This window comes from Kitasatospora sp. NPDC017646, from assembly GCF_044329365.1.
Classification (GTDB): Bacteria; Actinomycetota; Actinomycetes; order Streptomycetales; family Streptomycetaceae; genus Kitasatospora.
The window spans coordinates 1-56802 of sequence record NZ_JBIRJC010000029.1 but is presented as its reverse complement, the minus strand read 5'-3'; the positions used below and the strand labels follow the sequence as shown (position 1 = coordinate 56802).

The 56802-nt window shown below is 73.2% G+C and carries 45 protein-coding genes (1 of these 45 only partly in view); 8 read left to right on the top strand and 37 right to left on the bottom strand.

The features are described from left to right. The 20 genes from ACH4J0_RS31890 to ACH4J0_RS31795 form a co-directional block, all read right to left on the bottom strand. A protein-coding gene (locus tag ACH4J0_RS31890; protein ID WP_396244328.1) for a 4'-phosphopantetheinyl transferase family protein crosses the window boundary here: on the bottom strand, positions 1 to 182 show its 5' portion. It extends 541 nt beyond the left edge of the window; only the first 182 of its 723 coding nucleotides appear in the window; the start codon lies at positions 180 to 182; its stop codon lies off the left edge, out of view. Beyond that, positions 179 to 1228: a C45 family autoproteolytic acyltransferase/hydolase gene (locus ACH4J0_RS31885; RefSeq protein WP_396244326.1), complete on the bottom strand. Its 1050-nt coding sequence runs from the start codon at positions 1226 to 1228 to the stop codon at positions 179 to 181. The genes ACH4J0_RS31890 and ACH4J0_RS31885 overlap by 4 nt, the downstream gene beginning before the upstream one ends. Further along, the gene (locus ACH4J0_RS31880; protein ID WP_396244366.1) at positions 1225 to 1839 is read right to left on the bottom strand and encodes a GNAT family N-acetyltransferase; all 615 of its coding nucleotides are present in this window, start codon (positions 1837 to 1839) and stop codon (positions 1225 to 1227) included. The genes ACH4J0_RS31885 and ACH4J0_RS31880 overlap by 4 nt, the downstream gene beginning before the upstream one ends. A gap of 2 nt (positions 1840 to 1841) precedes the next feature. Continuing rightward, positions 1842 to 2105, bottom strand: a complete 264-nt coding sequence (locus ACH4J0_RS31875; RefSeq protein ID WP_396244325.1) for a phosphopantetheine-binding protein — start codon at positions 2103 to 2105, stop codon at positions 1842 to 1844. Then, a complete protein-coding gene (locus ACH4J0_RS31870; RefSeq protein ID WP_396244324.1) occupies positions 2095 to 3594 on the bottom strand; it encodes an AMP-binding protein in 1500 nt (499 codons plus the stop codon). Before ACH4J0_RS31870 ends, ACH4J0_RS31875 begins: the two co-directional genes overlap by 11 nt. Next, the gene (locus tag ACH4J0_RS31865) at positions 3591 to 6926 is read right to left on the bottom strand and encodes an amino acid adenylation domain-containing protein (RefSeq protein ID WP_396244322.1); all 3336 of its coding nucleotides are present in this window, start codon (positions 6924 to 6926) and stop codon (positions 3591 to 3593) included. Before ACH4J0_RS31865 ends, ACH4J0_RS31870 begins: the two co-directional genes overlap by 4 nt. Continuing rightward, positions 6923 to 9181, bottom strand: coding sequence for a class I tRNA ligase family protein (locus ACH4J0_RS31860; RefSeq protein WP_396244319.1), 2259 nt, complete (start codon positions 9179 to 9181; stop codon positions 6923 to 6925). The genes ACH4J0_RS31865 and ACH4J0_RS31860 overlap by 4 nt, the downstream gene beginning before the upstream one ends. After that, a complete protein-coding gene (locus ACH4J0_RS31855; RefSeq protein ID WP_396244318.1) occupies positions 9178 to 10206 on the bottom strand; it encodes an NAD(P)/FAD-dependent oxidoreductase in 1029 nt (342 codons plus the stop codon). The genes ACH4J0_RS31860 and ACH4J0_RS31855 overlap by 4 nt, the downstream gene beginning before the upstream one ends. A 6-nt stretch (positions 10207 to 10212) precedes the next feature. Next, on the bottom strand, positions 10213 to 11529 hold the full coding sequence (locus tag ACH4J0_RS31850) for a lysine N(6)-hydroxylase/L-ornithine N(5)-oxygenase family protein (RefSeq protein WP_396244316.1): 1317 nt from the start codon (positions 11527 to 11529) through the stop codon (positions 10213 to 10215). 100 nt (positions 11530 to 11629) lie between these two features. Beyond that, positions 11630 to 12889 carry an MFS transporter gene (locus ACH4J0_RS31845; protein ID WP_396244314.1) on the bottom strand — a complete coding sequence of 420 codons (1260 nt, stop codon included), beginning with the start codon at positions 12887 to 12889 and terminating at the stop codon, positions 11630 to 11632. After that, positions 12879 to 14195, bottom strand: a complete 1317-nt coding sequence (locus tag ACH4J0_RS31840; protein ID WP_396244313.1) for an ATP-grasp domain-containing protein — start codon at positions 14193 to 14195, stop codon at positions 12879 to 12881. Before ACH4J0_RS31840 ends, ACH4J0_RS31845 begins: the two co-directional genes overlap by 11 nt. Continuing rightward, positions 14192 to 15376 carry a saccharopine dehydrogenase C-terminal domain-containing protein gene (locus ACH4J0_RS31835; RefSeq protein WP_396244312.1) on the bottom strand — a complete coding sequence of 395 codons (1185 nt, stop codon included), beginning with the start codon at positions 15374 to 15376 and terminating at the stop codon, positions 14192 to 14194. The genes ACH4J0_RS31840 and ACH4J0_RS31835 overlap by 4 nt, the downstream gene beginning before the upstream one ends. After that, positions 15369 to 16427 (bottom strand): saccharopine dehydrogenase, encoded by a 1059-nt coding sequence (locus ACH4J0_RS31830; RefSeq protein ID WP_396244311.1) that lies wholly within the window; start codon positions 16425 to 16427, stop codon positions 15369 to 15371. The genes ACH4J0_RS31835 and ACH4J0_RS31830 overlap by 8 nt, the downstream gene beginning before the upstream one ends. Before the next feature lie 69 nt (positions 16428 to 16496). Continuing rightward, positions 16497 to 17621, bottom strand: coding sequence for a cytochrome P450 (locus tag ACH4J0_RS31825; protein ID WP_396244309.1), 1125 nt, complete (start codon positions 17619 to 17621; stop codon positions 16497 to 16499). Between the two features lie 25 nt (positions 17622 to 17646). Continuing rightward, positions 17647 to 18825, bottom strand: coding sequence for an acyl-CoA dehydrogenase family protein (locus ACH4J0_RS31820; RefSeq protein WP_396244308.1), 1179 nt, complete (start codon positions 18823 to 18825; stop codon positions 17647 to 17649). 10 nt (positions 18826 to 18835) lie between these two features. Next, complete coding sequence (locus ACH4J0_RS31815) at positions 18836 to 21019, bottom strand: iron-containing redox enzyme family protein (RefSeq protein WP_396244307.1); 2184 nt, start codon at positions 21017 to 21019, stop codon at positions 18836 to 18838. Between the two features lie 148 nt (positions 21020 to 21167). Further along, positions 21168 to 22100 (bottom strand): 3-oxoacyl-ACP synthase, encoded by a 933-nt coding sequence (locus ACH4J0_RS31810; RefSeq protein ID WP_396244305.1) that lies wholly within the window; start codon positions 22098 to 22100, stop codon positions 21168 to 21170. Beyond that, positions 22097 to 22975 carry an isocitrate lyase/phosphoenolpyruvate mutase family protein gene (locus ACH4J0_RS31805; protein ID WP_396244304.1) on the bottom strand — a complete coding sequence of 293 codons (879 nt, stop codon included), beginning with the start codon at positions 22973 to 22975 and terminating at the stop codon, positions 22097 to 22099. Before ACH4J0_RS31805 ends, ACH4J0_RS31810 begins: the two co-directional genes overlap by 4 nt. Positions 22976 to 23065: 90 nt before the next feature. Further along, positions 23066 to 23851 carry a thioesterase II family protein gene (locus ACH4J0_RS31800; protein WP_396244302.1) on the bottom strand — a complete coding sequence of 262 codons (786 nt, stop codon included), beginning with the start codon at positions 23849 to 23851 and terminating at the stop codon, positions 23066 to 23068. Positions 23852 to 23898: 47 nt separating this feature from the next. Beyond that, a complete protein-coding gene (locus tag ACH4J0_RS31795) occupies positions 23899 to 24102 on the bottom strand; it encodes a hypothetical protein (protein WP_396244300.1) in 204 nt (67 codons plus the stop codon). 274 nt (positions 24103 to 24376) lie between these two features. Between ACH4J0_RS31795 and ACH4J0_RS31790 the strand changes: the two genes are divergently transcribed. Next, positions 24377 to 25231 (top strand): LuxR C-terminal-related transcriptional regulator, encoded by an 855-nt coding sequence (locus ACH4J0_RS31790; RefSeq protein WP_396244298.1) that lies wholly within the window; start codon positions 24377 to 24379, stop codon positions 25229 to 25231. Between the two features lie 83 nt (positions 25232 to 25314). Here the strand turns inward: ACH4J0_RS31790 and ACH4J0_RS31785 are convergent, their stop codons facing one another. From ACH4J0_RS31785 to ACH4J0_RS31745, 9 genes are all read right to left on the bottom strand, one after another. Further along, the gene (locus ACH4J0_RS31785; RefSeq protein WP_396244297.1) at positions 25315 to 26202 is read right to left on the bottom strand and encodes a DMT family transporter; all 888 of its coding nucleotides are present in this window, start codon (positions 26200 to 26202) and stop codon (positions 25315 to 25317) included. 103 nt (positions 26203 to 26305) lie between these two features. Next, a complete protein-coding gene (locus ACH4J0_RS31780) occupies positions 26306 to 27955 on the bottom strand; it encodes an ATP-binding cassette domain-containing protein (protein WP_396244295.1) in 1650 nt (549 codons plus the stop codon). Then, complete coding sequence (locus tag ACH4J0_RS31775; RefSeq protein ID WP_396244293.1) at positions 27952 to 29697, bottom strand: ABC transporter ATP-binding protein/permease; 1746 nt, start codon at positions 29695 to 29697, stop codon at positions 27952 to 27954. The genes ACH4J0_RS31780 and ACH4J0_RS31775 overlap by 4 nt, the downstream gene beginning before the upstream one ends. Positions 29698 to 29770: 73 nt before the next feature. Next, positions 29771 to 31045: a cytochrome d ubiquinol oxidase subunit II gene (locus ACH4J0_RS31770; RefSeq protein ID WP_396244291.1), complete on the bottom strand. Its 1275-nt coding sequence runs from the start codon at positions 31043 to 31045 to the stop codon at positions 29771 to 29773. Further along, entirely contained in the window at positions 31038 to 32408 is a 1371-nt protein-coding gene (locus tag ACH4J0_RS31765) for a cytochrome ubiquinol oxidase subunit I (protein WP_396244289.1), read from the bottom strand. Before ACH4J0_RS31765 ends, ACH4J0_RS31770 begins: the two co-directional genes overlap by 8 nt. 407 nt (positions 32409 to 32815) lie before the next feature. Beyond that, positions 32816 to 33952, bottom strand: a complete 1137-nt coding sequence (locus ACH4J0_RS31760) for a helix-turn-helix domain-containing protein (protein WP_396244287.1) — start codon at positions 33950 to 33952, stop codon at positions 32816 to 32818. Beyond that, positions 33949 to 34983 carry a helix-turn-helix domain-containing protein gene (locus tag ACH4J0_RS31755; RefSeq protein WP_396244285.1) on the bottom strand — a complete coding sequence of 345 codons (1035 nt, stop codon included), beginning with the start codon at positions 34981 to 34983 and terminating at the stop codon, positions 33949 to 33951. Before ACH4J0_RS31755 ends, ACH4J0_RS31760 begins: the two co-directional genes overlap by 4 nt. Before the next feature lie 87 nt (positions 34984 to 35070). Continuing rightward, on the bottom strand, positions 35071 to 36057 hold the full coding sequence (locus ACH4J0_RS31750; RefSeq protein ID WP_396244284.1) for an alpha/beta hydrolase: 987 nt from the start codon (positions 36055 to 36057) through the stop codon (positions 35071 to 35073). Positions 36058 to 36161: 104 nt separating this feature from the next. Then, positions 36162 to 39086 (bottom strand): AAA family ATPase, encoded by a 2925-nt coding sequence (locus ACH4J0_RS31745; protein ID WP_396244283.1) that lies wholly within the window; start codon positions 39084 to 39086, stop codon positions 36162 to 36164. Positions 39087 to 39327: 241 nt separating this feature from the next. On the opposite strand from ACH4J0_RS31745, the gene ACH4J0_RS31740 reads away from it, so the two are divergent. After that, positions 39328 to 42126, top strand: coding sequence for an ATP-binding protein (locus ACH4J0_RS31740; protein WP_396244281.1), 2799 nt, complete (start codon positions 39328 to 39330; stop codon positions 42124 to 42126). Between the two features lie 149 nt (positions 42127 to 42275). Here the strand turns inward: ACH4J0_RS31740 and ACH4J0_RS31735 are convergent, their stop codons facing one another. Then, positions 42276 to 42626, bottom strand: coding sequence for a GNAT family N-acetyltransferase (locus tag ACH4J0_RS31735; protein WP_396244279.1), 351 nt, complete (start codon positions 42624 to 42626; stop codon positions 42276 to 42278). A gap of 189 nt (positions 42627 to 42815) precedes the next feature. On the opposite strand from ACH4J0_RS31735, the gene ACH4J0_RS31730 reads away from it, so the two are divergent. Further along, entirely contained in the window at positions 42816 to 43790 is a 975-nt protein-coding gene (locus ACH4J0_RS31730; protein ID WP_396244277.1) for a helix-turn-helix domain-containing protein, read from the top strand. Positions 43791 to 44055: 265 nt separating this feature from the next. After that, complete coding sequence (locus tag ACH4J0_RS31725; protein ID WP_396244276.1) at positions 44056 to 45672, top strand: MFS transporter; 1617 nt, start codon at positions 44056 to 44058, stop codon at positions 45670 to 45672. 104 nt (positions 45673 to 45776) lie between these two features. Here ACH4J0_RS31725 and ACH4J0_RS31720 read toward each other — a convergent pair whose 3' ends face one another. The 5 genes from ACH4J0_RS31720 to ACH4J0_RS31700 all read right to left on the bottom strand — a co-directional run bounded on the left by ACH4J0_RS31720 (position 45777) and on the right by ACH4J0_RS31700 (position 50596). Beyond that, positions 45777 to 46049, bottom strand: a complete 273-nt coding sequence (locus tag ACH4J0_RS31720) for a WhiB family transcriptional regulator (RefSeq protein ID WP_396244273.1) — start codon at positions 46047 to 46049, stop codon at positions 45777 to 45779. An 86-nt stretch (positions 46050 to 46135) separates the two neighbouring features. Next, positions 46136 to 46843 carry a YoaK family protein gene (locus ACH4J0_RS31715; protein WP_396244271.1) on the bottom strand — a complete coding sequence of 236 codons (708 nt, stop codon included), beginning with the start codon at positions 46841 to 46843 and terminating at the stop codon, positions 46136 to 46138. An 83-nt stretch (positions 46844 to 46926) separates the two neighbouring features. Next, positions 46927 to 48807, bottom strand: coding sequence for an amidohydrolase (locus ACH4J0_RS31710; protein ID WP_396244364.1), 1881 nt, complete (start codon positions 48805 to 48807; stop codon positions 46927 to 46929). A gap of 65 nt (positions 48808 to 48872) precedes the next feature. After that, entirely contained in the window at positions 48873 to 49496 is a 624-nt protein-coding gene (locus ACH4J0_RS31705) for an FMN reductase (RefSeq protein ID WP_396244269.1), read from the bottom strand. Positions 49497 to 49513: 17 nt separating this feature from the next. Further along, a complete protein-coding gene (locus ACH4J0_RS31700; protein ID WP_396244267.1) occupies positions 49514 to 50596 on the bottom strand; it encodes an LLM class flavin-dependent oxidoreductase in 1083 nt (360 codons plus the stop codon). Between the two features lie 294 nt (positions 50597 to 50890). Here ACH4J0_RS31700 and ACH4J0_RS31695 point away from each other — a divergent pair, with 294 nt between their 5' ends. The 3 genes from ACH4J0_RS31695 (at position 50891) to ACH4J0_RS31685 (ending at position 53637) form a co-directional block, all read left to right on the top strand. After that, positions 50891 to 51553 (top strand): hydrolase, encoded by a 663-nt coding sequence (locus ACH4J0_RS31695; RefSeq protein ID WP_396244265.1) that lies wholly within the window; start codon positions 50891 to 50893, stop codon positions 51551 to 51553. A gap of 29 nt (positions 51554 to 51582) precedes the next feature. Next, positions 51583 to 52065: a DoxX family protein gene (locus tag ACH4J0_RS31690; RefSeq protein ID WP_396244262.1), complete on the top strand. Its 483-nt coding sequence runs from the start codon at positions 51583 to 51585 to the stop codon at positions 52063 to 52065. Between the two features lie 147 nt (positions 52066 to 52212). Continuing rightward, entirely contained in the window at positions 52213 to 53637 is a 1425-nt protein-coding gene (locus tag ACH4J0_RS31685; RefSeq protein WP_396244260.1) for a dihydrolipoyl dehydrogenase family protein, read from the top strand. Between the two features lie 529 nt (positions 53638 to 54166). Here the strand turns inward: ACH4J0_RS31685 and ACH4J0_RS31680 are convergent. Continuing rightward, complete coding sequence (locus tag ACH4J0_RS31680; protein WP_396244259.1) at positions 54167 to 54724, bottom strand: Dps family protein; 558 nt, start codon at positions 54722 to 54724, stop codon at positions 54167 to 54169. Between the two features lie 33 nt (positions 54725 to 54757). Then, positions 54758 to 55483, bottom strand: a complete 726-nt coding sequence (locus ACH4J0_RS31675) for an alpha/beta fold hydrolase (protein WP_396244257.1) — start codon at positions 55481 to 55483, stop codon at positions 54758 to 54760. Between the two features lie 267 nt (positions 55484 to 55750). On the opposite strand from ACH4J0_RS31675, the gene ACH4J0_RS31670 reads away from it, so the two are divergent. Then, positions 55751 to 56587 carry an alpha/beta fold hydrolase gene (locus tag ACH4J0_RS31670; protein ID WP_396244255.1) on the top strand — a complete coding sequence of 279 codons (837 nt, stop codon included), beginning with the start codon at positions 55751 to 55753 and terminating at the stop codon, positions 56585 to 56587. Positions 56588 to 56802: the final 215 nt, after the last annotated feature.

Genomic DNA, 56802 nt, shown 5'->3' with positions numbered 1-56802 from the left:
AGTCGCCTGACGGCCAGTCGGGACCGCAGGAAGAGCCGGGCGTCCTCGCCGTTCAGGTAGCCGGCCGCCCGGTGGCGCTCCTCCTCGGTCAGGTCCACCGCGTAGTGCGCCGGCGACAGGGGCTCGGCGTCGGCCGTCAGGTCGGCCAGCCAGGCCTCCACCCCGGCGCCCGGGGCCGTCACGTCGGACGCAGGCCGAAGACCTGCGTGACCGATCGGGAGGGGTCGCCGGGCCGCAGGTGCAGCTCCCCGCGCCCGGGCAGCAGCACCACGGCGGCGACCGTGCGCTCGCGCCGGATGTCGCCCTCGTCGGGCACGCAGATCGGCGGCCTGGACAGCACTGCGAAGTGGTCCTCCGGCCCCGCCGCCGGGTCGAGCTCGGCGAGGCCGGCCTGCGCCTCCTTGAGGCGGCGCACCGAGGAGTTGCGGGCGAACACGTTCAGCTCGTCGCCGCGCGCCAGGTCCGGGTCCAGGAAGTGGTTGGTGTGCGCGGTCTCGTACCCCTCCCGCACCCGCAGCTCGTCACCCAGGACCTCGACGCAGACGGCCCGCTCCTGGTCGCACAGGGTCAGCGAGCGGGAGCTGGCCAGCCGCATCCCGCGCAGCAGCTCCAGTGCCTGTGTCACGCTGCCCGCGGTGTCCAGCAGGTGGCGGATCGCCAGGTACGGGGGCAGCCCGGGCCGCCAGTCCCCGCCGAGCACCAGGTTGAGCCCGATCGCCAGCCCGTCGCTGTTCAGCCCGAGGTACCCGAGCAGTCCGGCGAAGGAGAGCACCAGCGAGCGCCGGGCGGACCCGGCCGGCGCCACGTCCAGCACGCTGATCGCGTCGTCCAGGTTGCCGTTCAGGTCCACGGTCTGGGCCAGCACCGGGTGCCCGGTGTACCGACCGCCGGCCCGTGCGTAGGTGGTGCAGTCGCCGGCCGTCGGCACCTTCTGGTAGCCCATGATCTCCCGCCGCAGCTGGAGCAGCCAGGCCTCGGCGGGGCTCAGCCCGGCCCCGGCGGCCAGGCCCTCGACCTCGGTGGCCAGGTCCGGGGCGGCGGCCGCGACCGCCGCCCGGTAGGCGTCGATCCGCGGCCGCAGCCCGTCCAGGGTCAGCGGGCTGGCCGTCAGGTGGTTGAGCCGGGCCAGCCCGTCGTCCAGGAAGGCGCGCAACTCACCGGCCAGCGCCCGCCCGTGCTGCTCCCCCCGCTCGAACGCGGTGCCCGTCAGCAGCAGTCGCCCGGTCATGCCCCCTCCTGTCGGACCACCCGCGGGCCGCGGGCCAACTGCGCTCGCACCTCGGGCCATTCCTCGCGCAGCACGCTGTAGAAGACGGCGTTGCGCCGCCGGCCGTCCGGCATCGGGTTGAAGCTGCGCAGCGTGCCCTCCTCGCGGGCGCCGATGTTCAGCAGTCCGCGCCGGGCCTGCTTGTTCAGCTCGTCGGTCTTGAACTCCACCCGCAGGGCGCCCATGTCGTCGAAGGCGTGCTGCAGCAGCAGGTACTTGGCCCAGCGGTTGACCCCCCGGCCCTGGAAGTCCAGGCCCAGCCAGGACCAGCCGATCTCCAGGCGCCCGTCCGCCTCGGCCATGTTGCCGAAGCTCATCGACCCGGCCACCCGGCCGGTCCGCTTGTCGGTGATCACGAACACCGCCCGCCGGCACGCCTGGTGGTCCGCCAGGGTGGCGTCGAAGAAGGCCTCGTAGTCCTCCGGGGTGTCGATCCGGGTCACGAAGTACCGCCAGATGTCCGGCGCCAGCGCGATCGCGCGCAGCCCGTCCCGGTCGGCGGCGGTCAGCGGGCTCAGCCGCACGAACTCGTTCTCCAGCACCACCGGTGCGTCAACGGCCCAGGTTCCCATGGTCACACCGCCTCGATGGTCGACGGGGCGACGGCGTCGACGACCTTGCGCAGCGTGGTCATCCGGGCCAGGTCGTGCTCGGTGAAGCGGGACAGCTCGGTGCCGGTCTCGTCGCACAGCGAGGTGAGGAAGAGCACCTTGTTGAGCGAGGTCAGGCCGTAGCGGCCGGCCAGGTCGGCGTCCGGGTCGATCTCCTCCGGCGCGACCGGACTGGTCAGCACCAGCACCAGGTTCTCCCGGGCCGCGGTCTCGGTCTCAGCGTGCATGGATACCCTCCTGGGGGTTGGTGAGGTCAGCTGCGTAGGCGGCCCGGATCTGCGGGCGCCGGGGCTTGAACTGCGAGGTGAGCAGGCCGTTCTCGACGGTGAACGGCTCGCGGGCGACGATCGCCCGGGCGATCCGCTCGTCCTTGCCGAGCGCCGCGTTGGCGTCGGCGAGCGCGTCGGCGATCGCGGCCTCGTCGGGCGGGTAGTGCGCGGGGCGGACCACGGCGACCAGCTCGGTCTGCCGCGGGCAGAACAGCACCGCCTCGGTGATGGCGGGCCCGGAGGTCAGCCGCTCCTCGATCGGCCGGACCACGACCTTCTTGCCGTTCTCCAGCACGATCACGTCGTCCGCGCGGCCGAGGATGTAGAGGTAGCCGTCCTGGTCGATCAGGCCGAGGTCGCCGGTGCGGACGATGCCGCCGGGCCGGAAGACCTTCTCGCTGTCGCCGGGGGCGGCGTAGGCGTAGTGGTCGTTGACGGGGTGGTCGCTGCGCACGCTGATCACGCCGTCGGCGTCCAGCAGCACCTCCTTGCCGGGCACCACCCGGCCCACGCTGCCCTCGCGGGAGGCGCCGGGGTGGTTCTTGGCCACGATGCAGGTCTCGTTCAGGCCGTAGCCCTCGAAGATCGGCAGTCCGGCCTCGTTGAAGAAGCGCAGCGTCGCGGGGGCCGCCGGGGCGGAGCCGGTCCACAGGTAGCGGATCCGGTCGCCGAAGAGCTGCGCGGCCTGCTCGCCGACCGGCTTTCCCGAGCGGGCCGCCCGGGCCTCGATGTGCCGCCGGGCGGTCTCGAAGAAGGCCGGCACGCCCATCACCACGGTCGGCCGGGCCCGCCGCAGGGTGGCGAAGGCGGCCTCGTAGGTGGAGACGGTCACGTCGTGGCCGTGCCGCAGCGCGGAGTAGATCCAGTACCGCTGCTGCAGCAGCGACAGCGGCAGGAAGACGAACAGGTCGTCGCCCGCCCGGTGGTGGAACATGTCCTGGACCGCGCGCAGCGAGCTGTCGATCGAAGCGGCCGTGGCGCCCAGGCCCTTGGGCTCGCCGGTGCTGCCGGAGGTGAACTTGACGGTGGTCACCCGGTCGGGCTCCCAGACCACCGGTTCGGGTGCCGAGTCGGCCTTCTCCACCAGCCGGTCCACCTCGGCCAGCGGCAGCGCGTCGGCGGCCTCGGCCGGGCGGTCGGTGAACAGCAGCCGCAGTCCGTACCGGCTGATCAGCTGCTGGTCGGGCTCGAACTTGCCGGGCTCGAAGCCGGCCGTCTCGGCGCCCAGCCAGAGCGCCGCCAGGTCCAGCAGCACCCACTGCGGGCTGTTGGCCGCCAGGATCCCGATCCGGTCGCCCGGACCGATGCCCAGATCGGCCAGCGCTCCCGCCAACCGCCCGGCCCGGCGGTGCAGTTCGGCCAGTTCCAGGGTCTCGGTGCCGTCCAGCCTGGCGAACGAGATCCGCCCGCCGGTCGGCGCGTTCGCCGTGATCCGGTTGACGATCACCGCTGTGCCTCCTTCGCCGCCACGACCGCGTCCACGTGCGCGGCCATCAGTCGTACCGTCTCCAGCGCCGCCAGCTGGCCGAGTTGGATGCCCACCCCGAACCGCTTGCGCACCGCGGTGAGGATCCGCGCGGCGCTGATCGAGTCGCCGCCCAGCGCGTAGAGGTTGTCGTGCGGCCCGACCGCCGACCGGTGCAGGATCTGCGCCCAGATGCCGGTCAGTTCGGTCTCGGTCGGCCCGGCCTCGCCGTCATCGGCCACCGGCGCGGCCGCCTGCTCGGCCGGCTCGGCCGCCGGCGCCCGGCGGATCAGCTCGCCCCGGTCCACCTTGCCGTTACGGGTCAGCGGCAGCTCCTCGTGCCACACCACGGCGGCGGGGACCATGTACTCGGGCAGCGCCTCCCGCAGCTCCTCACGGATCGTCGGGACATCGGGCCGGTCGGCACCGGCGGGCACCAGGTGGGCCACCAGCCGGTCGCCGCGGCTGCCCTCCTGGCGGACCACCACGGCCTGCCGCACCGCCGGCAGGGCGGCCAGCCTGGTCTCCACCTCTCCGGCCTCGATGCGGTAGCCGTTGACCTTGATCTGGAAGTCGCTGCGGCCCAGGATCTGGATCTCGCCGCTGGGCAGGTAGCGGCCCAGGTCGCCGGTCCGGTAGAGCCGCTCGCCCAGCCGCTCGTCGTGGCCGAACTTCTCGGCGGTGCGCTCCTCGTCGCGCCAGTAACCCTTGGCCACCCCGGTGCCGGCGGCGCAGATCTCGCCGGTCACCCAGTCCGGCGCGTCCTGGCCGTCCGGGTCCAGCACGTAGGCGCGGTTGTTGACGTTCGGACGGCCGTAGGGGATGGACTCGGTGCCGTCCTCCCACTCCTCCACCGGGTGCAGGATGTTCCAGATCGTGGTCTCGGTCGGTCCGCCGAGCGAGACCACCTCCAGGCCCGGCACCAGTCGGCGCAGCGCGGCCGGCAGCGCCGGCGGCAGCCGGTCCCCGCTCATCATCACCAGCCGCAGGGCCGGCGGCGCCGTGCCCTCGGCCAGCGCCTGGTCGTGCATCAGACCGACGATGGCGGGCACCGAGTTCCACACCGTCACCCCGCCCAGCTCGCACATCCGCAGCCAGTGCGCGGGGTCGACCGCCCGGTCGGCGTCCGGCATCACCAGCGCGGCACCCGCGGTCAGCGCGCCGAACACGTCCCAGACCGAGAGGTCGAAGTTGAAGGCGCTGATCGCGAAGAACCGGTCGTCCTCGCGGATCCCGAACCGGGTGTAGCAGTCGGCCACCACGTTGGCCACGTTGCGGTGGGTGACCATCACGCCCTTGGGCGCGCCGGTGGTGCCGGAGGTGTAGAGCACGTAGGCCAGGTCGTCCGGGTCGGCACCGGCCGGCGGTTCGAGCAGCACCGGCGCACCCGTCGGCGCCGGGGCGGTGGCGTCCAGCCGCAGGACGGCGCGGCCGTCCCGGTCGGCGTCGTCCACGTTGGTCAGCACGCAGCGGACCTCGCCGTCGCCCAGCATGTACCGGCGGCGCTCCTCGGGCAGTGCCGCGTCCACCGGCAGGTAGGCGGCCCCGGCGAGCACCGTGGCCAGGATGCCGATGATCTGCTCCGGCCCGCGCCGCATCACCAGGCCCACCAGTTCGTTGCGCCCGACCCCGTGCGAGCGCAGCCACGCGGCGGTCAGCGCCGCACGGCGGTGCAGTTCGCCGTAGCTCATCCGGAGCTGGGAGGTGATCAGGGCGAGGTTGTCGGGGCAGCTGGTCGCCCGCTCGGTGAAGGCGTCCTGGAGCAGCACCTCGGGCAGCTCCACGGCGGTGTCGTTGGCCGCCCGCCGGCGCCGCAGCTGGTCGCCGGGCAGCAGGTCGAACCCGGTGCGGGCCCAGCTCCGCTCCTCCAGCAGTTGTTCCAGCAGGGACTGGTAGCCCTGGGTCAGGGCCTCCAGCAGGCCGGCCGGGAAGAGCTCGTCCAGCCCGTCGAGCTGGATCACCAGCCCCTGGTGCTGCTCCATCGCGAAGGCGTTCAGCCAGATCTGCGGGGTCTGGCTGACGCTGAACACCTCCGGGCCGAACAGCTCGAACGCCGAGCCGTCCACCTCCTCGGTGTAACCGATCGCGCTGTTGAAGGTGAACGGCATCCGCGCCTCGGCGCCGCCGCGCCGCCGGCCCAGCTCGCGCAGCACCTCGATGCCGGACTGGTGCCGGTGGTCCAGGTCGGTGCGCAGCCGCCGCTGGAGCGCCTGGGCCCGGGCCGCGAACGGCTTGCTGCGGTCGACCTCGATCTCCACCAGCAGGGTGTCGGAGAACTGGCCGACGGCCTCGGCGATCCGGTGGTGCACCGGAGGGCGGTTGGCCACCGTGGTGGTCACGGTGAACCGCTCGCCGGCGCCCCAGCGGGAGAGCACCTCTCCGTAGGCGGCCAGCAGCGCGCCGGACGGGGTGAGCCCCTCTCCCGCGGCCCGGCGCTTGAACGCGGACCACTGCGCGGCGTCCAGCCGCACCTGGCGCTGGACGAACCGCGGCCGGGTGATCGCGGCCGGACTCGCCGCCACCGGCAGGTCGGGGTGGGCCGCCAACTGGTCCAGCCGGCCCGACCAGTAGGCCCGGGAGCGGGCCGCGGGCGCCTTGACCGCCGCCGCCGCCAGCGCCGAGACGTAGTCCTCCAGCGGCAGTTCGGTGCCCTCGGCTGCCAACTCGCCCTGGTAGGCCCGCCACCACTCGCGGAAGAACAGGAAGGAGCTGATCCCGTCCATCACCAGGCCGTCGTGGCTGACGTGCAGCACCATCGCCCGGTCGGAGAGCTCGGTCACCTCCACCGCCAGCAGCGGCGCGCGGTCGGCGGGCAGCACCCGGTGCGAGCGCTGCTCGCGCAGCGCGGCCCGGGTCCGCAGCTGCTGCTCGGGGCTCTGCCCGCGCAGGTCGAGCCGCTCGATCAGCACCGGGGCGACCGAGGCCTCCACCACCTGGCGGCCGTCCTCGGTGAACCGGGCCCGCAGCGCGTCGTGCCGGCCGATCACCGCGTTCAGCGCCGTCTCCAGCCGGCCGACGTCCCAGTGCCCCTCGATCTCGTGGTAGACGTGACTGGCGGTGGAGATCTCGAACACGCCGCCGCGGCCCAGCAGGTAGGCGTGCTGCAGCGGGGTGAGCGGGAAGCTGCCGCTCTCGTGCGGAGTGGCCGTGCTCAGGTGATGGATCAGCTCCGCCTTCAACCGCTTGATGCGGCCGACCAGTTCCGGGTCCATCCGGTCGCGCATGCCCTGCAGGCGCAGGTCCCCGCCGGTCACCGAGACGGACAGGCCCCGCTCCTCGATGTCCTGGACCAGTTCGACGAGTTCGGCGTTCATGCCGCCGCCTCCACGACCGCCGTGCCCGCCCGCTCGCCGATCAGCCCGGCCAGTGCGGTCAGGTCGTGCTCGCCGAGCAGCTCGTCCACCAGCACGTCCACGTCCAGCGCGGTGAGCAGCTGGTACTGCAGCTGGACCGCCTGCAGCGAGCTGATGCCCAGGTCGATCAGGGTGGCGTCGCCGGCCGGCCGTTCGGCCAGCTGGAGCGCCTCGGTGACCAGGTCGGTGAGCAGGCCCAGGTGCTCGGGCTGTCCGGCGGCCACGGCGGCCGGGGCGGTGAAGAACACCGCGTCCGCCAGGGTGACCTCGGTGCCCGGCGCCAGCAGCTCGACCGAGGTCGGCCAGTGGGCCGGCTCCGGCAGGCCCAGCGCGGCCGACAGCCGGGCGGCGAAGCGCGGCATCACCGGCGCCGCCACCCGGGCCAGCAGCTTCGCGGCCGCCAGCTCCAGTGCCACCGCGGTGCGGGCCTCGGCCCGCCAGCGGGCGTCGTCCGCCGTCAGGCTCTCCAGCTCCGCGAACCGGACCGTGTCACGCACGATGCCGTCCAGTTCGGCGGCGGCCTGGTTGAGCGAGAAGCCGGCCTGACCGAGCGCCCCGGTCACCGCGGTCAGCCGGGCGCCGAGCCGGGCCAGGAACGCGGTCTGCTCCGGGGTCCAGTTGCCGGCGTCCGGCGCCGCGCCGTCGTACCCCTTGCGGACCCGGGCGCCCAGGTCGGTCAGCCAGTGCTCCCAGGTGCCGACCAGGGTCTCGGTCAGCACCCGCTGGTACTCCTCGCGGCGGAAGTTGGTGCGCCGGCCCTCGGGTCGGGTCAGGCTGAGGAAGAACCGCACCGCGTCGACCGTGTCGGCGTCGAGGATCTCCTTTCCCCAGATCGCGTGCCGCCGACTGGTGGAGAACTTGGCGCCCTCCAGCAGGTAGAACTCGTTGACGTGGTAGTCGATGTCAGGCGTCCAGTCGGGGAACGCGGCCCGGTACAGCGCCGGGTAGAGCACGCCGTGGTAGAAGCTGTTGTCGTAGCCGAAGAAGTGGACGATCTTCCAGTCCGCGCCGGGCTCGGCGGCCCGCCAGTCCTGGTCCAGCCGGCGGCCCAGCGCCTGGATGCCGTGCAGGAAGCCGTAGGACATCTCCGGCCAGACCCAGATCACCTGGTCGGCGCCGGCCTCCTCGGCCGGGCGCACGCCCCAGTCGGCCGGGTGGCTGACCGGGATGTCCAGCTCCGGGCGGGCGAACAGCCGCCGGGCGAGGTCGCGCAGCCGGACCGGGACCCGGCCCAGTCGGTGGTGCGCGGCGATCTCGTCCTCGAACTCGTGCAGCGGCAGCGAGAAGCGGGTCGCGGTGCCGGTCCGCGGCGCTGCCTGCGAGCGGGCCGAGCGCGGCGCGACCAGGTCGACCACCAGGTTGGGCTCGCCGCACTCCTCGCAGATGTTGCCGCTGGTCCCGGCGGCGCAGGTCGGGCAGGTGCCCTTGACGTCCACCTCGTAGAGGTAGGCGCCGGTCTCACCGTCGAACAGGGCCGGCGCGGCCTTCGGGGCGACCGTGCCGGAGTCGACCAACCGGGTGAAGAACTCCCGGAGCCCGTCCGGGTACTCGGCGTCCGCGTTGGTCACCGTGTACTGGTCCAGCGGGATGTCCATCAGCTCCAGGGTGGCCGCGATCTCCGCGCTGAAGTGCGCGGCGGTCCCGGCCGGGGTGTTCCCGTCGCGCTCGGCCGCGCCGACCACGTAGCTCTGGAAGTCGTCGCTGCCGGTCAGGTGCCAGGCGCGGGCGCCGTTCATCCGCTGGAACCGGACGAACGCGTCGGCCCCCAGGTACGGGCCGGAGAGGTGGCCCAGGTGGAGGTCCCCGTTCGGGGTGGGCGGAGTGGAGAAGACGAAGACCGGCCGGTCCCCGAAACCGGTGCCCGCGGGGGCGGTGGCCGCCCGGCCCGCGCGCTCGGCGTCGCGCCAGTACTGGGTGACGAACACCAGGTCGTCGGCGCCGGTGTTGTGCAGCACGTGCGTCTCGAAGGGCTCGAACAGGGCCACCGTGCCCGGCACCGCCGGGTGGCGCTCCCCGTCGACCTCGAACTCGCCGCGGCCGGCCACGATCACGAAGAACTCGGTCTCGTCGTGCCGGTGCAGCTCGGAGCTGACACCCGGAGCCACCCGGCCCCAGCCGGCGCCCGAGCCCTGGCTGCCCTCGATCCCCTCGATGCTGCTCATGTCGATGCCGAAGGCCTCGTGCAGCACGCCCTCGTCGTAGCTGCTCAGTATCATGCGTGACTCCTGGTCGGACTGGTCAGGAACGGGATGTCGATCAGATCGGCGGCCTGCGCGGCGATCGCGGGGGCCAGCCGGTAGCCGGAGCCGTTGGCGGCGCCGGCGAAGACCACCCGCGGGTCGGCGGGCAGCGGGCAGACGATCGGCTCGCCGGTGCCGCTGTAGGCGTCGCAGAAGACCCGCCCGGAGGCGCAGTGCGCCGCGTACTCGGGGGCCACGGCGCGCAGCACCGCCAGCGCGTCGCCGAGGTCCTGGTCGGACAGGCCCTCGCCCAGCGCGTCGGGGTCCACGCCCCACTCCTGGCAGGTGTAGCTGAACAGCCAGTGCCCGCGGTCGTGCAGCGGGAGCAGGAAGGCGTCCTCCGCCTGGAAGACGACCACCCGGTCGGTCGGTGCGGGCACCAGGTCGATGTGCAGCGCGACCACCTTCTTCACCCGCACCCCCAACGGAGCGACCAGCTCGCGCCAGGCCGGGGCCGCGATCCACGGCCCGGGCGCCAGCACCACCTGACCGGCCGTCAGTTCACCGCCACTGCTCAGCGCCAGGGTGATCCGTTCGGGGTCGAGCCCGATCGCGGTGACCCCGGTGCCCTCGTGCACCACGGCGCCGCCGCGCAGCTCGCTGGCGAGCCGACCGGTCAGACCCGCCACGTCCGCGTACTGGCCGCCCTCGACCTGCCAGACGCCCGCGGTGGCCGGGGTCGGCCGGGCACTGGCCAGGTAGCTCCGGCGCACCGTCTGCTCCGCGCCGACCACGTCCATGCCGACCTGGTGGATCGGCAGTTCCGGTCGGTGCGAGGTCAGTTCGGCGTAGTACTGCTGGCTGTAGGCGGCCATGCCGCGCACCCGGCCGGTCGCGCCACGCGGGAAGTGCAGGCCGGCCGATCGACGGCTGGCGCCGGAGCCGACCGAGTCCCGGTCCAGCACCGCCACCGTCCGCTCCGGGCGCCGGGCCAGCAGTTCGCGCGCGGTCAGGCAGCCGATGATGCCGCCGCCGACGACCGCGATGTCCACCTCGTCCATCGCCGCTCACACCCCCCAGCCGGCGTCGGCCCCGACCTTGGCGGACCAGTCGATGAAGGACTCCAGGGGCTCGTTGCTGCGCAGCCCGCGGATCCGGTCGACGATCCGGCGGCTGCGCCAGGCGTTCAGACTGAGGTTGGGGTCGGCCAGGCCGCGCTGCCGCTTGGCCGCGTTCTGCACGAAGATGTTCCGGTCGGCCGGACCGTCCCAGCGGACCGCGTAGTCCTGGTCGATCCGCAGCTCCTCGCCCTCGCGCTCCAGGCGGTCGGCGATCGGGGCCAGGAAGTCGGTGGCGGCCGGGCGGAAACCGGTGGCCCAGACGATCACGTCGGCGTCGAACCGCTCGGTGCCCTGGCGCTGGTCGTTGTGGCGTACCTGGACCGTCCAGCCGCCGCCCTCGGCCGCCCGCACCGTCTCCATGGTGCGGTTGGGGGCCAGCGCCACCAGGTCCTCGGCGCCCTCGATGAACCGGTGGACGTAGATCCGCTGGTAGATCTCTCGCAGGGTGGCCTCGGAGACCCCGTCGCTGGTCAGGATGTGCTCGGCGTTGAACCGCTCCCGGGCCGCCGGCGCCAGCCGGTAGAAGTACTCGGCGTGGCCCGGCATGTAGAAGTCGTTGGTGAAGGGCGAGTCGTCGATCGGGAAGTAGTTGCGCCGACGGGAGATCCAGGAGACCCGACGCGGCAGCTCGCTGCCCGAGCGCGAGATGAGATCCAGGAAGGCCTCGGCGCCGGACTGGCCGCCGCCGATCACCGCGACCCGCTTGCCGCCCAGGTGCTGGGCCCGGTCCAGGAACTCGCTGACGTGGAACTGGGTCGGGCCGATCAGCCCGGCGGCCTGCGGCGGCACCCACGGGCGGTTGCCCACCCCGAGCACCAGGTTGTCCGCGGTCAGCCGGCGCCGGTCGGTGTCAACCACGAACCGCGCGCCGTCGAAGTCGACCGCCCGGACCTCCTCGCCGAACCGCACGTTCGGGTTGCGGCGACTGGCCCAGTCCAGGTAGTTGCGGAACTCCTGCCGGGGCACGTCGCTGAACTGGGCGTTGAGGAAGTGGTAGATCCGGCCGTGCTCGTGCAGGTAGGCGAGGAAGGAGAACGGGTTGGTCGGGTCGGTCAGGCTGACCAGGTCCTTGTAGAGCGAGACCTGCAGGGTGGAGCCGGGCATCTGCTGCCCGTCGTGCCAGCCGAACTTCTCCTTGCGGTCGAGGAAGACGTTGCTGACCTCGGGCTCGCTGTGCAGCAGTGAGGCCAGGCTCAGGTTGGCGGGGCCGGCGCCGACACCCAGGCAGGTGTAGTGGGCCTCGGCGGGGTGGGTGTGGGACATGTCGCGGGCCTCTCTTTGTTCTCGGACGACGAAGGTGGAGAAGCGGGCACAGCGCACTGCCCGCCCAACGGGGCGTCAGGGAAGTCGGGTGGGGGGAGGGTCAGCCCGCGCGGGGCGCGGGCCGCACGGCGGCCAGGCCCAGTACGGTGGCCGCCAGCGAACCGAGCGCCAGCAGCGGCCAGACCAGCACGCCGGCCTGGATGAACAGCCAGCCGCCCAGCATCGGGCCGAGCGCACTGCCCAGGCCGAACACGAACTGGAAGCTGCCGATGTAACGGCCCTTCAGCTGCTCCGGCCCGGCGGTTCCGGGGTAGGCGAACACCGTGGGGCCGCCGATGATCTCGCCGATCGACCAGACCAGGGTGCCCAGCACGATCGCGGCCGCTCCGATCGGCAGTGCGTAGCAGGCCACTCCGGCGCCGACCAGGGCGAATCCCAGGCCGATGGTGATCCGCGCCGGCCAGGACTGGGCGAGCCGGGTGACCAGCAGCTCGAAGGCGATCACCACGAAGCCGTTGAGCGAGACCGCGACCGTGTACCAGACGACGGCGAGGTGCCGGTCCTGCACGAACAGCGGCAGGGTGGACAGGTACTGGACGTAGACGACGGCGTGGCAGAAGGCGGCGGCCAGGTAGCGCAGGTAGCGGCGGTCGCGCAGCACCGCCCGGTAGCCGCCGGCCTGCGGCGCCGCGGCCGCGGTGGCACTGCGGCGGGTGGCGGCGGGCAGCGTGGCCAGCGCGAGGACCGCGTAGGCCAGCGCGATCAGCGCCTCGCCCCAGAAGAGCAGCAGGTACCGGTCGTGGCCCGCGTGGTACAGCCAGAAGCCGACCAGCGGGGCCGCGGTGGCGCCCAGGTTCAGGCCGAAGCGGTACATCGCGAAGACCATCACCTGCCGGTCGTCCGGCGTGAGTTCGGCGAGCAGGGTGGCCGAGGCGGGCCGGAAGACCTGCGCGCTGAGGCCGGCCAGGCAGACCGCCGCCATCAGCAGGCCGTACCCGGGCAGGTAGAGCAGGGCCGCGGTGAGCACCGCGGTCGCGCCCATGCTGGCCACGGTGGCGTTGCGCACGCCCAGCCGGTCCGCGAGCGAGCCGCCGACCAGCACGCCGAGCACGGCGCCACCGCCGTACACGCCCAGCGCCAGCACGGTCTCCGGTTTGGAGTAGCCCTTCGAGCCGAGGAAGAGCACCAGGAAGACGTTGAGGAAGCCGCTGAGCCGGTTGACCAGCACTCCGGCCAGCACGGTCTTCACCGCGAGCGGCGCGTCCCGGAAGGTGGCCCAGACGGTCACCCGGGCCGGCACCGGTTCGGCCGCCGCCTGCGCCTGCGCGACCGGCTCCGGGCGGACGGTGTCAGTCGACATCGCGCACCTCTATCGCCACCGCCGCGCGCACCCGCTGCTCCAGCGCGTCCAGCTCCTCGGGTGACGGAGCGTCGATCAGGAAGCAGACCGCGCGGTCCTCGGAGCTCTCCAGCGGGCCGAGCCGGCTGCCGCGCTCCTTGAGCACCAGCACCGCGCGCAGCTCCCCCGGCCCGTCGGGGGCGCCGACCGGCGGGTCCGGCCAGATCCCGGCCTCGCCCAGCCAGACCGGCCGCACGCCGGGCCAGTCCACCCGGACGTCGTCCAGGATCCCGTCCCGGTGCTCCAGGTAGACCTGCCGGGTCCAGCGGCGCGGCTCGGGGTAGCCGACCGGTTCGCCCAGCGCCAGCCGGACGATCTCCGGTTCCAGCGGCTCTCCGGTGGCCAACCGGTAGAGGGCCAGCAGGCCGTCGCCCGGCGTGCGGGCGGCCACCTCCATCAGCACCGGGCGGCCGGCGGCATCCACCCGCCACTCGGCGTGGGCGATCCCGCTGCCGAAGTCGAGCGCCGCCAGCATCGTGGCGTTGGCCTCCAGCAGCGCGCGGTCCACCGGCTCCGGCGCGCTCGGCACCGAGTGCGACAGTTCGACGAAGGTGGCGGCGTGCGACTCGGTGGTGGTCTTGCGGGTGACCGAGGCGAAGATCACCTTCCCTTCCTGCACCAGGCTCTCCACCGAGTACTCCTGGCCGACCACCTTCTGCTCCACCAGCAGCGTCTCGTGTTCCGGGTAGTCGGCCAGCCGTGCGGCCAGCGCCTGCTCGTCGCGGACCGTCACCACACCCGAACTGGAGTGTCGGGCGGCGGGCTTGAGCACCACCGGGTACGCGACCGAGGCCGGATCGAAGGCGGCCCGCTCGGCCGCCGGCAGCACCGTGCCGGAGGGCGCGAACTCCGGCAGGTACCAGCGCTGCAGCGGCTTGGAGCGGCAGACCCGGGTGGCCCGCAGGCCCGGGCCGGGCAGGCCCAGCGCGTCGGCCAGCAGCCCGGTGGGCTCCACCAGGGTCTCGCCCACCGCGTAGGCGCCGACGATCCGGTAGCGCGCCCGCCAGTCGGCGGCCCGCGCCAGCACGCCTGCGGTGAACGAGCCGTCCTGGTTCAACTCGCCGTCCACGAAGGCGATCTCGTCGATCAGCGCGGCCGGCCCGGTCGGGTCGGCCCGGGCGGCGAGCGCGCGCTCGCGCCAGCCGCGCGGGGTGATCAGCAGGATCTTCAGCCCGCGGGCGGCCAGCTCCTGCAGGTAGCGCGGATTACGGCAGACCACCCAGAAGGCTCCGGTCAGGACGAAGGCCGGTGGTCGTCGATCGGTCACAGCAGTGCTCCTCGCGTCGTGCTTTCGGTGGTGCGCAGCTCGGTGGTGATGCCGCGCGCGGCCAGGAAGTCCAGCCACTGTTCGGCCTCCCGGACGCCCTCGGCGGCCCGGTGCAGGCCCGGGGCCAGCGCGCCGTCGAGGATCCGGGTGATGCCGTACGCCAACGGCAGCGAGACCAGCAGGGCCATGGCGCTCTCCCGCTCGTCGCCGCGCAGGTCGAGCAGGCAGCTCCCCGACCAGGCGCCGTCGGCCCAGCTCAGGTCCAGCGCCACGGCGAGCACCACGCGGTCGCGGTCCGTCTCGCGCATCGGATGGCGCTCGGCCAACTCGCCCGCCAGTGCCGCGATCCGCCCGTCGTCGCCGGACTCCACCGTGGCGAAGACCTCGGACCAGGCGGCTCGCCAGCCGGCCGGGCGCAGCGTGCCGCGGACGAAGGAGCGCTTGCGCCAGTGCGGCGGGAAGCCGTACTGCTCGGCGAAGGGCAGGCTGTCGCGGTTGGGGTACACCTCGAACCGCTCGCCGGCCACCGGGTACTCGGTGGTCGCCTGCCAGGGGTGCGGCGCGGTGCGCTGCTGCCAGTCGCGCAGGTAGCGGGCCGGCGAGCGCAGCGCGTTGAGCACTCCGAGCGGGGCCCAGCTGAAGCGGTAGCGGAACTCGTTGAGCTCGGCGGGCAGTCCGCCGCAGTAGGAGGTGAAGTCGGCGGTGCTGACGGCCTCCCCGGCGGCGGTGCGGCCGAGTTCGACCAGGCGGTGGGCCATCAGGTGGTCGATGCCCGGGTCCAGGCCCGCCTCGGTGAGCACCACGGTCCGCTCGGCCGTGGCCGCCAGTTCCGCCAGCTCCGGCGAGACGTAGCTGGAGCAGGCGAAGTGGGCACCGTGCGCCAGCGCGAGGCGCAGCAGCTCGGGGTGGTGGGCCGCCGGGAGCATCGACACCAGCACGTCGCCGGGGGCCAGCGCGGCGGCCAGGGCCGCCGTGTCGAAGCCGCGGGCCCCGGCCAGGCCGGCCAGGCCGCGGGCCGCGAGGCACTGTTCGGCCTTGGCCGCGGTCCGGCCCCAGAGCACCACGCGGGCACCGTGCTCCAGCAGCAGCTCCAGGCCGCTGCGGCCGGTGGAGAGCCCGGTGCCGATCCAGTGCACCGTGCGTATCGCGGTCGAGAGGTCGGACACGGACGGCTCAGACATGGACGGCCTCCAGTTCGTGGCGGCGGCAGGCGGCCCGGAAGTCGGCCCGGCAGTGCCGCCAGGGCGCGGCCGGGTCGGCCAGGGTGCGCAGTTGGGCCACCAGCTCCGCGGAGAAGGCCCGGCTGGCCTCGGCCGGCAGCAGCGAGGGCAGGTTGTCGATGGCGATCAGGTCGAGCGGCGGGTCCTGGTGCAGGCGGCGCACCGGCTCGGACCAGTCGGTGACGGTACGGTAGACCGGCAGCACGTTGAGGTCGGAGGTGACGTCGCAGGTCACGTCGACCACCAGGCCCAGCCGCCGGTCGGCGACCGGGAGGTCGGCGGGGCGCAGGAACGGCGGAATCGGACGGGACGTCAGCACGGTGTTGACCAGCAGGTCGTGGTGGAGCAGCGCGGCGCGGTCCAGTTCGCGGGTCTCCTCCTGGTCCCAGCAGGTGGCGGCCAGCCCGGCCACCTCCAGCGCGTCCACCGCGCCGCGCCCGCAGCGGCCGAGCGCGCCGATCACCAGCGCGTCGGGGGCGCCTGCGCGCATCGAGTGGCGCAGCTGCCGGTCCAGCTCGCTCTTGGCCAGCGGGCGCAGCGGGGCGGTGAGCCGGCCGCGGGCCTGCAGCACGCCGAGCGCCGCACCCACATAACCGGCCCAGTAGCCGAAGGCGGCCAGCCGGCGCCCGGCGTCGTCCACCAGGTACTCCAGGTCGAGCAGCTCGCCGCCGCCGCGGGCGAACCTGGCGAGCAGCTCACGACCGCCCTGCTGGCCCTTGTAGGCGTGCCCGAAGAAGATGTGACGGTGAATCAGCTCGTCGGGCGAGTCCGGGAGCTCCTTGAGCCCGAGGACGTACGCCGGTTCGGGGGCCTCGGTCCAGGAGCCGGCCTCGGCCCCCTGGCAGCCGGCGGCTAGGTACTCGTCCAGCGGGTACACCCGCTGCGGGGACTCCTCCACGGTCAGGTGGAAGCCCAGCTCCACCAGCCGGCGTGCGTCCTGCGGCACCAGCGGGGCCCGGCGCTCGGTGGCGCGCACCTCGTGCCGGATCCACAGCCGCGGCTGCTCTGCCATCGGTCTCGTCCTTCCTGGATGTGGTCGTGCGGGGGTAAGGCGGTGGGAACCGAAGTCGGACGGGGCTGCTCAGAGCAGCGGGATGCGCGCGTTCGCCAGGGCCCGGTAGCCCGGCCCGGCGGGCAACGCGGCCGCCTCGAAGCCGTGCGTCAGCAGTTCGTCCAGGACACCCGCGGTGATCGCCACCGCGAGGTCGGCGCCCGGGCAGCGGTGCGGGCCGGCGCCGAAGGTGAAGCAGCCGGGCGCGGGGCGCCCGGGGTCGAAGGCGTGCGGGTCGGGGTTGGCCGCGGGGTCGCGGTTGGCGGCGGCGAGCACCACCAGCACGGCCTGTCCGGGCTGGACGGTCGCCGCGCCGAACCGCCAGGGCTCGGCCGCGAACCGGCGGGTGTTCTGGATCGGCGCGTCGTGCCGGGCCACCTCGCGGGCCAGCGCGGCGAGGTCGCCGGCCGGCTGCTCGCGCAGCGCCAGCAGCGAGTTGCCGATCAGACCGGCCGTCGCGTCGTAGGTCTGCGAGAGGAAGCCCACGGCGTTGGCCAGCAGCGGCGCCGTCCGCGGCCAGTCCCGCCGACCGGCCGCCCGGACCAGGGCAGCCAGCAGCCCGGTCGGCTCGGCACCGGTCAGGCCCGGCCCGAGCAGCTCCCGCAGCCGCGCCGCGGCCTCCGCGGCCGCCCGCTGCTGCTCCGCCGTGGCACCGGCGGGGATGCACTGCACGAAGTCCCCCACCAGTCGCGCCGCCTCCGGCTCCAGTCCGGCGTCCAGGCCGCACAGCGCGGCCACCACGCGGGCCGGCACCTGGAACATCAGCTCCTCGAAGCCCGGGCCGCCTGCCCGCTCCAGGCTCTGCCGGGTCCGTTCCGCGGCCAGCTTGCCCGCCTCGGCCGGCTCGGCCTCGCCGAGCGCGTCCAGCACCACCTGCTTGAGGCGCTGCTGGTCCGGGCCGTCGGTCATCCGGACCAGGTCGCCGAAGACCGCACCGGCGGCGGTGCCGAGCAGCCCGGTCGGCACCGGCTCGGCCGGCGGGCGGACCCGCAGTTCGGCGGCCGACAGCGCGGCGGTGACCGAGGCGGCGTCGGCGGCCACCCAGGCCTGCAGCTGCTCGTCCCAGCCGAACGGACGTTCCGCGGTCAGCCGCGCGTAGTACGGGTACGGGTCGGGGTGCCGGACGGCCTCGACCGGGTTCGTCGGGGTCTGCATGGCAGTGTCGCTCCTTGACAGTACGTCAGCGGGCCCGGCGCGCGTCCAGCGCACCGGCGATGGTCAGCTGTTGAACCTCCGAGGCGCCCTCGTAGACACGCAGCGCCCGGATCTGCCGGTACAGGCGTTCGGGCAGGCTGTCCGCGACCAGCCCGGCGGCGCCGTGCAGCTGCACGCACCGGTCGACGATCCGCTGCGCCGCCTCGGTGGCCTGCAGCTTGGCGATGCTGGAGTGCTTGCCGAACCCCCGGTGGCCCCGGTCGAGCTCCCAGGCGGCCCGCCCGACCAGCAGCGCGGACGCGTTCAACTCGACTTCCATGGCGGCCAGGTCGAACTTGACCGTGGGCAGGTCGAACAGCACCCCGCCGTAGATGGCGCGCTGCCGGGCCCGTGCCTGGGCCGCGTCGGCGGCCCGCCGGGCGAAGCCGAGCGCGGCCGCGCCCACCGTCATCCGGGCCCGCTCCAGCAGGTCCATCGCCACCACGAAGCCGCGCCCGGGCCGCCCGAGCACCGCGTCGGCGGGCACCCGGCAGTCCTCGAACGCCAGGTGGGCGAAGGGGCGGGGCGCGATCGCGTCGATCGGCTCGCGCACCCGCAGGCCCGGGGTGTCACCGGGGACCAGGAAGGCGGTCAGCCCCAGCGGCCCCGGTCCCTCGCCCGTCCGGGCGATCACGCAGACCACGTCCGCCACCGTGCCGTTGGCGATCCACGCCTTGCCGCCGTTGAGCACGTACTCCTCGCCGTCCCGCTCGGCGGTCAGCGCCACCGCGGCGACGTCCGAGCCGGACTGGTCCTCGGAGACCGCGAAGGCACCGGCCAGGGTGCCGGCCGCCAGGCCCGGCAGGTAACGCCGCCGCTGCTCGGGACTGCCGTACCGCAGGATCGGGGTGGCCGAGAGCACCTGGATCGCGAAGGCGAAGTCGGCCAGGTCCTCGGCGTAGGCGAGCGCCTCGCGGGCCAGGCAGACCGAGCGGTAGTCGCCGTCGGTTCCGGGCTCCTCGTCGTCCAGGAAGGCCAGCCAGCCGGCCTCGCCGAGCGCGGCCAGCGCCCGGCGCACGGCCTTGTCCGGGCCGTCGGCGCGCAGTTCGGTCCAGAGCGCGGCCCGCTCCTCGCACCACCGGCCCAGCCGCTGGGCGCGGTCGCGGTGCTCGTCGGTGTAGAAGGGCAGCCGGAGGATCTCCGGGTCGAAGGCGTTGGGGGTCACGGCGGGCTCCTCAGATGACCAGGTCGTCGGCGGTGTCGGTCCCGGTGGCCAGCGAGTTGACCAGCTGGTGCTCCACGAACCAGGCGAAGGAGGCGTAGCCGCGCCAGATCCGGCGCCACTCGCGCCGCACGGCCGCCTCGCCCGCCTCCCGGCGCACCCCGTCCAGGTGGGAGACGATGATCTCGGCGGACTGGCGGGCGTGGCCGGCCGAGAAGTTGTCGATCGACAGGTGCGCTTCCTCGTACGCGGTGTCCAGGTTGTGGCGGCGAAGCTTCTGCACCTCGTGCAGGCGCATCTCGCCGAGCCCGAACATCTCGATCCCGAGGTTGTAGCCGAGGATCTCGCTGTGCAGCCGGTCCGGGAACAGCGCCAGGCAGATCTGGTGGATCGAGAACCGGTAGAGCTCGTCCGGCAGTTCGCCCTGGTCCAGGAACTCCGTCGAGCGGATGTGCGGCAGCTGGACGTCCATGCTGGCCAGCACCTGGCGGATCAGCGTGATGTGGTTCTTGGCGAGCTCGCCGCGACCCATCTCGTCGGCGTAGATCGAGAAGAGCATCGCGTCGCTCTGCCGGTGGTAGCGGCCGTGGTTGCCGATCCGGTGGGCCCAGGTGCCGTCGATCAGGCTGCCGAGGGCGAAGGTCTTCTGGTGGAAGATCACCTCGTCGCGGTCCGGCACCTCCTGGAGTGCGCGGTACGGGCCGACCAGCTTGTCCCAGTAGATCCGGTCCACCCGCTCCAGCAGCGCCTCGGGGGTGTAGTCGAACCAGCTGGCGTCCGTGTACCGGCCGCCGGCGCCGTGGCGGAAGAGCAGTTCGGCCCGTTGCAGGCCCTCCTCGGCGGTCTGCGCGGCCAGCGGCAGGGTGTTGGGGAACTGCTCGATGTTGACCAGCCGGTGGAAGAACTCGCGGTCGTCGGCGGGGGACGCCTCGGCGAACCGCACGTCCGGCGGGGCGGTGGCGAGCACGGCCCGCTGCCAGTGCGCGGCCTGCTCGTCGCCGCTGGTGTCGGGCCGCAGCGGCGCACCGGCCGGCTCGCCGGCGGCGACCGACTCGGCCCACTCCTTGAAGACCGCGGCCTCGGCCTCGTCGAAGATGCCGAACATCGGGCCGCCGAACTTGACCGCCCGGGTGAACGGGCAGCCGCCGCGCCGCAGCGGGCGCAGCTGGCGGGAGGCGCGGAACTCGGCCATGAAGGCGTCGAGGTCGAACTGCGGGTCGGCGAAGGTCTCGGAGAGCAACTCGCCGCCGATCTTGACGTTCTTGTGCTGGCGTCCGGCGAACGGGCGGTGCCGCTCGACGATCTCGGCGGCCCGCGCGTCCACCGACAACCCGGCCCGGTAGGACACCAGTCCGGCCAGCAGGGCGAGCTGCTCGCGCTCGATCCGGACCACCAGCCGGACCGCTGCGGCCAGTCGCCGCCGGTCCTGCGCCCCGGTGTCCGACCGTTCGGTCAGCTCCAGGTACTCGGCGAGCAGCTCGTCGACCGCGAGCGTCGGCTCGGTGCCGTTCAGCAGGTCGTCCAGGCCGAGCGCGTGGAAGGCGTACTGGACTCCGACCACCTCCGGCAGGAAGGCGGCGGGCAACCGGGACAGGGCCAGCAGGAAGGCGCCGTGCAGGGCGGCCAACGGGCGGGCCTGGGCCCGGACGAGGAAGTCCGCCTCCTCCGGCTGCGGCAGCAGCACCCCGGCGTCCTCCAGCGCGCGGCGGCGCCGCTGCGGCACGGAGTGCTGCGGGCGGCCCTCGCCCTTGAGCGCGAAGTACTGGGCGTAGAGCCGGTTCACCACCAGGGCGGGCTGGGTGGCGGGCTGCGAGACGGTGTCCAGCCAGCAGCCGGCCAGCAGCGCGACCGGGGCCCGGCCACGCAGCGCGACGGCCCGGTCGGCGGGCGTGGCGGTCAACCGGGCCGCCGTCGGGGCGAACTCCGCCCGGGCGCCGGCCACCAGGGCGGAGAGCGCGTCCGCGGTGACCGGCCCGGCGCCGGGGTCCTCCGCGGCGAGGAAGGCGGCCAGCACCCGGCGGGCCACCAGCAGGGTGGTCTGGGACTCCTGGTCGGCGAGCAGCCGGTGGTAGGTCACGGCCGGGCCGGCGGCCAGCACCGCTTCGGCCTCGGCCTGCGCGGTGGGGCTGAACTCGAAGCCGCCGACGGGCAGCGAGGTGGTCAGGTCGTCGAGGTCGTGGGTCTGGTGGGCGTACACGGGCACTCCATCGGACGGTGGCGTGGCAGGGCGCGCCGGGGCGACCCACGGACGGCGGGCAGCGCGGCGGGAGGGGGTTCTGGGGAGGGGTGGCGCGACGGGCGGCCCGGGTGGGGCCGGGCCGACGGCGGATCGGCCGGACGGGGCGTCAGCCGCCGTCGCGCCGGAGCAGGACGGCGACCCGAGAGCCCGGCACGCTGACCGCGGCCAGGTAGTGGCCGCCGTCGCGCAGCAGTCCGGCGCGTTCCTGGTCGGCCAGGTTGATCAGCGGGTCCGCGGCGAAGCAGTGCCCGAACCGGGTGATGTTCGCGGTGTACAGCTGGCGGGCGGTGAAGCCGGCCTGGCGCTCCTTCATGGTGACCAGCGGCAGGAACAGGTTGGCGTGCAGGAGTCCGTCCACCTGGTCGGGCGCCAGGCCGAGCGGCGTCAGCAGGCGCCCGTTGGCCTCCCGGGCGAGGTCGGCGCTGATCTCGTGCGACCAGTCCAGCGCGGCCGCCTCCTGGGCGGCGGCGGTGGACCGGATCCGGTAGTGGACTCCGAGCCCGCTCCCTGCCCCGGCCGTGGTACCGGCCGAGACCAGGCAGCTCGCCGCCCCGTCGCTGAAGAGCGCGAAGCTCTCCATCCGCTCCTTCTCGTCCTCGATCCGGTCCGTGGTGACGACCAGGATCCGGCGGTGCCGGCCGGCCGCCACCAGCGCGTGCGCGGTGTCGAGGGCGACCAGCAGGTTGGTGCAGCGGTTCAGCGTGATCCCGAGGAACGCCGCGCGCTCGAGGCCGGTCCCGGTCAGGATCCGCTCCACGAACCGGCCGTGGGTGCGCGGCCCGCCCGGGAACCGGGTGGAGCACAGGATCAGCGCGTCCACCTCGGCCGGGTCCACCTCCGCCGCCCGCAGCGTGGCCGTGCCGCTGTCGATCGCCAGCTCCGCCAGGCCGCGGCCGGTGCGGCGCACCGACCCCCAGCCCCAGAGCGCGGCCCTGGGCACCATCTTCAGCTCGGCGGCCCGTTCGGCCAGGCACTCGACCTCGGTGTGGTCCAACTCCTCCTCCCCCAGGACGTACCGCGGGGCCTGCAGGACACTCATGACGTCGCTTCCTTCGGGGGTCGATGGATGTCGGACAGCTCGGTGAAGATCTCGTTGGCCCTGGCGTACGGCAGCGCCCGCGCCGCGAACCCGAAGGTCCCGGTGGTGCGCACCTCCTCCGCCGCGGCCAGCAGCCCGCCCAGCGCGGCGCGGACCAGGGCGGATCCCAGGCTGATCCGCCGCACGCCGAGGTCGGCCAGCTGCGCGACCGACAGGCTCAGGCCGCCGGCTGCGGCCAGCACGTTGACCGGGCGGTCCAGCTCGGCGCAGACCGCGCGCACCGCGTCGGCGTCCGGCAGGCCCGGGGCGTAGAGCACGTCCGCGCCGGCCTCCTGGTAGGCCTGCAGCCGCGCGACCGTGTCCTTCAGGTCCGGGCGGCCGTAGAGGAAGTTCTCCGCCCGCGCCGTGACCGTGAAGGGGAAGTCGAGCGAGCGCGCGGCCTCGACCGCCGCCCGGACCCGGTCCGCGGCCGCCGCCGGCTCCAGCACGGGCGCCTGCGGGTCCCCGGTGGCGTCCTCGATCGAACCGCCCACCAGGCCCGCCCGGGCGGCCAGCCGGATGGTCTCGGCGACGTCCTCGGGGCTCGGCCCGTAGCCGCTCTCCAGGTCGGCGGCGACCGGCAGCGGTGTGGCGGCCACGATGTCCGCGGCATTGGCCAGGGCCTCGGTGCGGCTCACCCGGTTGTCGCCGTCGGGGCGGCCCAGCGAGAAGGCGAGGCCACCGCTGGTGGTCGCGAGCGCCGGGAAGCCGAGGCCGGCCAGCAGTTTGGCGGATCCGGCGTCCCACGGATTCGGAATCACGAAGGCGGTGGACCGCTCGTGGAGTTCCCGGAATACCCGGGCGCGGTGGTACTGGTCTGCGGCTGCCGACTGCATCGCAGGATCCTCTCTGTTGTGACGCGAGTTGCGGGGGTTTCCCCGGTTGCGGTTCCGGACGGGTTGCCACCCGTGGTTCCGGCGGCACAACTAGATAAGTTCGACGTGTTCCTCCCGCGCGCTCGGCGCACCGGAATCCGCACGAATGAGTGAGCGCAGCAGATCGACCGCGGGCGCCGGGTCGGGGCCGAAGTAGAAGTGGCCGCCGTCGGCCCAGTGGTAGCGCAGCGGCAGCACGGACTCGTGCTCCCAGTGGCGCAGTTCGGCCGGCCCCACGTGCGGGTCCTCGCGGCCGTTGACCAGCGAGATGCCGATCGGCAGCGGCTCGCCCGGCTGGTAGCGGTAGCCGGAGACCAGGTGGAAGTCGGCCCGCAGGCCCGGCAGCAGCAGGTCCTGCAGTTCGGGCTCGGCGAGCACCTCGGGCGGCAGGCCGCCGAAGAAGGCGACCGCCTCGGTGAACTCCTGGCCGCGCAGCTTGGCCGTCTGCCGCACCCGCTCGCTCGGCAGCAACCGCGGGGCGGCGCAGCCGGACGCCACCAGGTGCCTCAGCAAGGGGAGTTCGCGCAGCCGACGGGCCGTCTCGAAGGCGAGCACGGCGCCGAAGCTGTGGCCGAAGAGGAGGAACGGACGGTCCGCGGCGGCCGCGACGGCCCGGGCGGCGCCCTCGGCCAGCTCGGCGATGCCGGCCGGGCTCGGCTCGTCCAGTCGCAGGCCGCGCCCGGGGGCGCAGACGCCGACCAGTTCGGCATCGGCCGCCAGGTGCTGCTGCCAGCTCAGGAACGAACGGGCGTTGCCGCCGGCGTGCGGGAAGCAGTAGACCAGGTACGGGGCCCGGCTGCTGGTGGGGCGGGAGACGAACCACGGTGAGTCGGACATGGCAGACGGCTGCTCTCTTCGGATCTGGCGGCGGTGGGCCGGGAGGGTCAGGCGATGGGCGCCGGGGTGGGGGTGGCGGTGGGGGTGGCGGTGCCGCCGATCGGGGGGTTGTTCCAGCCCACGTCGGCGCGGTTCTGCACCGCGACCGCGGCGGCGCCGTGCAGCAGCGAGGTGCCGGCGAGCACACCGGCCACCGGGGCCAGCAGGAGGGCGAGCGGGGCGACGATCCGGACGGAGGCGTACTGGCGCATGGCAGACCTCTTTCGTGAAAGCTTTGATCGGGGGAAGGTATTCCGGACATCGCTGATTAAGCGTCAATTCCGGAATTCATCGCGTTGCGCCGCGAGCACCTGAGGACAACTCAGTTTGCTCGCACAGAAGTCGAGTTCGGGTGCTGCGGCGGGTTTCCCTCGTGTTCCCCGGGGTGTTCCGCCGCCCGCACAACCAACCTTCCCCTGGCTGGGTTCACGGCTCCAGACCTAGGATGGTTCGGGTCGTCGCATTGCAGTTAACCGAGGGGTCTATATGCGAGCAGGATCGGGCAAATCGGACGCGCAGGGCAACGTCGGGGGGGCGTTGGCGCCCGAGGTGACCGCGCAGGGCCAGGACATCGGCGACAACCTGGTCGAGGCCGCCCTGAAGCTCGCCCTGGCCCAGTTGGCCAAGCAGCAGAACCAGGAGAAGGAGGGCCCGGCGGCGGTGGCCGGGGAGCCCACCGTGCAGGGCGTGGTGCACCTGCACGGGCTGCCGGAGATCAACCGGACCATCCAGACCGCGCTGGAGGACGCCGAGCGGGAGATCCTCACCGCCCAGCCGGACGGCCCCAGGCCCGGCACCGTGCTCGACGAGGCGCTGGAGTCGGTGCGCCGTCAGATCGCCGGCGGGGTGGCCATGCGCACCCTCTACCAGCACACCACGCGGTTCGACGAGGCGACCAAGAACTACGTCCGCACGGTGACCGACCACGGCGTCCAGGTGCGCACCCTGGCCGAGTTCTTCGACCGGCTGATCGTGATCGACCGCAGCACCGCGTTCATCTCCGCCAACGACGACCGCACGGTGGCCTCGATGATCACCGAGCCGTCCGTGGTGCGCTTCCTCAGCGACGTCTTCGAGCGCTCCTGGGACCGGGCCGAGCCGTTCCCGTTCGTCCCCATCCACGCCGCCCAGGCCGCACCCGAGGTGGTGCCGGCGATCCGCGAGTCGATCCGGCGGCTGCTGGTGGAGGGGCACTCGGACAAGGTGATCGCCCGCCGGCTGGGCATCAGCGAGCGCTCGCTGCAGGCGCACGTCGCCGCCATCAAGGACGGCCTGGGCGCCAAGAACCGGCTGCACCTGGGCTACCTGCTGGGCCGCAGCGAGACCACCCTGGTGCTGTAGCGCCGCCCCGCACTCCGGCACGGGACGGACCGGCCCCGCGCCGCGCGGGAGTCCCGCCCCCGCGCGACCGGTGCGCGGCGTCGTCAGCGGCGCCGGGAGACCGCCACACCGCCCAGGCAGAGCACTCCGCCGAGCAGCGTCAGCCAGCCGGGCACCTCGCCGAGGACGGCCCAGGACATCAGGACCACCAGGGCCGGCACCGCGTACGTGGTGGCGCCCATCTTGCCCGCGGTGGTGCGGGAGAGCGCGTAGGCCCAGGTGGTGAAGGCCAGCGCGGTCGGGAACAGGCCGAGGTAGACCATGTCCAGGGTGGCCCGGAGCGGCGCGTGCCCGACCTGGTCCAACAGCTGCGGGCCGAACGGCAGGCAGGCCACCGCACCGACCAGGCAGCCGAACGCGGTCGTCTGCAGCGGCGAGGCGTGCCGCAGGGCGGGCTTCTGGCTCACCACGCCCGAGGCGTAGGCCGCCGCCGCCAGCACGCACAGCACGATGCCGAGGACCGAACTGCCGCTGCCGCCGGACGTCGAGGCACCGACCACGATCGCGCCGGCGAACGAGACCGCCATGCCCGACAGCAGGCTGCGCGGGAAGCCCTCCTTGAGCAGCCAGCCGCCGAGCAGCGCGATCAGCACCGGGCCGATGTTGACCACCATCGCGGCGGTGCCCGCGTCGACCTCCTTCTCGCCCCAGTTGAGCGCGACCATGTAGAGCCCGAACCAGAGCACCCCGGAGGTCAGGATCCCGGGCCAGGCGGCGCGCGGCGGCAGCCCCTCGCCGCGCACCAGCAGCAGGGCCAGCAGCGCCAGCGCGCCGGTCAGCAGCCGGCCCAGCGCCAGCGCTCCCGGGCCGAACGCGCCGCCCGCGTCCCGGATCGCAACGAAGGCGGAGGCCCAGAGCACCACCGTGGTCGAGGCGGCCGCGACCACCTTGACGTCGAACTTCGCCGTTGCTTGCGTCGTGGTGATATCCATGGCGCCAAGCTAGCGTGGTTTGGACCTGCCGAACGGACGTCAGACGGCTCCGAAACCCGCAAATTGTGGGACTGGCCAGCACGTTCGCCACCCGTACACGGGTTCACCCCGACCATCCCGTTGCTCCGGCCATCCGGTGGTCGGCCATCCGGTGGTCGGCCAGATCGACGATGACGTCCGGAGGCCACGGGAGCAGCGCGATATCCCGGTCCTGCAGGGCCAGTACCAGTGCCGAGTCGGGCAGCTCTCGGCGCAGCTCGCCCAGGAGCACCTCAGCGGTCGGGCGGTCGAGTCCGGCGGTGGGTTCGTCGAGCAGCAGGATGCGCGGGCGGCGCAGGATCGCGCGGGCGATGGCGAGGCGGCGCCGCTGGCCCTGGGACAGTGCGCGGCCGGCGGGGCCGACCGGGGTGTCCAGGGGCAGGGTGGCGAGGTCGACCGCTGCCAGTGCCGCGCGCAGTTGCTCCCGGTCGGCGCGCGGTGCGGCCAGGCACAGGTTGGCCCTGACGGTCGCGTCGGCGAGCCAGTCATCGACCTCGACCAGGGTGAGCGCGTCGGCGAGCACGTCGGAGGGCAACTCGGCGACAGGGACGGCGCCCAGGCACACCTGTCCGGAGGCAGTGGGCATCCGTCCGGCCAACTGGCCGAGGAGTGTGGACTTTCCGCTGCCGTTGGGGCCGGTGACAACCACCAGCCCGGGGCCCCGGACTGTGAACGAGAGGGGCCGCCCGCTGTTGCCGGCGGGCAGGTCGGCCACGGTGAGCACCGGGTCTCCGCTCGCCCGCCAAGAACCCGGCCGGTCGGCGGCGGTCGCGGTGTACGGCCCGAGACGTACGGCCGCGTCCTGGGCGGCGGCCAGCTCCCGGAGCAACTGGGGAAGGCGGTCCAGCAGCTCCCACACCGCCGCGAGCAGCAGCACCTCGCCGACGACGTCGGCCACCGGCTGCGACCGGGCGCCCGCCTGCAGTCCGAGCAGCAGGGCGAGGCCCTGGCCGAGCGCGGCGAGCAGCCGCAGGCCCAGGGTGCCCAGCCGCTGCTCGGCTGCCGCGGCGGCAGCACCCGCCTCCTCGCGTTCCAACGCCACCGCGACGGCACCGCGGGCCTGCGTCACCGCGTCCAGGCAGCGCAGTTCGTTGAAGGCGGCCCGGGCGGCGATCAGGTCCGTCCGGGCACCGGCCCGCGCGGCAGCGGCGTCCGCGAGGTACCGCCGGGCCCGGTGGCCGGTGCGCACCGCCCACCAGAGACCGCCCGCGAGGACGGCGAGCTCGGCGGCGCCGAGCGCCGGGCTCGCCCGGAGCAGCAGCACCTCCACCAGCACCGCCGTGACGGCGCAGCCGGCGAGTGGCGCGACGACCTGGGCGGGCAGCCCGGCGACCGTCTCCACGTCGGTGGTCAGGCGATCGAGCAGCGTTCCGTCCCGTTGGGCGCGCAGCTCGCGCGCGCTCAGTTCGCCCGCGCCCCTGACCAGGCGGCCGCGCAGGGTCACGGTCGTGCTGAGGACGACCCGGTGGCTGGTCAGCCGTTCGAGGTAGCGCAGCGTGGTGCGCAGCAGGGCGAGCGCGCGGACCGCGCCCGACGGGTACATCCACGACCAGGTCGTGTTGGCCAACAGCGTCACCAGCGCACAGGTCGTCAGGAACCAGCCGGACAGGCCCAGTAGAGCCGCGGCGCTCAGTTCCGCGGCCGCGGCCAGCAGGAGGCCGACGACCAGGTCGCGGCGGGGCATGGAGTGGCGAAGCAGTCGCCAGGGGCTCATTGCGGTCTCCCCCGGTCCAGGGCGATCGTCCGGTCCGCGAGCGGAAGCAGCGCGGGACTGTGGGTGGCGAGCAGCACGGTCCGACCGCGCGTCAGGGTGCGCAGGGCCACGACGACGCGGGCCTGCGCCACCGGGTCGAGATGGGCGGTGGGCTCGTCCAGGCAGAGCAGCGGCGCATCCATCAACAGTGCTCGCACCAGGGAGAGTTGCTGAGACTGGCCGGAGGAGAGCCCGCTCCCCCGCTCGCCGACCGATGTGTCCAGCCCGCTCGGCAGGTCGGCGAGCAGGTCGCCGAAGCCGAGCGTGTGGAAGGCGGCGCAGAGCTCGGCGTCGGTGGCGTCGGGTCGGGCGAGGAGCAGGTTGTCGCGGACGGCGCCGGGCAGCAGGTGCGCGGGCTGGCCGACCCAGGCAACCGAGGCGGGGGACGGCGGCCGAAGGATGCCGCCCTGCTCGTGGACGACGGTTCCGGCGGTGGGTGCGGTCAGACCTGCGACGACGGCGAGCAGTGTCGACTTGCCCGCGCCGCTGGGACCGGTAACGGCGAGGAAGGCACCTGGGGCGAGATCGAGGCTCACGTCGTCCAGGGCGGCGACCGAGCGGCCTGGATGATGGACCGACACGTGATGCAGGCGCACGCCGACGGCACCGTCACTGCGCCGGGCAGGCTCGGGCGGGGGTGTGTCCTCATCCTCGCCGCCAGAGCTGCCGAGGATCCCGTCGATCAGCTCCGCCGCGGCGCGGGCCTCGGCGCGGGCGTGGTAGCCGCGGGCCAGGTCGCGGGCAGGGGCGAAGTAGGCGGGGGTGAGCACCAGCACGAAGAGCGCGGTGGCCAGGCTCATCCGGCCCGGCACCAGAGGCAGTTGCAGGTAGTCGAGCAGCACCAGTCCGCAGTAGGTCGCCACCACGGCGAGGGTGCCGGTGATCAGCAACTCGATCCAGGCGGTGGAGAGGAAGGCGACTTTCAGAACCGTCATCGTGCGGCGGGCCAGTTCCTCGTCGTCCTCGTGCAGGGTGGTCGCGGCGGCTTCCCGGGCGCCCAGTCCGATCAGGGTGGGCAGACCGCGCAGCTGGTCGAGCAGGCGGGCGCCGTGCCGGCGCACCGCCGTGAGCTGCGCGTGGACGGCTGCCTGCGTGCCCAGCCCGATGACCTTGAGGTTGGCCGGCAGCAGCGGGGTGGCTACGACCAGGATCAGCGCCACGAACCAGCTGCGGTCCGCGATGGCGGCCAGGACCAGGCCGCTTCCGAGCAACATGGTGGTGCGCGCGGGGACGTACTGCGTGAGCCACTCGGTCAGCCGGGCGACCTCGCCGGTCAGGGACTCGGCGAGGTCGGCGTCGCCGGGGCCGGTGCGGACGGGGCCACTCGCCGGTAGGGCGGCGGCGAGCAGGCGCTCGCGCAGCGCCGCGCGTACCCGGCGGGCCCCGCGAGCGGCGGCCGCGTCGGCGCTGGACAGCAGCACGGCTCGGGCCGTCAGCCCCGCGGCGACGAGCCCGGCGGCAGGCAGGATCTGCACCGCGATCCGCTCGCCGTGCTGGGCGGTGAGCCCGCGCTGAGCGGCCCAGGCCAGGCCGGCCGCCCAGAACACGGTGCCCAGCTGGGCGAGACCCCTCAGCAGGCCTGCCCGCCGCAGCTCGCCGCGGCCGGGCTCGGCCCACGCGTGCAGCCGGGCCGACACCCCGTCGGCCCGCTCACGGGCCCGCTCGTCGCCGAGTTCGGCCAGCAGGGCGGTCGAGGCGCTCATGCTCCCACCTCGCAGAGGTCGGCGGGGCCTTCGCCCAACGCACGCCTCTCGATGGTGACCTCGCTCCGCTCGCTCACGTCCCGACCTGCCCGGAGTCCGAGTCGGCGGGGTCGAGGTCGAAGACCCCGTCCCGCTCGTCGCGCCGATCGCTGACGATCCAGGCGATCAGTGCCGTCCCCGACAGCAGGGCGATCCCCACCGGGTCGATCCAGGTGGCGACGCCCCCGAAGACGTCCTGGGACATCGCCACCAGCCCGACGCCCAGCACCGTGAGGACGGTGCGCCGAACGGCGATCACGAAGCCGCTCGGCTCGAACGGGACCGGGCGGGACAAACGCGTGCGCACCCGGAGCGGGGCGAGCGGCGCCTCGGGGATCTGCGTGAACTTGCCGCGGAACACCCACCACGCGTACCCGTTGTAGGCGAACACCACCGGCATGCACAGCCCCACGCCTATCACGAGGAAGGCCTGCGAGCCGGTCGGGCTGGATGCCTGGTGGAGCGTCATGTCCGGCGGCACGATGACCGGGAAGGTCGCGATCACCAGCGCCAGCAGCCCGCAGACCTGAGCCGCGACCACCCCTGCGAAGGGCCGCCAGTCCGGCCGCCGCCCGAAGCCGTGCCAGGCCATCGCCCCCGCGGCCACCGCTCCGGCGACCGCGATCCAGTACAGCGTCACGCGCACGGGCTCGTCGAACCGGAACCGCTCCGGATCGGCGACCTCCAGGCCGAACCCGAGAACCAGCGCGGCCACCGCCGTGCCCACCAGCAGCGGACGACCGGCCCGGCCCGCCCGCTCGTGGGCCACGCCCTCGGTCTTGTCCTGCAGCCAGGCGGCGCCGGCCAGCAGGTAGAGCACCACCAGGCCGAGAGCGCACAGCACGCTGTAGGGGGTGAGCCAGTCGAAGGCGCCGCCGCTGAACGAACCGCCGTGCTGCCGCAGCCCGGAGAGCGCGCCGCCGAGCACCAGGCCCTGGCAGACCGTCGCGGCGACCGACGCCGCGCCGAACAGTAGGGCCCAGCCGCGCCGGTAGACGGCCGCGGCGCTCTGGAGCTCCAGCCCCATGCCGCGCAGGATGATCGAGAGCAGCATGCCGATCATCGGCAGGTAGACCCCTGGCAGCAGGGTCGCGGAGACGCCGGGCAGCCCGGCCCACAGCGTGATGCCGGCCAGCACCAGCCAGCTCTCGTTGGCGTCCCAGGCGGTGGCGATCAACTCGCTGTACTCGCGCCTGCTCTCCCCCTTGGCGAACAGACTGAGCATCCCGACGCCCAGGTCGTAGCCGTCCAGGACGACGTACATGCCGAGCGAGAGCAGGAGGAGGGCGTAGGTGGCGTACTCAAGCAACGGGGGCCTCCGTTCCGAAGGCGGGCACCGCGTCGGCGTCCGTAGGCGCCTCGGGGCCGGCCTTGACCGTGCGGACGATGTAGCGGACCCAGATGACCAGCAGGGTCGCGTAGAGGAGCACGAAGGCGGTCAGGGTGGTCGCGGCCTGCGCGGCGGTCAGATGGGACAGCGCGTCGGAGGTGCGTAGCTTGCCGTACACCACCCAGGGCTGCCGCCCGGTCTCGGCGGTGATCCAGCCTCCGGTGATGGCGATGACACCAGCCGGTGTCATCCAGACCATCCAGCGCAGGAAGCGGCGGGAGTCGAACAGGCGGCCGCGCAGGCGGAGCACCAAGCCGGCGAGGGCGGTGGCGAACATGGCCAGCGCGGCGAAGTACATGGCACGGAATCCGTAGAAGGCGCTCCACATGTTGGGCCGCTGGTCGGGCGGGGTCTGCAGCAGCCCGGGCACCTCGGCCTCGCCGGTGAGGTCGTGGCCGATCACCGCGCCCAGGTGGGGCACCGAGATCCGCAGGTCGTTCTTGCCTTGGTCGGTGTCGGGGACGACGACGAGGTTGTACCCGTTGTTGTCGGTGCGCCAGTTCCCCTCGAACGCCTGCAGTTTCGCAGGCTGGTGTCCGCCCATGAAGATGGCGGTGGCGTCGCCCACGTACAGCTGGATCGGCATCAGGATGGCGAGCACGCCGAGGGCGATCGACAGGCAGCGGCGGGCGAACGGCAGCGCGGAACGGCGCCGCTTGACCAGGAACCAGGCGGAGATGCCGCCGACGAACCAGCTCGCGCTGATCAGTACGGCCAGCAGCATGTGCGGGAAGCGGTAGGTGAAGGCCGGGTTGAGCAGGACCTTGGTCCAGTCGCTCACATGGAACTGACCGGCCGTCTCGGTGTAGCCGGCCGGGTCCTGCATCCAGCTGTTGGCGGAGAGGATCCAGGTGGTGGACAGCAGGGTGCCGAAGGCCACCATCCAGGAGGCGAAGGCCATGGTACGCGGGCTGACCCGGCCTTCGCCGTAGAGCATGACGCCGATGAAACCGGCCTCCAGGAAGAAGGCCGTGATGACCTCCATGCCGATGGTGACGCCGATGACGGGTCCGACCGCGTGGGCGAAGACACCCCAGTTGAGGCCGAACTCGAAGGTCATGACGGTGCCCGCGACGACGCCGAGGCTGAAGCCGACCGCGAAGATCCTCTTCCAGAACCGGAAGATCTGCTGGTAGAGCGGATTGCCGGTGCGCACGTAGGCGGTCTGCACGACGGCGAGCAGCACGGACAGGCCGACCGTGAGGGCCGGGAAGGACATGTGGAAGATCGCCGTGACGGCGAACTGCCACCGGGACAGTTCTATGGCAGCCGGTGAGGCCATGAGGTCTCCGGGAGGAAGGTACGCGGGACGGACGGGTGCGGGCCTCGGGGCGCGGAGGTTCCGCGAATCGGCCGCGCGCGAGATGGGCCGGGGTCCGACGCCACTTCGACGGGGCATGGCCCTGAGCCTTCGTCAGGCTAGGCGGCGCCGGTCGGCCGGTTTGCCCGCCAGCGCACCGCCTGTCGTCGGACACTGCACCCGTACCGGCCCGCCGGCCGGGCTGCGCGCCCCCAGGCAGCCCTCCATCGCGGCCACGGGGCCCAGTTGCACGCACCAGGGTCCTCACCTGACGTCGTCAGGTGAGGACCCTGGTCGGAAGTCGTGAGAGGCCGGCATCGAAGCTGTCGCATCATCAGTGCACGTAGCCTCGGACCTGAGGTTTTACGTCGGGACGTCAGGATTCGAACCTACGGCCCCTTGACCCCTGGTCCGGGAGTGTGAGGTGCCCCGGGCCCACGCGGCGGTGGATCCGCCACCGGGGCGAGCCTCAGGGCAGCCCGGGGCGGACTCCCGGCCGCCGGTGGGGAGCACTGCGCAGCCGTTGACGCCTGTTCGGCCCGCCACTGGTTGGGGGACATTCCGTAAGCGTCCCGGAACGCGCGGCTGAAGTGCGAGGCGCTGATGAATCCCCAGTGCGTGGCGACGGCAGAGATCGTGCGTCGCGTCGTGCCGGGGCGTGCCAACTCCAGGCGCGCGGCTTCCAGTCGTCGGCGGCGGATCCAGCCGCCGACCGTGTCGCCCTGGCGCTGGAACAGCTGGTGCAGGTAGCGCAGCGAGACACCGTGCCGGTCGGCGATCGCCTGCGGTGACAGGTCGGGATCTCCGAGGGAGTCCTCGACGGAGGCGGTGATGCGCTCGAAGAGCGGTTGCGCGGCGGACCGCCCGTCCGAGACGGTTCGTGCCACGTGGTCCGCGGCCAGTGTCGCGAGCAGGTCGGCCAGGGCGCGCCCGGCTTGCTCCCTGACCGGGAACGACGCTCCCGGGAGATCGAGGCAGGCGTCGGCCAGCAGTGGCAGCAGCAGTGCGCCCGCACCCTCGTCGGCGGGGCTGACGAGGGTCGCCGTGAGTCGGCGCAGCGCGCCCTCCTCGAGTCCGATGACGGACCGGGGGACCATCAAGGTCCGCGCGCGCTGGGGTTGCGGAAGGACGAACTTGAAGGGCCTGCTCAGGTCCAGGAACGTGAGCGAGTGCGGTGGCAGCTCCACGGAACGACCGTCCTGGAAGACCCGCGCGGTGCCGTCGAGTTGAAGCCAGGCGACGATGTTCCGGCACGGATCGGCCGTGACGGACGCCGGGTCCCTCAGGACCGCCACCGGCCCGGAGGTCTGGTCGGAGATCTGGAGACTACCCAGTCGTGTGGTGGCGAAGGACCCGGTCCAGGCGGCGGCGTCACGCACGGACACCTCGACCCGGGCGAAGGCCCGCGACAGGGCCGGCTGCCAGTCGACCGCCCCCAGCACCGGAGCAGGAGCAGGGGGCATGCCGAGCGCGGCCGCCCGCCTCGGGGCGGTCGGCGATGCGCCGGTCCGCGACGAGCCGGTCACCGGACGGCCCCGGCCGCTCGGCGGCCACGTTCCTTCGTGAGCCAGTCGGTCGGTGACAGGCCGTAGACGCTGCGGAAGGCGCGACTCATCTGCCCTCCGCTCGTGAAACCCCACCTCCGAGCGATGGGTCCGACCCCGGCCGAATCAGCCGGGGCCGTGATGAGCGCCCGGCGGCACTCCTCCAGGCGCTGTTCCCTGATCCACTGGCACAGCGTTCGGCCTCCGCCCTCGAAGAGCCGGTGCAGGTACCGCACGGAGATGCCGTGCGCTCGGGCGATGACCGCAGGTGTGAGCCCGGGGTCGGACAGGTGCCAGCGGACGAACTGCCGCACGCGCAGCAGCATGACGTCGTTCGCGCAGGGCAGCTCGTCCGCGGGCCGGCCCAGCTGGTCGGCGGCGGTGGCGGCGAGAAGGTCCACGGCGCCGCGGGCCAGCTTCTCCGCCAGGGGTGCGGCGCAGCCGTCGACGGTGTCGGCCAGGCGTCCCAAGAACGGCGAGACCAGCCCGCCAAGGCCGTCGCCGGGTTTCAGCGAGCGGGCCGTGAGCCGTTGGAGGTCCCCTTCCTCCTGACCGAGCAGGTCCCGCGGCACCGTGAAGATCTTCAGTTGGAAGCGTTCGGGAAAGCGGGTCCGGAACGGCCGGGTCGATTCGAAGAAGGCGATGTCGCCGGGCCTCATCTCGGTGGCGCGGCCGTCCTGTTCGACCCGGGCCACCCCTGCGCTCTGCAGCACGGCGAAGATGCAACCCCCGTCGCCCCGGGCGATGAACCGCGGGGACCGGTGGACTTCTACGGGGTCGCTGTCGACGGTGGTGATCTGCAGGTCGCCGACCGCGCGGCTGCGCAGGGTGGCGTCGAAGTCGGGGACACCGGTCCGGATGTCCATGCCGACGAGGGTGGCGAACACCGCGTCGTGCCAGTACTCCAGGCTCTCGGCTGCCGGGACCGAGCGGGTCGTCAGCAGGTGAGAGTGCGATGCCGAGGCCGGGGAGCGACTGCCGTCCTCCGTGTGCGAGGGGATTCGAGCTGCCATGGTGCCAGGGTGCCGGTGCCGTACACGTCGGCGCATGAGTCGAACGACTGGTCCCCCTACGCGGCGTCGGCCTTGTCCAGGCCCGGTTCAGGACAGGTGCGCCCGCAGGAAGCTGCCGCCCTGCCGCAGTGCCGCACGGGAAGGGGGGCTGTCACGCAGCGCGTTCAGCGACACGAAGTCGTGCACGGTGCCGAGGAATCGCAGGGCCGTCGCCCGGACACCGGCCTCGCGCAGCCGGGCGGCGTACTCCTCGGCTTCGTCCCGGGTGACGTCCGCCTCGGCGGTGACGACCAGCGTCGGCGGCAGCCCGGCGAGCACCTCCGGGCCGGCGCACAGCGGACTGGCCGTCGGCTGGGCCCAGTTCTCGGTCGGGCCGAGGTACTCCTGCCAGTAGCGCCGCAGCGCCTCCCGGCTGAGCAGGTAGCCGGAACCGAACCGGTGCTGCGTCTCGGTGTCGCACGCGGGGTCCACGAGCGGGTAGTAGAGGAGCTGGGCCCGGATGGAGGGGCCACCCCGGGCCTTGACGAGCATGGTGACGGCGGTGGCCAGGGTGGCACCGGCACAGTCGCCCGCCACGGCGATGCGGTCCGGTGTGATACCCAGCCGCTCCGCATGGGCCGCCATCCAGCCGAGCAGGGCGTAGCACTCTTCCAGCGCTACGGGATAGCGGGCCTCCGGCGTGCGGCTGTACTCGGGGACGACGGCCACCGCACCGGTCCCCTTGACCAGTTCGGTGATCAGTCGCGCGTGGGTGTGGGCGTCGCCGAGCATCCAGCGTCCTCCATGGACATAGAGCAGGGCGGGCAGGGGCCCCTCGACGCCGACCGGGCGGAAGGTCCAGAATCCGACGAGCCCGCAGGGCCCCACCGGCGCCACCTGGAAGTGGGCTTCGACGTCGCAGTCCTCGACCAGGTCACCCTGGGCTTCCTGCAGGGCCTGGCGCCCTGTGACCGGACCGAGGTCGTCGAGCCCGGGCGGCGTGGCCGAAGCCGCGACCAGCCGTGCCACGACCGGATCCAGGGTGATCGACGGAGGCGGGATCAGGCCCTCGTCGGGCCAGGCGTCAGGCTCCACGACGCCTCATCTCTCGCTCGGGTCCGTCGGCACGGGTCATCTCTGGCTGTTGCATTCCGATATCACCGTATACGTACCCGCGCTGCACGATCAGGGGCACCGTTCTACGTGCTCTGCAGCAGATCGCGGAGTTGGTGTCGGCTGCTGACTCCGAGTTTGGGATAGACGTTGTACAGGTGCGTGCCCACGGTACGGGGCGACAGGAAGAGCTGTTCACCGATCTCGCGGTTCGAGAGGCCCTGCGCGGCCATGCGGACGATCTGCTGCTGCTGAGCGGTCAACTGGCCCAGGGCGACGGCGGAGTCGGCGGCGGAGTCCGCGGAGTTCGCCACGCCGCTGGCGCGCAGTTCCTGGCGGACCGCGGCAGCCAGCGGCCGGGAGCCGAGGACTTCGGCGGTGTCGAGCGCCGCGACGAGCTGCTGCCGGGCTTCCGAGGGTCGCCTGGCGCGGCGCAGCCAGATGGCGTAGCTGAGTCGGGCCTGCGCCCGCTCGACCGGCCAGTGGTCGCCCTCCGCGTTCACCAGTGCGAGGCGGAAGTGGTGCTCGGGATCGGGGCCGGGCTCCAGGAGAGCCGTGGCGTGGTGCAGAAGGAGCGTCATCCGGGTCGTCGGCCGTTCCCCGTGTGCCGACCGCACCCGCGCGAGGGCCGCCGCCGCGTCTTCGCTCGTGCCGGCCCGGTGGGCGGCCAGTGCGAGTTCCGCGATGCAGCGCGACGAGAGGAAGGGGTGCAGAGGAGAGCCGTCCTCGGCGAACAGTGTCCGGAGCCGACGGTAGGCGTCGGCCCACTCCCCGTGGGACATCGCGACCAGGGCGCCGGCCCGCACGAGTCGGGCCCGCGTGGCGCCGTTCTCGTGCAGGTCGAACGGGAGTGCCGACCGGACGGGCAAGCTCGCGGCCGCGGTCCCGCGCAGCGCGCGCAGGGACAGGTCGAGGGCTTCCAGGTCGGTCTGGAGGCGCGTCAGGCGGAGCACCGCCGCTTGGTCGGTCGTCTCCTCCAACAGGGCGGACGCTTCCGACCACTGGCCGGTCGCCAGGAGCGTGTCCAGCAGGGGGGCCGCGTACCAGGCGCGGAGCCCGAAGGCCCGCCGCCGCCGCAGATACGTGTCGGTGGCGCGGTAGTGCTCCAGGCAGACGTCCGGCTCGTCGGAGAGGTAGGCGACCGACGCCACGGCGACGCGTCCGGTCAGCCGGTCCGGTCCGCGCAGGCGTCCGCTCGCCGGAGCGGCTCCGGGACCTTCGGCGGCTCGCCGTGCGTATCGGGGCTGGGAGGTCACGGCCCACACCAGTCCCGTGAGCGCGCCCGTCGATTCGGGCGAGTCGGCACGGACCGCCATCGTGCCCGGCTGGTCCTCCGGTCCGGGTGCGGATTCTCGGGTACCGGATTCGCGGGTACCGGATTCGCGGGTACCGGATTCGCGGGTACCGGATTCGCGGGTACCGGCGAGCAGGTCCGGGAGCCGGTCGCGGTGCTTCGCCAGACCGGACTGCTCGGCGATCCCGGCTGCCACCGCCGCCAGCTTCGCGTCGGCCGCGGCGTCGGCCGCCGGGTACCGGTCCGCGGTGTCCAGGAGAAGGCCGAACGCCTCCTTCTGCCGGGAGGAGTGCGACAGTGCGGCCGCCGCGGCCAGCGCGGCCTCGCGAGCGAGGTGGGGGTCGCTGTTGACGCTCAGGAAGCGCGTGTGGAGGTTGTTGACCCATTCCGGGTCCCCGACGGCGACGGCCGCGGCCATCGCCTCGGCGAGGAGTCGGGCCCGTTCACCCGCTTCGGTGCTGACCCGGGCGGCGTCCTCCAGGGCCAGCGCGAGGGTGAAGTCGTCCGCCGAACGCCCTGCCGCCGAACGCAGGTCTTCGGCCAGCGAGGCGTCCAGGCCCAGGGTGGCGGCCACCAGGTGCCGCGCCCGGTCGATCGGGCGGGCGCCCGCCCGATCGGCAAGATCCCGGTGGGCACTGGTCAGCAGCGCCGCGGACTGCCCGGTGGACGCGGCGACCCGGGCCAGCGGGTGCCGGAAGACGATGTGGCCGTCGATCAGAGCGACGATTCCGGCCTCTTCGGCGGGGGCCCAGATTCCCAGGTCGGAGGTGTCCAGCGCGGCCATCACGGCGGACGCGTCATCGCCGGGCAGCGCCAGGGCGGCGTAGACGAGGGCCCTGCGCGTCCGGGCGGGCAGCGGACCGATCAGGGCGTCGAACCTGGTCCGGAGGTTCTGCGGGCGGGGGGTGCGCTCACGGGCCAGGGCCGGATCGGCGCCGGAAGCCCGTCGGCGGCACAGCTCCAGCAGAGCGGAGGGGTTGCCCTCGGCTTCCTCCAGCACCTCCAGTCGGGTGCGCCCGACGGGGGCGCTCGGCACCGATTCCAGCAGGTCGGCGGACGAGCGCGGCGAAAGCGGCGCGACGTGCAGCACCTCGGCATCGGCGGGCAGGCCCAGCAGGACCTCGCAGTCGCGCGAGGCGAGCAGGAGCGACACCCGGCTCCCCTCCGTGCGGCGGACGAGCGACCCCAGCAGCTCCAAGGTGGGGCGGTCACAGGCGTGGGAGTCGTCGACCGCAATGAGGACCGGGCCCGAGGGAGTGTCGTGGTCGGGGTGGCACAGCTGGTCCAGCAGCGCCGCGGTGCCGGCCGACACGTCCGCCCCGGACGGCGCGGTGGCACCGGGCCCGGTGGCGAGCGCGGCGAGGAGGGCCTGCCGATGAGGCTCGCCCAGTGTCGACATCCGGTCCGTCAACGGGGCGAGCAGGTGGCGGAGCAGCCCGTACGGAACCTCGCGCTCCGGCGCCCAGCCTTGAGCCGTCAGCACCAGGCCGCCGGCTCCGGCCGCCTGCTCACAGGCCGTGCGCAGGAGCCGTGACTTTCCGATGCCCTCCTCGCCGACGAGGACGACGGCCCCCGGCGTGCCGGGCTCCTGCTGGATGCAACGACGCAGGAGCTCCAGTTCGGCGCCGCGCCCGACCAGCCCGCCGGCGCTGTGGGTGGGGGCCGTTCGCCCCCCGGAATCCTCCGGAGCGCCCCAGGCCGTCTCCGTGATCGTCATCATCGCTCCACACTGCCTGCCGCGACCACCGCAGCATTGCTCCCACGTTGTCGATCGTGCTCTGGGCAGGGTCCGTCACGCTTCTGTCAAATGACCAGTCGTCGCTCGACGCCGGATGCGGGGCGGGCCCCGGCGGGCGCCGGGGCCGGTTCGTCGACGGTCGAGCGCCACGCTCCGAGGCTGGGAGGATGGCCTGACCGCGTCGGAGCGACGAAGCCCTGACCTGGCAGAACGGGAAGCAATGGTGAACGCGGGCACGAACGGGTCGGCCTCGTCAGCGATCTTCGGCCGTGAGTCGGAGCTGGCCCGGATCGGCGGCCTTCTCGATGCCGTACGGGGCGAGGGTTCCCATGTTCTGGTCCTGACCGGGGAGCCGGGCGCGGGGAAGAGCACACTGATCGAATGGGCCGCCGAGCAGGGCGGCGCCCGGGGACTGCACACCCTGCACGTCCGGGGCAGTGAGGGGGAGAGGGGGCTCGCACTCGCCGGGCTGCACCAGCTGCTCCACCCGCTGCTGAGCGGCCTCGACGACCTGCCCGAGCGACAGCGCGCGGCTCTGCGCTCCGCCTTCGCGCTCGACAGCGAACTCGACCGCGAAGGAGCGGCACCCGGCGATCCGCTGCACCTGTGCGTCGGCGTGGTCACGCTCATCACGGAGGCGGCCGCCAGGCAGCCCCTGCTGCTCGTGGTCGACGACGTCCAGTGGCTGGACCACGGATCCCTGGACATCCTGGCCTTCGTCGCCCGCAGGCTCGACGGGGAGGCCGCGGTCATGCTGCTGGCCTCGCGCGAGGCATCCGTGCCCGGTCGGTTCGACCGCGACTTCCCCCACCTCGTCGCCGGTCCCCTGGCCCGCGCGGACGCCGGGCTGCTCCTGGACGCCCAGCCGGTCCCGCCGACCGGACGGGCCCGGGCACAGGTGCTCCAGGAAGCAGTCGGCAACCCCCTCGCGCTGATCGAACTGTCCCGGGCCGTCGCCAGGGGAACCGGCCACCTGGGGGCGGCGCAGACGCTGCCGCTCACCCGCCGGCTGGAGGACCTGTTCGCCGCCGAGCTCCCGGAGCTGCCGGAGGACACCCGCACCGCGCTGCTCCTGGTCGCGGCCGCCGGAACGACGCAACTCGCGGACATCCTGCGGGCGGCCTCCGGGTGTGACGTGATCTCGGCCCTGCTGCCGGCCGAGCACGCCGGACTCCTGCGGATCGACGGCGGGCAGGTGCTGCTGCGCCACCCACTGGTGCGTTCCGCCGTCTACCAGGCGGCGACGTTCGCCGAACGCCGGGCAGCGCACCTGGCCCTGGCGGTGGCCTTCGAGGCCGAACCCGACCGCCGGGCCTGGCACCTGGCCGCCGCGACCCCCGGCCAGGACGACGCCGTGGCCGACGCCCTGGCCGCGACCGCCGAGCGGGCCCGCAGTCGGGGCGGCCTCGCGGCCGCGGTGGCCGCTCTGGAACGCGCGGCCGAGCTCACCTCCGACCCCGAGCTGCGCTCACGGCGCCTGCTGGCCGCGGCGAAATCGGGGCTTCACGCGGGGCACCCGCAGTGGGTGGGAGAGCTCACGGCACGCATCGACGGCCTGACCCAGGACCCGGTCGCCCGGGCCGAGGCCAAGTACCTGAGGGGATGGGCCCTCGGCCTGCCCTTGCGGCACCAGGAGGGGCTGACGGCCCTGCTGTCCGTCGGCGAGTCCATGGCCGACCTCGCGCCCGCGCTCGCCCTCACCGCCCTCGGCACCGCCTCGACCTTCGCGTACTACACGGGCGACCCGTTCCACGGCGACGAGCTGCTGCGCATCGGGAATCTGATCCACGAGGAGGGGGACCTCACCGACCGGGCCTGGATCCTGGCGGCCACCCGGCCGCACAGAAGCCGCCGTCAGGCCCTCGACCTGTTCCACCGGGCCCTGTCGGTCGCGTCGCCGGACTCGATCTCCGAGCTGACCATGCTCGGTGGCGCGGCCTGGGTACTCGACGAGACGGACGAGGCGACCCGAATACTGGGCCGCACGATGGACCTCCTGCGACGCGCCGGCACCGCCGGAGCGAACGCCACCACCGCGCAGGCCCTGGCACTCGCGCACTGCGAGTCGGGCGCCTGGGCAGCGGCGCTGGCCACGACCGAGGACGCGTACTGGATGGCCACCGAGGCCGGCGCGGCCAACGTCACCCTCAGTTCCCTCATCCTGCAGGCCACCATCGGCGCCTTCCGGGGCGACCACGAGGCCGCCTGCGCCCGGGCCCAGGACGCACTGTGCGGGGTGGATCTGCGCAAGGTCCGCAATCTGCCGGCCCGCTACCACTACGCGCTGGGCATGGCCAAGACGGTGGAGGGCGACCACGAGGGCGCCTACGCGGAGCTCCGCAACGCGTTCACCCACGACTACCGGCCCGCCCCGGTCCACCACCACGCGTCCGTCTACTACCTGGCCGATCTCGCCGCCGCGGCGGCCCGGGCCGGGCGGTCCGACGACGCCCGCACCGTGCTGGAGGCCACGCAACGCTCGCTCGGCAGCGACCTGTCGCCCCGCGTGCACACCATCCTGCGACGCGCCGCGGCCCTGGTCAGCGAGACCGACGAGGCCGCCGAGCAGCACTTCCGCTCCGCCCTGGCCGATCCCACAGGGGGCCGGTGGCCCTTCGAACGCGCCCTCGCCCAGCTCGACTTCGGCGAATGGCTGCGCCGCCGGCGGCGCTCGACCGAGGCACGCCAGCTGTTGGGCGCCTCACTGGAAACGTTCGGGCGTCTCGGCGCCCGCCCGTGGGCCGACCGCGCCACGGCGGAACTGCGCGCCGCGGGCGCCTCCGTCCCCCAAGGCTCGGAGCAGGCAGCGAAGGCCGATCTGACACCGCAGGAACTGCAGATAGCCGAGTTGGCGGCACAGGGGCTCACCAACCGGGACATCGCCTCACGGCTCTACCTCTCGCCACGCACGGTCGGATACCACCTCCACAAGATCTTCCCGAAGCTCGGCGTCAAGTCCCGAGCCCAGCTCCGGGACGCCCTCTCGGAAGTGACGGGCGGCTTCGGCCACTCCGACTGACTCTTCGGGTGACGACATCGGTGACCACCGCGGCGGTCACCAATGCCAGGCCGGAGCCGGCGAGGACCACGCAGGTCTACGACGCTCCGGCCGTCCCGTCCACCCTCAGCGAGGGCCTTGGCGGCGGCCGACGTCCGGTTCCGGGACGGTCACAGACCGAACCGCGCACGGTGCGACGCGGGAACCAGGTCCGCGTAGTCGGGGTGCTTGGTGATCCAGCCGCGGATGAACGGGCAGTAGGGCAGGACCGCGAGACCCTGCTCCCGGGCGGCGTCCAGGGCCGCGCGTGCCAGGACGCCGCCCAGCCCGCGGCCTCCGAACCGCGGGTCGATCTCGGTGTGGATGAACGCGATCTCGTCACCGAAGCGGTGGTACTCCGCGAAGCCGGCGAGCTCCTCGCCGTCGAACACCTCGAAACGCGACTGGTCGCGGTTGTCTGTCACGCGCTGGTCCATCGTGGGCCTCCTTGAGTGGCTTCTCCCAGACTTTAGTTGAACCATAAACAAAGTCAAGATCGATACATGCCTGAGCGTGCACAGCTTCGAGCACTCGATGCCCGATCAGAGCCGCCACGACCAGGTGGGCGGTCCCGCCAGGAGACGCTGGTTTCGGAAGGAGACCGGCCCCCACGGACGTGGATCGCGACAACGGGTGATCGGTCATGCGACGACTGGAAGCTGGGGAGCCACATGACCCTCGTCCTGGACACCGGAGAATTCCCCGAGGCCTCGCGCCACGACGTCTGGAGCGACGCGCTGTCCCGCGTGCTCGCCCCGGTCAAGGTGACGGCGCAGGCGCCGAGTTCGCTGCTCGGCCAGGTCCGGTCCCACCCTCTCGGCTACATGCGGACCGTGTCACTGGACGCCGGACCGCAGCGGATCAGCCGCCCACCGAGCCTGTGCCGTCCGGAGTCGGGCGAACGCTTCGCGCTCGGCATGTGCGTCCAGGGAGAGGCGGTCCTCACGCAGGCCGGCGTCTCCTGCCGACCGGGATCAACCGAGATCATCGTGGTGGACCTGGCACGGCCCTTCGCGCTGAACTTCCCGCAACCGTTCCGGCTGCACCTCATCCAGCTACCGCAGCGCACCCAGGGCGGTCGGAGGATGCTCTCGCGTCTGGCCGGGTCGACGCTCCACTCCGACGGCGCAGCGGTGACGACGCTGGGCCTGCTGCTGACCCGCGTGCTCAGCGATGCGGCCCACTTCGGTCCGACGGCCGCCGAGCGCCTGGCCGGACACGTGGCGGACCTCGTGGATGCGATCGCCTTCGACGAGGAGCGGGAACGGGAACCGGCGACGGCCCGGGAGCACCTGGTGTCGCGGGTCCACGCCTACGTCGACGACCACCTGGGCGACCCGGATCTGGGCCCGGAGTCCGTGGCCAGCACGCTTCGCATCTCCGTCCGCTACCTCCACCGCCTCTTCCAGGGCGAGGAGCTGACGGTCACCCGGCTGATCCAGCAGCGTCGCCTTGAGGCGTGCGCCCGCGCCCTGGAACGGCACGGACGGTTCGGCCCGACACTCGCCGAGGTGGCCCGGCGCCACGGCTTCAGTAACGCCGGGCACTTCAGCCGGGCCTTCCGCGCCGCCTACGGCGTCACGCCGAGCGAGTGGCGGAGCAGGCGGCCAGGCGCACCCGCGCTGCCGGGCAGCGACGCCGCCTGACCTCCCCAGGAGCATCCACCGCACCGGGACGGACATCGGCGGAGTGCACGCCCTGTGTCCGGTGTCGCACTTCCGCGGGCGTGCAGGTTCAGCACAACGATGTGCGCTGAAGATCAAGCCGTCGACACGGTTCGGCCCTAGCGTTCCTGGGACGGGGAACGAGGGCTCTCCCGGGACCGCCCCACGACGCCGACCGCCCACCTTACCGTCGCGTCGTCGGGCCTCCGGTCCACGAAGTGCAACGAAGCGAGCGGGTGGTACGTCGATGACCGGGACCAACGGCGAACAGGCCGGCACCGCGGACGGTTCGGCCTGGTCGCCACTGCGCCAACGCGTCTTCCGCGACCTCTGGCTGGCCCAGTTCACCTCGAACGTCGGCAGCTGGATGCAGACCGTCGGTGCGCAGTGGCTGCTGCTCGGACACGGCGCGGCCCAAGTGTCCATGGTCCAACTGGCGGCAGGCCTGCCGGTGCTCTTCCTCGCCCTGCCGGCCGGGGTCCTCGCGGATCTCGTGGACCGGCGCCGCCTCCTGCTGGTGATGCAGGCCGTCATGGCAGTGGTGGCCGCGGTGCTGGCCGCGCTGGCCTTCACGGGAGTGCTCGGGCCCTGGACGCTGCTGGCCCTCACGTTCCTCCTGGGCTGCGGGAACGCGCTCAACGGCCCGGCCTGGCAGGCGGTGCAGCCCTCGCTCGTCCCGCGGGAGGAGTTGCGCCAGGCCGCCGCGCTGGGGGCCGTGAACATGAACCTGGCGCGCGCCGTCGGCCCGGCCCTCGGCGGGGTCCTCGTCGCCGCCCTCGGGGTCGGCTGGACCTTCGCCGTCAACGCCGCGTCCTTCCTCGCGATCCTGGCGGTGCTGGCGACGTGGCGGCCGGGCGGCCGGGCACGGGCTCCGCAGCCGGGTCAGGAGCGCGAGCACCTGATCGCGGCCCTGCGCGCCGGCGGCCGGTACGTACGCAGCGCGCCCCGGGTCCGCCGGATCCTGCTGCGCAGCAGCCTGTTCGTGCCCGGCGCCTCCGCCCTGTGGGCGCTGCTGCCGGTGTCCGCCCACCAGTCCCTCGGCCTCGGTGCGGCCGGATACGGCGTCCTCCTGGGCGCCGTAGGGCTGGGCGCGGTCGCGGGAGCGGCGGTCCTGCCGACGCTGTCGCGACGGGTCGGTGGAGACGGCGCGCTGGCGCTCGCCGGGGCAGTCTTCGCGGGCGCGCTGGTGACCCTGGCCGTCAGCGCGAGCGTGCCCGTCGCCTTCCTGGCCCTGGTCCTGGCGGGAGCGGCGTGGATCACGGCACTGTCCACGTTGAACGCGGGCTTGCAGGTCGCCCTGCCCGCTTGGGTGCGGGCCCGCGGCTCGGCCTTCTACCTGCTCGTCTTCCAGGGTGGCAACGCCGTCGGTTCGCTGGTTTGGGGACAGGTGGCGCAGCACGCGGGCGTATCCGTGGCGATGTCCCTGGCGGCGCTGGTCCTCCTCGGCGGGGTGCTGTCCCTGCGGCGGCTGCCCCTTCTCGGCGGTCGGGCCGATCCGACGCTGTCGGAGGCGTGGTCCGAACCCCGGTTGGTGGTCGAGCCGGCACCGGGGGACGGGCCGGTCCTGGTCACGGTGACCTACGAGGTGCGGGCGGAGCGGGTTCCGGCGTTCGTCGCGGCGATGCGGAAGGTGGAATCCTCCCGACGCCGGACGGGCGCCGTCACCTGGGGCCTGTACCGGGACGCCGCCCTACCGGAGCAGTTCGTCGAGACGTTCACCGTGACGTCCTGGTCGGAGCACTGCGCCCAGCACCACGGGCGCTACACCGGCACCGACCGTGCCTTCGAGGCCGACGCCCGCGAGCTGCTCACCCGGGAGCCCGCCGTCACCCACGCGATGGCGGCGCACCATCGTGACGAGTGACGAGCAGACCTGAACTCGACCGACCGACAGCGAAGCGGGGCCCACCGTCCTGGTGGGCCCCGCTTCGTGTTGTTCTCGGATGAACCGGCGTGGGACAAGGGACCTCAGCCTGATCGGGCTGCGTCGCGGTCAGCCTCGGTGAGACCTCCCCAGATCCCGAAGGGCTCGCCGGTACGCACGGCGAACGCCGCGCAGGCGGTTCGAACGGGACATGCGCGGCAGACGGACCGGGCCTGCCCTTCGCGCTCACGGCGAGCCTCGCCCCGCTCACCGAAGGCGGCCGCCCTGCGCGCGGAGCACCCGGGCGTGGTGGTGCACCTGTGCCAGACCGCCAGGACCGCGGCGTTCGCACGCTGCGGATTCGTCTCGCAACGCATGCCATCTGACCTGTGCGCGCAGGCCGTCGCGCACGCGCACCGAGGTCGTGACGGACCGACTGCGGCAGGCGGCGCCGGGGCGTCGGTCACTCGCGGTAGAGCAGGAGGGTGCCGCCGGCCAGGACGGCGCTGGCGACCAGGGCCCAGGCGACCTGCCCGTGCAGCACGAGCACGGCGCCCGGGGCGGCGCCGGCGAGCATGGTGACGACGGAGAGGACCTTCCGGCGCTGACGGGGGGCGGTGCCGCCGGCGAGGCGGGAGTCGGCGGCCAGTCCGGTGAGGGTGAGGGTGAGCACGGTGGTGGTGAGGTCCGGGATGCCGAGGCCACGGACGGTGCCGTTGCGGATGCCCATCGCCAGGGCGAGCAGCGCGATCACCACGTACTGCGCGGACCCCTCGGTGCTCCACGCGAAGACGACGGCGGCGGCCACGGCGTACAACGCGACCTCCAGGACGAAGACCGTGCGCAGCTGTGCGGGGCGCCGGGTTCCGGCGTGTCGGGTGGCGAGCCGGCCGGCCAGGAGCGCGCCGAGGAGGAATGCGGCGAGAGAGGTCAGTGAGCCGGTCACGGAGAAGCCGGGCGCTCCGGCGAGGGCGAAGGCGATGACGACGACGTTGCCGGTCATGTTCGCGGTGAAGACGTGGCCGAGGCCGAGGTAGCTCACGGCGTCGATCAGGCCGCTGACGATGGTGAGGCCGAACAGGGCCAGTGCGAGCGGGTGGCGGTCGTGGATCTTCGGTCCGGGCACCGGCGGTGGGGGTGCGGTGCGGGATCCGGCTGCGGGCGTGGTCACGACGACTCCTCGGGCGATGGGGGGAATGCGGGTGGGGGGCACCGCCATGGTCCGGCGGTGCCCCCTGGCTGAATTGACTGACGTCAGAAGAAGCAGGGGTCCATCGGCACCTGCGACTGCCCCGGCAAGGCGAGGCCGCGGGCCGCGCGCCAGGCCTGCTGCTCGCCGGAGGCCGCAACGACCTCCAGCACGCCCTCGGCCTGGAGGACGCCGGCGGCCAGGCCGGGGGCGGGGGTGGCGTGGTAGCCGCCGAAGCGGGTGACCGGGCTCCAGGACGGCGACGCCTCGGGCAGCTCGGGCGCCAGGCCCTCGTGCTCCTGGGCGGCGTGGACGATGCGCCCGCCGACGACGGTGAGGACGGCCTCGATGTGCGGGATGTCGGCCTCGGGCACGGCGAAGTAGTCGGCGCTGAGCAGCGCGAGGTCCGCGTAATTGCCCACCGTCAGACGGCCCTTGATCTCCTCCTCACCGGTGAGGCGGGCACCGCCGAGGGTGTAGAGCTCCAGGGCCTGCTCGCGGCTGAGCCGGTTGTGCTCGGCGGCGAGGCGCCGCCCACTGACGGCCCGGCCGGAGACCAGCCAGTGCAGGGCGACCCAGGGGTTGTAGGAGGAGACCCGGGTGGCGTCGGTGCCCGCCGCGACGGTCAGTCCGCGGTCCAGCATCGCGCGCAGCGGCGGCGCCTCGGCGGCGGCCGGGGCGCCGTAGCGGGAGACGAAGGCCTCGCCCTGGAAGGAGAGGCGGTTCTGGACGGAGACGGCTCCGCCCAGAGCGGCGATGCGGTCGAGGCTGTCCGGACTGACCGTTTCGGCGTGGTCGAAGAGCCAGCGGTTGCCCTGCGGGAAGAGGCCCTCGGCGGCGAGCTTCTCGAAGACGGCGAGGTCGCGGCGGATGGTCTCGTCGTAGGTGGCGTGCAGGCGGAAGCCCCAGCCGTTCTCCATCAGCAGGCGGACGGCCTTCTCGAACTCACTCTCGTAGGCGCCCAGCTGCGGCCGGGGCTCAGTGAAGTTCTCGAAGTCGGCGGCGGCCCAGGTGAGGTTCTCCCCCGCGCCGTTGAGGCGCAGCCACTCGTCGCCCTCCCCCGGGCGCACGGTGTTGACCCAGCGGGTGAGGTCGTCCAGCTCCTGCCCCGCGGTCTGCGGGAAGAGGTGGTAGGCGATGCGCAGGCTCAGCTCGCCGCGGCGGGCGAGCTCCATGACGGTGCCGTAGTTCTCGGGGAAACTCTGGAAGCCGCCGGCGGCGTCGATCGCGGAGGTGAGGCCGAAGCGGTTCAGCTCGCGCAGGAAGTGCCGGGTGGAGCCGATGCGGTCCGCCTCGTCCAGCATCGGCGCCTTGGCCAGGGTGGAGTAGAGCAGCAGGGCTCCGGGGGCGGCGATCAGCAGGCCGGTGGGCTCGCCGTCGTGTCCGCGCACGATCTGGCCGCCGGCCGGGTCGGGCGTGTCCCGGGTGAAGCCGGCGGCACGCAGCGCGGCCTTGTTGAGCAGGGCCGACTGGTACAGGTGCAGCACGAAGACGGGGGTGTCGGGCGCCGCGGCGTTGAGCTCGGCCAGGGTGGGAAGGCGCCGCTCGGCGAACTGGTCGGCCGACCAGCCGCCGACGACCCGCACCCACTGGCCGGGCGGGGTGCGCTCGGCCTGGAGTTTGAGCATGGCCAGTGCCTCGCGCAGCGTCCGAACGCCGTCCCAGCGCAGCTCCATCACGTAGTTGAGGCCACCGCGGATGACGTGCAGGTGCGCGTCGTTGAGCCCGGGAACGGCCCGGCGGCCGAGCGCGTCGACTACCCGGGTGCCGGGGCCGACCAGCGGCACGACGTCCGCGTCGTCACCCACCGCCTGGATCCGGCCGTCGCGGATGGCCACGGCGGTGGCCTGGGGGCGGCGCGGGTCGTTGGTGTACACCTTGGCGTTGCGGACGACGAGGTCGGCGGGCTGGTCGGGGGCACCGGGGCGAACTCCGGCGACGGGCATGGTGGACAAGGGAGGTCCCTTCGTTCGGTGGCGTTCGGCGGTGGGCGTCGAGGGTGTGCGCGGGGTCAGTGGAAGCCGAGCGCGGAGGGGGTCACTGCCGGACCGTCGGTCGGCCGCGGATTCGCCAGGGCCGCGAGGACCAGCGCCGCGAGCTCTCCCCCGGCCCGTTCGATCCGCGCCGGCAGGCTGTCGGTGTGCGTGTCGCCCGTACCGCCCCAGTCCTCGGAGGCCGCGAAGACGGCGGTCGGTGCGACGAGCGCGCGCTGGTAGGCGAAGAGCGGGCGCATCGCGTGTTCCAGGGCCAGGGAGTGGCGCGCGGTGCCGCCCGTCGCGCCGATAAGCACCGGTTTGCCCGCCAGGGCGCCGGGTTCGACCAGGTCGAAGAACGACTTGAACAGTCCGCTGTAGGAGGCCGAGAAGATCGGGGACACGGCGATCAGCGCGTCGGCCGTGCTCACCTCCTCCAGCGCCCCGCCCAGTGCCTGCGTGGGGAAGCCGGAGAGCAGGTGGTGCGAGATGGGGGTCGCCAGTGGGCGCAGTTCGTACAGGCGCACCCGGACTTCACGGCCGGCGCTGGCCAGTTGGGCGGAGGTGGCTTCGGTGAGGCGGTCCGCCAGCAGCCGGGTGGAGGAGGGCAGGCCGAGCCCACCCGAGACCACGGCGAGCGTGATCGGAGAGGTCGGTTCCATGGGGGACTCCGTCCTGGTCAGGAGGCGGTGGGGACGTTGTCCCGGAGGGCGGTGTGGGTGGGGGCGTCGGGAACGGTCGCGGGCCGGCCCTTGGCGAACTCCTCGCGGAGTACCGGCACGACCTCCTCGCCGAGGATGTCGAGCTGCTCCAGCACGGTCTTCAGCGGCAGGCCGGCGTGGTCCATGAGGAACAGCTGGCGCTGGTAGTCGCCGACGGCCTCCCGGAAGCCGAGGGTGCGCTCGATGACCTCCTGCGGACTGCCGACGGTCAGCGGGGTCTGCTCGGTGAACTCCTCCAGCGAGGGGCCGTGCCCGTAGACCGGTGCGTTGTCGAAGTACGGACGGAACTCCCGCACCGCGTCCTGGGAGTTCTTCCGCATGAACACCTGCCCGCCGAGGCCGACGATCGCCTGCTCGGGCGTGCCGTGGCCGTGGTGGGCGAAGCGGGCGCGGTAGAGCTCGACCATCCGCCGGGTGTGCTCCTGGGGCCAGAAGATGTTGTTGTGGAAGAAGCCGTCCCCGTAGTACGCGGCCTGTTCGGCGATCTCGGGGCTGCGGATCGAGCCGTGCCAGACGAACGGCGGCACACCGTCCAGCGGGCGGGGCGTGGCGGTGAAGGCCTGCAGCGGGGTGCGGAAGCGGCCTTCCCAGTCGACCACGTCCTCGCGCCACAGCCGATGCAGCAGCGCGTAGTTCTCGGCCGCGAGCGGGATGCCCTGGCGGATGTCCTGGCCGAACCACGGGTAGACCGGGCCGGTGTTCCCTCGCCCGAGCATCAGGTCGACGCGGCCGTCGGCGACGTGCTGCAGCATCGCGTAGTCCTCGGCGATCTTCACCGGGTCGTTGGTGGTGATCAGCGTGGTCGCGGTGGAGAGGATGATCCGCTCGGTCTTCGCGGCGATCCAGCCGAGCATGGTCGTCGGCGAGGACGGGACGAACGGCGGGTTGTGGTGCTCGCCCATGGCGAAGACGTCGAGTCCGACCTCCTCCGCCTTGAGCGCGATGGCCAGGATCGCCTTGATCCGTTCGCGCTCGCTCGGCTCCCGTCCCGTGGTCGGGTCGACGGTCACGTCGCCGACGCTGAATATCCCGAACTGCATGGGTTGCCGCCTTTCCGCTGGCTGATCGCGGCCCGACGGGGCCACCCTGCGAAACCTAGGCAGCCAACGGCGCCCGAAGGACTTCCGCAGCGCATGACCGATTGCCTCGCAGCGCACTGGAGCGGTCGGCCGGCCCGGTGTCCGTCGGCCGTGCGTTGTCGGAACAATCCAGGGCGCACAGCGAGCAGAACCCCGGGCCACCGCGGACTAACGTCGTCGAACGAGGCGCCCCGTCGATCCGGGAAGCGCCAACGCAGTGTCAACTCCCTGCATTCACGAGGAAAGAGAAGACCCATGGTCGACTTCGCCAACGTCCACGCCGCCCCGAGCCCGGACCTGCTCACCCCCGACAACGCGATGATGCTGTTCGTCGACCACCAGCCGCAGATGTTCTTCGGCACCGGCAGCGGCGACCGCACCGCCATCATCAACGCCACCGTCGGCCTGGCCAAGGCCGCCAAGATCTTCAACGTGCCGACCGTGCTGTCCACCGTCGCCGCCGAGTCCTTCTCCGGCCCGATCCTCCCGCAGCTGAAGGCCGTCTTCCCCGGCCAGGAGGTCATCGACCGCACCACGATGAACGCCTGGGAGGACGAGGCCCTGGTCGAGGCGGTCAAGGCCACCGGCCGCAAGAAGATCATCCTCTCCGGCCTGTGGACCGAGGTCTGCCTCGTCCTGCCGGCCCTCTCCGCACTGGACCAGGGCTACGAGGTCTACGTCGTCGCCGACGCCTCCGGCGGCGTCAGCCCGCTGGCCCACGAGCACGCCCTGCAGCGGATGACCGCCGCCGGCGCCGTGCCCGTCACCTGGATCCAGGTCCTGCTGGAGCTCCAGCGCGACTGGGCGCGCACCGAGACCTACGTCCCGGTGACCGAGCTGGTCAAGGAGCACGGTGGCGCCTACGGCATGGGCTTGGTCTACGCCCAGTCCATGATCGACCCGCACGCCGCCGGCTGACCGACCGCACCGACCCGACGGAGTCCGACATGAACACGGGCCTTCTCCTTCTGCGCCTGGTCGCCGGTCTGCTGATCGCGGGCCACGGCGTTCAGAAGGTCAGCTTCCACCTCGGCGGCGGCGGCCTGGAGGGTGGCAGCGCCGAGTTCCGGGGCGACGGCTTCCGCGGCGGCAAGCTCACCGCGATTGCCGCCGGTGGCACCCAGGTCGGGGCCGGACTGATGCTGGCCCTCGGTCTGCTCACTCCGCTGGCCGGCGCGGGTGTCATGGGGGTCATGACCGTCGCTCTGACGGTCAAGTGGCCCCATGGGCTGTGGGTTCAGCACGACGGGTACGAGTTCCCGTTCGTCCTGATCGTCATCGGCGCGGCACTGACCGCCACCGGCCCAGGCCAGTGGTCGGTCGACGGCGCTCTCGGCCTGGCGCGCTGGCCGCTGTGGTGGCTGCCCGTGGCCCTCGTCGCCGGTGTGGGCGGCGGCCTGGCCACACGGTTCGCCCTGCACCGCGCCTGAGGCGGCGGCGACCGAACGGTCTCGGGCCCCTGGACAGTTCTCCTGTCCAGGGGCCCGAGACCGTCGGCAAGCGGGAACGCCCGCAGCGGCTCATTTCCATTACGAACGATCGTCGTTCCCCGGGGATGACGAGGAGACGGCTGACAGATGAGTGGATCCGAGGAATTCGACGTCGTGGTGCTGGGCGCCGGTCCGACCGGGGAGAACCTCGCCGATCGCGCGAGGGCCGGCGGGCTGACCGTGGCGATCGTGGAGCGGGAACTCGTCGGAGGCGAGTGCTCGTACTGGGCTTGCATGCCGAGCAAGGCGATGCTCCGGCCACCGGCCGCCCTGCGGGACGCCCAGCGGCTGCGCGGCGCCCGGGAGGCGGTCGTGGCCGCTCCGGACGCCGAGGCGGTGCTGCGCCGGCGCGACGGCTTCGCCTCGCACTGGCAGGACCACGGCCAGGTGGCCTGGCTGGACTCCGCCGGGATCACGCTGGTGCGCGGGCACGGCCGACTGGACGGTGAGCGGCGCGTGGTGGTGGACAACACCGACGGAAGCCGCCGCGTCCTGACCGCGCGTCACGCCGTGGCGGTCTGCACCGGCACCCGCGCCGCTCTGCCCGACCTTCCGGGCATCGAGCGCGCGGGCGTGTGGACGAGCCGCGAGGCGACCAGCGCCGCCGAGGTCCCCGCCCGACTGGCCGTCGTCGGCGGCGGGGCCGTCGCCGTGGAGATGGCCGCGGCCTGGAGCGCGCTGGGCAGCCGGGTGACCCTGCTCGTCCGGGGGTCCGGGCTGCTGCAGCGGATGGAACCCTTCGCGGGCGACCTCGTCGCCGCCGCCCTTCGGGAGTCCGGAGTCGACGTACGGACCGGGGTGTCGGTGAGCGGTCTGACGCGCGACCGCGAGGTGGTCCTGGACCTCGGGGAGCACGGTGAACTGCGCGCCGACGAAGTGCTGTTCGCCACCGGGCGACGCCCCGCGACGGGCGATCTGGGGCTGGAGACGGTCGGCCTGGAACCCGGCGGGTGGATCGAGGCGGACGACACCGGACTGGCCGTCGGCGTGGACGGCGGCTGGCTCTACGCCGCCGGTGACGCGAACCGCCGGTCGCTGCTGACCCATCAGGGCAAGTACCAGGGCCGGGTGTTCGGTTCGGCGATCGCCGACCGGGCGGCCGGACGGGAACTGGACGCCGCCCCCTGGGGGCGCAGCGTCGCGACCGCCGACCGGGCCGGCGCGCCCCAGGTGGTCTTCACCGACCCGGAGGTGGCCTCGGTCGGCCTCACCCTCGCCGACGCCATCGCACGGGGCCTGCGGGTGCGGGCCGTCGACTACAACATCGGCGACGTGGCGGGGGCCTCACTGCACGCCGACGGATACCGCGGCCAGGCAAGGACCGTCATCGATCTGGACCGGGAAACCGTGGTGGGAGCCACCTTCGTCGGATCCGGGGTCACGGAGCTGCTGCACTCAGCGACCATCGCCGTCACCGCCGAGGTGCCGCTCAGTCGGCTCTGGCACGCGGTGCCCGCCTACCCGACCGTCAGCGAGGTCTGGCTGCGCCTGCTGGAGACCTACCGCGGCTGAGGCCCGGCGCCCTCGGCGGGCACGGGTGCGACAGCAGCCACTCTCCACGGCGGGGAGGTCCTGCCGATCGGCCGCAGCGGTCCCGTGCGGGACGCCATGCACGCGGGACTGGCCACCCGACCGCACCGGCTGGAACGACAGGCGGGGGTGCGCCGGACCCTGTGGCCGGCGGCCCCGGCGACTTTCCGGATCCGACGACGTGACGTGACCCGGCTGTGCTCTACCCCGGTCCTCGGGTACGAGCACAGCCGAGTCGCGTCACGTCGAACGTCCACGGTCTGCGGAGCCCGTGACACGTCTCCCCCGACGGTTCCCGCCTCAGCGGCCGCCGACCAGCCGGCTCAGTTCGCCGTCCCAGTCGATCAGTTCGGATTCGCTGCCGCGGGGCACGAGGACGAAGCTCTGCTCGCGGAGCCAGCTGTGCACCGGCTCGACCGGGACGTCGATCGAGGAGAAGTGCCGGGCCCGCCGACGAACGGGACCGGCACAGAGCGGGCCGGGCCCACCGACGAAAGGACCCGGCCCGCGGTCACGCCCCGTTCTCGGGGGTGACGACCAGGTGCTCGGCGAGGAACCAGACCTGGGTCTCGCCGGTGCGGATGATCTCGGAGACCAGGAGGTCCTGGGTGCCGTCGTCGCCGAGCACCGCCACCCGGGTGGCGGCGTCGCGGACGTCGGCGAGGATGGTCTCGTGCGCGTCGAGGAGGCCCGAGAGCATCGACCGCACGCCCTCGATGCCGTCCGGCGGGCGCGGCACGCCCGTGATCTGGGCGGCGTGACGGGGGTCGCCCACCGCGACACCGCCGAGTGTCTGCACCCGTTCGGCGAGCGCGTCGACCAGGGCCAGCTGCTCCTGGGCGTGCTTGTCGAAGAGCAGGTGCAGCTGGTAGAAGGTCGGCCCGCGCATGCCCCAGTGGTACTTCTTGTACAGCGCGTACAGGAACTGGGTGTCCGCGAGGACGCGGTTGAGGCGCTGGCACGAGTACTGCCGGGCGTCGTGGGAGAGCGCGATCGGCAGCTGGGTGACGGTGCCGAACGCCTGGATCTCGGGACCGTGCTGGTGGAGGCGCGGCTGCTGGTTGGTCATGGTGCTCCTGGGGCTGGGTGGGGTCGAAGGTGGTCAGTTGTTCAAGGACCGGACGGCCGCGCGGATCACGTCGGCGACGCACTCGGGGTGGGAGAGCATGACCAGGTGCGAGGAGTCCACCTCGACGGTGGTCGCCCCGGCGCGCCGGTAGCCGAACCGCTGGACGTCGGGGTTGAGGGTCCGGTCGGCACGGGCGACGATCCCCCAGGACGGCTTGGTCTTCCACGCGGCGGTGGGCGCCGGCTCGCCGAACGCCGCCGCGGCGAGCGGACGCTGGGTGACGGCGAGGATCCGGGCCAGCCCGGGGTCGACGTCGGCCGCGAAGATGGCCGGAAGGCGGTCGACCTCCACCGAGACGTCGGTGCCCTCGCCGTCCCCGCCCTCCAGCGGGAAGGGGGTGTACACGAGGGCGGAGGCGAGCTCGGAGTCGGGGAAGCCACCCTGCAGCTCGCCCAGGCTCTCCCCCTCCTCCAGCGCGTAACCCGCCAGGTACACCAGTGCCTTGACGTTCTCCTCGGCGGCCGCCACGGTGATCACGGCGCCGCCGTAGGAATGCCCGACCAGCACGACCGGCCCGGGAATCCGCCGCACCACCGATGCGATGTAAGCGGAATCGCCGACCAGGCTGCGATTGGGCACGGCTGGCGCCAGCACCTTCAGTCCGTCGGCCAGCAGTTCGGGGATGACCCGGGCGAAGCTGGAGGCATCGGCGAAGGCGCCGTGCACGAGCACGACGGTGGGCGTGTCATTCGTCGTCATCAATGAGTCCTTCGGATCACTGGGCTCTTCGATCACCAGGCTAGGAACGCGCGGACCCGGGGGCTGTTCCGACGGCGCACTGACCACAGCCGGTCCGCGCACCGGACCGGGAGTTGATCTCCCGCCACCTGCCCCGCCCCCGGGTGGGTCCATCCATAGCGCTCTGGGACGACATCGGGTGCTCTCAGAGGCAACAAGCCGGCGCCGGACGCCCCTAGCGTGTGACCCACCGCAGCCCACACGCTGCCCGAAAGATAGGGAAAGCCCATGCCGTTCATCACCGTTGGCCAGGAGAACTCCACCTCCATCGACCTCTACTACGAGGATCACGGCACCGGGCAGCCGGTCGTCCTGATCCACGGGTTCCCGCTGAGCGGGCACTCCTGGGAGCGCCAGAGCGCCGCGCTGCTCGACGCCGGCTACCGGGTGATCACGTACGACCGCCGCGGCTTCGGCCAGTCCTCCCAGCCGACCACCGGCTACGACTACGACACCTTCGCCGCGGACCTCAACACGGTGCTGGAGACCCTCGACGTCCAGAACGCCGTGCTGGTCGGCTTCTCGATGGGCACCGGCGAGGTCGCCCGGTACGTGTCCACGTACGGCTCCGCCCGCGTCGCCAAGGTCGCCTTTCTGGCCTCCCTGGAGCCGTACCTGCTCAAGACCGACGACAACCCGGACGGCGCCGCCCCGCAGGAGTTCTTCGACGGCATCGTCGCCGCGGTGAAGGCCGACCGCTACGCCTTCTACACCGGCTTCTACAACGACTTCTACAACCTGGACGAGAACCTCGGCACCCGGATCAGCGAGGAGGCCGTCCGCAACAGCTGGAACGTCGCGGCGAGCGGCGGTTTCTTCGCCGCCGCGGCCGCGCCGACCACCTGGTACACCGACTTCCGCGCCGACATCCCGCGCATCGACGTCCCCGCCCTCATCCTGCACGGCACGGGCGACCGCACCCTGCCCATCGAGAACACCGCTCGGCCGTTCCACAAGGCGCTGCCCTCCGCCGACTACGTGGAGATCGAGGGCGCGCCGCACGGCCTGCTGTGGACCCACGCCGAGGAAGTGAACGCCGCGCTGCTCGCCTTCCTCGCGAAGTGACCCGGGCGGCCGCCCTCCCCGGCCGCGGCCGTCCGCCCCGTCGTCGGTACCGCCGTCACCGTCCCCAGGCCCAGACGGTGACGGCGGTACCGACCACAGACCCGCGCCCCGGGCCCCCCCCCCCCGGCGGCGGGCGCCGCCCCCCCCCCCGGCGGCCCCCCGGGCGCGTAAAAAACTGCGACCCGGCGGGCCGGGGGGGGGGGGGGGGGCCCCGC

Excerpts from the sequence above, each read along its gene's own strand:
- ACH4J0_RS31740 (WP_396244281.1), top strand. The coding sequence starts at position 39,328 with ATGGTGAACGCGGGCACGAACGGGTCGGCCTCGTCAGCGATCTTCGGC.
- ACH4J0_RS31785 (WP_396244297.1), bottom strand. The coding sequence starts at position 26,202 with ATGGATATCACCACGACGCAAGCAACGGCGAAGTTCGACGTCAAGGTG.
- ACH4J0_RS31800 (WP_396244302.1), bottom strand. The coding sequence starts at position 23,851 with ATGTCCGACTCACCGTGGTTCGTCTCCCGCCCCACCAGCAGCCGGGCC.
- ACH4J0_RS31885 (WP_396244326.1), bottom strand. The coding sequence starts at position 1,228 with ATGACCGGGCGACTGCTGCTGACGGGCACCGCGTTCGAGCGGGGGGAG.
- ACH4J0_RS31720 (WP_396244273.1), bottom strand. The coding sequence starts at position 46,049 with ATGCGTTGCGAGACGAATCCGCAGCGTGCGAACGCCGCGGTCCTGGCG.
- ACH4J0_RS31730 (WP_396244277.1), top strand. The coding sequence starts at position 42,816 with ATGACCCTCGTCCTGGACACCGGAGAATTCCCCGAGGCCTCGCGCCAC.
- ACH4J0_RS31680 (WP_396244259.1), bottom strand. The coding sequence starts at position 54,724 with ATGACCAACCAGCAGCCGCGCCTCCACCAGCACGGTCCCGAGATCCAG.
- ACH4J0_RS31745 (WP_396244283.1), bottom strand. The coding sequence starts at position 39,086 with ATGACGATCACGGAGACGGCCTGGGGCGCTCCGGAGGATTCCGGGGGG.
- ACH4J0_RS31860 (WP_396244319.1), bottom strand. The coding sequence starts at position 9,181 with ATGATACTGAGCAGCTACGACGAGGGCGTGCTGCACGAGGCCTTCGGC.
- ACH4J0_RS31705 (WP_396244269.1), bottom strand. The coding sequence starts at position 49,496 with ATGGAACCGACCTCTCCGATCACGCTCGCCGTGGTCTCGGGTGGGCTC.
- ACH4J0_RS31865 (WP_396244322.1), bottom strand. The coding sequence starts at position 6,926 with ATGAACGCCGAACTCGTCGAACTGGTCCAGGACATCGAGGAGCGGGGC.
- ACH4J0_RS31695 (WP_396244265.1), top strand. The coding sequence starts at position 50,891 with ATGGTCGACTTCGCCAACGTCCACGCCGCCCCGAGCCCGGACCTGCTC.
- ACH4J0_RS31825 (WP_396244309.1), bottom strand. The coding sequence starts at position 17,621 with ATGCAGACCCCGACGAACCCGGTCGAGGCCGTCCGGCACCCCGACCCG.
- ACH4J0_RS31710 (WP_396244364.1), bottom strand. The coding sequence starts at position 48,807 with ATGCCCGTCGCCGGAGTTCGCCCCGGTGCCCCCGACCAGCCCGCCGAC.
- ACH4J0_RS31790 (WP_396244298.1), top strand. The coding sequence starts at position 24,377 with ATGCGAGCAGGATCGGGCAAATCGGACGCGCAGGGCAACGTCGGGGGG.
- ACH4J0_RS31855 (WP_396244318.1), bottom strand. The coding sequence starts at position 10,206 with ATGGACGAGGTGGACATCGCGGTCGTCGGCGGCGGCATCATCGGCTGC.
- ACH4J0_RS31845 (WP_396244314.1), bottom strand. The coding sequence starts at position 12,889 with ATGTCGACTGACACCGTCCGCCCGGAGCCGGTCGCGCAGGCGCAGGCG.
- ACH4J0_RS31875 (WP_396244325.1), bottom strand. The coding sequence starts at position 2,105 with ATGCACGCTGAGACCGAGACCGCGGCCCGGGAGAACCTGGTGCTGGTG.
- ACH4J0_RS31685 (WP_396244260.1), top strand. The coding sequence starts at position 52,213 with ATGAGTGGATCCGAGGAATTCGACGTCGTGGTGCTGGGCGCCGGTCCG.
- ACH4J0_RS31775 (WP_396244293.1), bottom strand. The coding sequence starts at position 29,697 with ATGAGCGCCTCGACCGCCCTGCTGGCCGAACTCGGCGACGAGCGGGCC.
- ACH4J0_RS31835 (WP_396244312.1), bottom strand. The coding sequence starts at position 15,376 with ATGTCTGAGCCGTCCGTGTCCGACCTCTCGACCGCGATACGCACGGTG.
- ACH4J0_RS31725 (WP_396244276.1), top strand. The coding sequence starts at position 44,056 with ATGACCGGGACCAACGGCGAACAGGCCGGCACCGCGGACGGTTCGGCC.
- ACH4J0_RS31670 (WP_396244255.1), top strand. The coding sequence starts at position 55,751 with ATGCCGTTCATCACCGTTGGCCAGGAGAACTCCACCTCCATCGACCTC.
- ACH4J0_RS31850 (WP_396244316.1), bottom strand. The coding sequence starts at position 11,529 with ATGTCCCACACCCACCCCGCCGAGGCCCACTACACCTGCCTGGGTGTC.
- ACH4J0_RS31805 (WP_396244304.1), bottom strand. The coding sequence starts at position 22,975 with ATGCAGTCGGCAGCCGCAGACCAGTACCACCGCGCCCGGGTATTCCGG.
- ACH4J0_RS31700 (WP_396244267.1), bottom strand. The coding sequence starts at position 50,596 with ATGCAGTTCGGGATATTCAGCGTCGGCGACGTGACCGTCGACCCGACC.
- ACH4J0_RS31675 (WP_396244257.1), bottom strand. The coding sequence starts at position 55,483 with ATGACGACGAATGACACGCCCACCGTCGTGCTCGTGCACGGCGCCTTC.
- ACH4J0_RS31780 (WP_396244295.1), bottom strand. The coding sequence starts at position 27,955 with ATGAGCCCCTGGCGACTGCTTCGCCACTCCATGCCCCGCCGCGACCTG.
- ACH4J0_RS31735 (WP_396244279.1), bottom strand. The coding sequence starts at position 42,626 with ATGGTTCAACTAAAGTCTGGGAGAAGCCACTCAAGGAGGCCCACGATG.
- ACH4J0_RS31880 (WP_396244366.1), bottom strand. The coding sequence starts at position 1,839 with ATGGGAACCTGGGCCGTTGACGCACCGGTGGTGCTGGAGAACGAGTTC.
- ACH4J0_RS31765 (WP_396244289.1), bottom strand. The coding sequence starts at position 32,408 with ATGGCCTCACCGGCTGCCATAGAACTGTCCCGGTGGCAGTTCGCCGTC.
- ACH4J0_RS31690 (WP_396244262.1), top strand. The coding sequence starts at position 51,583 with ATGAACACGGGCCTTCTCCTTCTGCGCCTGGTCGCCGGTCTGCTGATC.
- ACH4J0_RS31795 (WP_396244300.1), bottom strand. The coding sequence starts at position 24,102 with ATGCGCCAGTACGCCTCCGTCCGGATCGTCGCCCCGCTCGCCCTCCTG.
- ACH4J0_RS31810 (WP_396244305.1), bottom strand. The coding sequence starts at position 22,100 with ATGAGTGTCCTGCAGGCCCCGCGGTACGTCCTGGGGGAGGAGGAGTTG.
- ACH4J0_RS31830 (WP_396244311.1), bottom strand. The coding sequence starts at position 16,427 with ATGGCAGAGCAGCCGCGGCTGTGGATCCGGCACGAGGTGCGCGCCACC.
- ACH4J0_RS31755 (WP_396244285.1), bottom strand. The coding sequence starts at position 34,983 with ATGGCAGCTCGAATCCCCTCGCACACGGAGGACGGCAGTCGCTCCCCG.